We start from the raw sequence: 57,671 nt of genomic DNA, 5'->3' as shown, positions 1-57,671 counted from the left end.
GTATCGCGGCCGTGCTGCAACATGTGCACAGCAACTACGAGATCGATCTGTTCCAGCACCTGATCAAGGCGGCCGGCCGTGAGACCGGCGTGACCGATCTCGCCGCGAACTCGCTCAAAGTGATCGCCGATCACATCCGCGCGTGCTCGTTCCTGATCGTCGACGGCGTGATTCCGGGCAATGAAGGCCGCGGTTATGTGCTGCGCCGAATCATCCGCCGTGCGATCCGCCACGGTTACAAGCTCGGGTGCAAGACGCCATTCTTCTACAAGCTCGTGCCCGACCTGGTCGCAGAGATGGGCGCTGCCTATCCGGAACTGGCGCAGGCGCAGCAGCGCGTGACCGACGTGCTCAAGCAGGAAGAGGAACGCTTTGGCGAGACCATCGAGAACGGCATGGAGATTCTCGACGGCGCCCTGGCCGATCTGGCCAAGCGCGGCGTGACCACGCTCGACGGCGAACTCGCCTTCAAACTGCACGATACGTACGGCTTCCCGCTCGACCTGACGGCGGACGTCTGCCGCGAGCGCAGCATCACCGTGGACGAAGCGAGCTTCGACGCCGCCATGGCGCGTCAACGCGAACAGGCGCGCGCCGCCGGCAAGTTCAAGATGGCGACGGCCCTCGAATACAACGGCGACAAGACGCGCTTCCAGGGCTACGACACGCTCGCGCTCGACGGCGCGAAGGTGACCGCGCTCTACGTCGACGGCACGAGTGTGAACAAGCTCGCCGCCGGGCAGCAGGGCATCGTGGTGCTCGATACCACGCCCTTCTACGCAGAGTCGGGCGGCCAGGTGGGCGATCAAGGGCTGATTACGGCGGGCAGCGCCCGCTTCGGTGTGTCGGACACACAGAAGATTCAGGCTGACGTCTTCGGTCACTACGGCAAGCTGGAATCGGGTGAATTGACCGTGGGCGCGGCGGTCACGGCGCAGGTCGATGCCGTGCGTCGCGCACGCACGGTTCGCAACCACTCCGCAACGCACCTGATGCACAAGGCGCTGCGCGAAGTGCTGGGCGGTCACGTGCAACAGAAGGGCTCGCTCGTCGACGCCGACAAGACCCGTTTCGACTTCGCCCACAATGCCGCGATGACTGCCGACGACATTCGTCGTGTGGAGGACATCGTCAACGCCGAAGTGCTGGCCAATGCACCGACGCAGGCCGCCGTGATGTCGTTTGACGACGCGGTGAAGGGCGGCGCGATGGCGCTGTTCGGTGAGAAGTACGGCGACGAAGTGCGGGTGCTCGATATCGGCACGTCGCGCGAACTGTGCGGTGGTACGCACGTGGCGCGCACCGGCGACATCGGCCTGTTCAAGATCGTGATGGAAGGGGGCGTAGCCGCCGGTATTCGCCGCGTGGAAGCGATCACCGGCGACAACTCGGTGCGTTTCGTGCAAAAGCTCGACGATCAGGTCAACGAAGCGGCTGCTGCGCTCAAGACCCAGCCAGCCGAACTGACGCCGCGCATCGCGCAGGTGCAGGAACAGGTCAAGTCGCTGGAGAAGGAACTGGCGGCGCTCAAGTCGAAGCTGGCATCGAGCCAGGGCGACGAATTGCTCGAGAAGGCCGTCGACGTGAGCGGTCTGAAGGTGCTGGCGGCACAACTCGAAGGCGCCGACGTCAAGACGCTGCGCGAGACGATGGACAAGCTCAAGGACAAGCTGGGCAGCGCGGCAATCGTGCTCGCGGCGGTCGAGGGCGGCAAGGTCAGCCTGATCGCCGGCGTGACGGCCGACGCCACCAGCAAGGTCAAGGCCGGTGAGCTGGTCAACTTCGTCGCGCAACAGGTCGGGGGCAAGGGCGGCGGTCGTCCCGACATGGCGCAGGCCGGCGGTACCGATCCGTCGCAACTGCCGCAGGCGCTGGCCGGCGTGCAGGGCTGGGTGGCCGGCAAGCTGTGACGCCATGGTGAGCGCGGCGGCATACGCCGCAGCTCGCCGCGGGACCTGCCGTCTCCGGTAGTCCATCGGGATGGCTCATGCAAAACGCGCACTTCGGTGCGCGTTTTGCGTTCATTGCCCCTGATGACAAAGGGGGTCCGCCGCTTTGCGCAATGGTTTGCATGTAAAGTATTCGGCAGAGCGCGCGCGTTGATGCGCGTTTTTTTCCTCCATTGCCGTTTATGCCAGCCACCGTCGCCGATTCCGACAGAGCCGTCTCGTCGCGCCAGCCGTCCCCCGAGCGCGCGGCATGGCGTATCGCCCTGTCCTGCATGCTCGCCCTGGCCATTGCGATGGGCATTGGGCGCTTCGCGTTCACCCCGATGCTGCCGCTGATGCTGCACGAGCACCTCACCGACATCGAGCATGGCAGTTGGCTCGCGTCGCTCAATTATGCGGGCTACTTCGTGGGTGCGCTGTCGTGCATGTGGCTGCGTTTTACGCCGACGCGCATCGTGCGCTTCGCGCTGGCGGCCACGGTCGTGCTGACGCTCGCCATGGGGCTGATCGAGTCGTTCGCCGTGTGGGCCGTCGTGCGCACGCTGGCCGGTGTCATGAGCGCCTGGGCGATGGTGTTCTCGGCCGGATGGGCCTTTCGAAAGCTCGGCGAGCTGCGCATGCCGAGTCTGGGCGGCGTGATCTTCGCGGGCCCTGGGGCCGGCATCGTGTTGACGGGGTTGCTCGCGAGCCTGAACAATACCCTGGCGTGGCCCGCGCGCGGCGGGTGGCTGCTGTGCGGTGTGCTCGCGCTGGCACTGCTTGCGTTGATCTGGCGTACCTTCGTACCCGATGGCCCCGAATCATCGACCATTGCCAACACGTCCCAGTCCTTGCACGCCGCACAGGCGCAGACCGCGACGCATGCCGTCAATCACGGCAGCGGCGAGACGGTGATTCCCGTCACCGTGCTCTACAGCCTTGCCGGTTTCGGCTACATCATTACTGCGACGTTCCTGCCCGTGATTGCGCGTCAGGCGCTGCCGGGTTCGTCTTGGCCGGATCTCTTTTTTCCGTTGCTCGGCCTCATGGTGATGCCGGGCGCCATCATCGGTGCGCGGGCGCCGCAAGCCTGGGACAATCGTTTGCTGCTTGCGGCGTGCTACGTCGTGCAAGGCGTGGGTGTCGGCATCGGCATCATGCTGCCGAATGTGGTGGGCTTCGCGTTGGGTAGCGTGATGGTCGGGCTGCCGTTCACGGCGATAACCGTGTACGCGGTGCGTGAGTGCCGACGCCTGCGTGGGGACAATGCCAATGGTCTGATCGGCCTGGTGACGGCATCGTACGGGATCGGCCAGATCGTTGGGCCGCTGGTCGCGGCGCCTCTGGTCGCGGCGACCGGTACCTTCACGGCAGCACTGCTATGTGCGAGTGGCGCGCTGGTGATGGGGGCGATCGGCTTCGTATGGGACTGGCGACGCTCGCTCGAGCGCGCACCCTGACGCGCCCGGGCGCCGAGGCGCCGCGGCGACACTTTCATCCCCTGGAACTTGCTATGTCCTTTACCCTGCAGGCGGGCAGAAAAGCCGCCACGGCCATCAGCGATGCCGAGCGCCAGATGCGTGTCGACCTCGCGGCCTGTTACCGGCTCGTTGCGCTGTACGGCTGGGACGATCTCATCTACACCCATATCTCGGCGATGGTGCCGGGTGAGCCGGGACACTTCCTCATCAATCCATTCGGTCTGACGTTCGATGAGGTGACGGCGTCGAATCTGGTGAAGATTACGATGACCGGCGAGATCGTGGGCGAGAGCGAACATCCGGTGAACGTGACCGGGTTTGCGCTGCATGGCGCGGTGCACGCGGCACGTCCGGATGCCGTATGCGTCATGCATCTGCACAACACGGCAGGCATCGCGGTGTCGATCCAGCCCCATGGTCTGCTGCCGATTTCGCAGCACGCGTTGCGTTTTCACGAGCGCATTGGCCACCACGATTACGAGGGGCTGGCGTTTTCGCCGTCTGAGGGCGAGCGGCTCGTGGCGTCGCTCGGGGCGCATTCGGCCATGCTGTTGCGCAATCACGGCACGCTGACAACGGGACGCTCGGTCGCCGAGGCCTTCGTGCTGATGGCAACGCTCATCAAAGCGTGCGAGATCCAGTTGCAGGCACTGGCCGGCGGTATGGCGCCCCATTTGCCGAGTCCGGCCGTGCAGGACAAGACCGCGCTTCAGCTCGAAGATGGCGGCGCCATCGAAGGCGTGCTCGAGTGGCCTGCGCTGCTGCGCAAACTGGATAGAATAGACGCCTCGTTTCGCGATTGACCGCCGCGCAGGCGCAACATCGGGAACGCACGGCAAGCCCGCACGCTTTGAATGCGAGCGTGGGCGGCGCTGCCGATCTTGATAACGACACGAGGAGAGAGACTGCAATGCCAACGTTTCACGTCGAGATGTTCGAGGGGCGCTCGATCGAGCAAAAGCGCGCATTCGTCAAAGCGGTCACCGAAGCGGCCGTCACGACGATCGGTTGCACACCGGAGTCCGTCGACATCATCATTGCCGAAGTCAAGCTCGAGAACTGGGCGACTGCCGGCGCGCTGTGGTCGGATCCGCGTCCCGAGTCAGTCTGAAGGTGTCGGTGGTCTCCCGCAGGGGCGCCACCGGTAGGTCAAAGGCAGAGGGTCTCGCAGGATCCCTGCCGCATTGATGAGGTTGTCATGTCGCAAGTCCCGTCTGCATCGAACATTCCCGCTTCCACCCTGACGAACGCTCCGTCCCTGACGGCCGCTGATGGCAGGGCGGCCCAAACGCCACAACATTTCGCCTCGGACAACTACGCCGGGATTTGCCCCGAGGCGTTGCATTATCTGATTGAGGCCAATGCCAGCGGCCACGAAGTCGCTTATGGCGACGATACCTGGACGCAGCGTGTCTGCGACGGTATTCGCAATCTGTTCGATACGGACTGCGACGTCTTCTTCGTATTCAACGGCACGGCGGCAAATTCACTGGCGCTGGCCTCGTTGTCGCAGTCGTATCACTCCGTGATCTGCCACGAACTGGCCCACGTCGAGACCGACGAGTGCGGCGGTCCCGAATTTTTCTCCAACGGCGCGAAGCTGCTTACCGCCCGCGGTCGCGAGAACAACGGCAAGCTCACGCCGGACGCCATCGAGTCCGTCATCAATCGACGATCGGACATTCACTTCCCGAAGCCCAAGGTCGTCACGCTGACGCAGGCCACGGAGGTCGGCACGGTCTACTCGGTCGACGAGGTCAAGGCGATCTCGGCGTTGGCCAAACGGCGTAACTTGCGCGTGCATATGGATGGCGCGCGCTTTGCCAATGCGGTCGCGACGCTGGGCTGTCATCCGGGCGACGTGACGTGGCGGGCCGGCGTGGACGTGCTTTGCTTCGGCGGTACGAAGAACGGGCTGCCGGTCGGCGAGGCGGTGGTGTTCTTCAACCGCTCGCTGTCGGAAGACTTCGCGTATCGGGTAAAACAGGCCGGGCAACTGGCCTCGAAAATGCGCTTCATTTCCGCCCCCTGGCTCGGCATGCTGGAGAACGATACGTGGCTGCGCAACGCGCGTCACGCGAATGCGATGGCGCAGTTGCTCGCGCAACGCATTCGCGACGTGCCGGGTGTGTCGATCATGTTCGAGACGCAAGCCAATGCCGTATTTGCGGAACTGCCGCTGCATGTGATCGAGGCGCTGCGAGCCAAGGGCTGGCGCTTCTATACGTTCATCGGCGCGGGCGGTTGCCGCCTGATGTGCGCGTGGGACACCCGGCCGGAGACGGTCGAGCGTCTGGCGGCGGATATTCGGGCGCTGAGTACAAACGCGTGACCAAACTCATATCGGTTGTTCCGGCCGCGCGGCGATTCAGGTCGGCTGCGGCGCGTGTGCCGCGGGCTTGAGAAAACGATGCGCCAATGCGTGATAGAACGATGGCGCGATGGTTTTCGACACCTGGGTTGAGAGCAGGGCCACGGCCATGAGCGGGATCACCATCTGATGGCCGTCGATCATCTCCATGACAATCACGAACGACGTAATCGGTGATTGCGTGACCGCTGCCAGATACCCGACCATGCACAGCGCGGCAATGGCCGGCAGCGGCACCACCGACGTGAGGTGGGCCATCACGTTGCCTAGCCCGGCCCCGATGGCAAGCGACGGCGCGAAAATGCCGCCCGGAATTCCCGACATATAGGACACGCACAACGCTGCAAACTTTAGCAGCGCGTAAAGCGGCGACAGTGCGACATGCGACTCAAGCAAACCGCGCGCCTCTGCGTAGCCGCTACCAAAGGTCGTGCCGCCGGAGGCCAGGCCGATCGCAGCGATGGCCAGGCCACACAGGAAAGCGAAGCGCACCGGGTGCGAACGGCGTATGGTGACCAGCGGGGCGGGCATCCAGCGCGGGACGTTAAGCATCAGCCAGCCGAACAGTCCGCCGCTCACACCGGTCAGCAGGCTGGCGGCAACGAGCACCGGGATCAGTGTCCAATGAAAGTCGCTGAGCGCCTTGATCTGCCCGAAGTACAGATAGTTGCCCTGCAGGCCGAGTGCTACGACGCCGGAAAAGATGATGGCCGTGATGAGCGTGCCGCTGCTGCGTGCCACGAAGCTCCGGCTGAGTTCCTCGATGGCAAATACGACCCCCGCGAGTGGCGTGTTGAACGCTGCTGCGAGACCGGCCGCAGCGCCTGCCAGCGTCAATTGACGTTCGATGTGCACGCTGCTGCGCCGATACCCGCGCCGCATTGCATACATGAGCGATGCACCGATCTGCACCGTTGGCCCTTCGCGACCGATGGTGAAGCCGCAGAGAATGCCCAGAAACGAGATCGCAATTTTGCCGATCATGATGCGCATCGACAACAGCGACGACGACAGACGCGGCTCCTGAAGCGTTGCGATGACTTGCGGAATCCCGCTTCCTTCCGATCCCCGGAAGAACTTTTGCGTCAACCAGATGGCCAGTGCGGCGCCGAGCGGCGTGACGACCAGCGGCAGCCAGATGCCATACGACAACATGCGCTGGAACAGCTCGAAACCGAAGTCGATCAGCTTGGAGTACACCACCGAGACCAGGCCGACGAGCACCGCACCCAGCCAGAACACCCCATAGTTGTGCCAGAGGCGACGAGAGCGATGTATGCCGCGTCTGGCCAGGCGCGTCGATAGCGAAAGGGCTGCCGGGGGAGACGGCGAAGGCGACGGGGGCGGCGTTGAGGCCGTATTGGGTGGGAGATCTGACACGTGGCCGCAAGCAAATATTGAAAGACAAGCGACGATTATACGCCTCCGCACCCTGCGAGCTTGCTCCACAGGTGTCTCGGAATCTACCGAATGTGCAGCGCGTCATGAGTTCATTTAAGATATTCGAATTCGCCAAAGAACGATCATGAACGAACTCATTTACTGTCCCCGCTGTGCCGCGCCGCTCGACTCGCGCGAGGTCGCCGGGCGTATTCGCCGCGCCTGTCCCGATGCGGCTTGCGGTTTCGTCCACTGGGACAACCCGCTGCCCGTCGTGGCCGGACTCGTGGAGTACCGAGGCCAGATCCTGCTGGCGCGCAATGCTGCCTGGACCGAAGGCATGTTTGCGCTCATTACCGGTTTTCTCGAACGCGATGAGACGCCCGAAGACGGCATCCGGCGCGAGATCAAGGAAGAGACCAATCTGGACGCCGACGCGATGTCGCTGCTCGGCGTCTACGAGTTCATGCGCAAGAACGAGCTGATCATCGCTTATCACGCAGTCTGCGATGGGGACATTCGTCTGTCGGACGAACTCGCCGAGTTCCGGCTTGTCGCCCCCGAGCGGTTGCGTCCGTGGCGCGCCGGTACCGGGCACGCGGTGGCCGAGTGGCTGCGGCGGCGCAATCTGCCGGTCGAATATGTGGAATCGGCCCGGCTATCCATTGCCGGCTGACGAGAGGCGCCGAGGACTACGGTAGAATCGCAGCTTGCGGGCCAACCCCCGGTACACGATCAGAACGAGTCGGATCCAAGGGACATCAGGAACATGAGCATGGAATTTCAGAAAGAAGTCGACGCAAGCGGACTGAACTGTCCGCTGCCGATCCTGCGCGCCAAGAAAGCGCTCGCCGACATGCAGAGCGGCGAAGTGCTGCACATCATCGCCACCGATCCGGGCTCGGCGCGCGATTTCAGCGCGTTTGCCAAACAAACCGGCAACGAACTCATCGAATCGCGCGAAGAGGGCAAGACGTTCCACTTCCTGATGCGCCGCCGCTGATCGCGAGGCGTCATCTCGCCGAACCCGCCCGCCGATGCGTGATGTGCGGCGCACGGCGCAGCGGGCACAAAAAAGCCGACGGACAATTGCCGTCGGCTTTTTCTTTGACACAAGGTCTGGCGCTTATGCCAGATCGAGTTGCGTCTCGCGCAGGTATTCGCGGAAGGCATCCTTGAGTTCCGGATGGCGCAGCGCGAACTCCACGGTGGCTTTCAAGTAGCCAAGCTTGCTGCCGCAATCGAAGCGCTTGCCCTGGTAGCGATACGCCAGCACGACTTCATCCTGCATCAGCTTCTGGATGGCGTCGGTCAACTGAATCTCGCCGCCAGAGCCCGGATCGATTTCGCGGATGCAATCGAAAATGCGCGGGCGCAACACATAACGGCCGACCACGCCCAGATTCGACGGGGCATCTTCCGGCGCCGGCTTTTCGACGATATTCGTGAGCTTGACGATGTCCTTCTCGCCCCACTCGTTGCCCGCGACGATCCCGTACGAGCGGCTTTGCTCGATGGGGATCTCTTCTACGCCGATGATCGAGTTGTGATAGTGGTTGTACAGGTCGACCATCTGCTTGAGCACCGGCGGCTCGCCGTCGAGCAAGTCGTCGGCGAGGATGACGGCGAACGGCTCATCGCCCACGAGCTTCTCGGCGCACAGCACGGCGTGACCCAGGCCCAGCGCCTTGGGCTGGCGCACGTAGAAGCAATCGATATGCGGCGGCTTGATCGAATGCACTACGTCGAGCAGCGCCTGCTTGTTCTTGGCCTCGAGTTCCGCTTCGAGTTCGAAGGCGGTGTCAAAGTGGTCTTCGATCGCGCGCTTGTTGCGGCCCGTCACGAAGATCATTTCCGTAATGCCGGCGGCCGCCGCTTCCTCCACCGCGTATTGAATCAGAGGCTTGTCCACGACGGGCAGCATTTCCTTCGGGCTCGCCTTGGTGGCCGGGAGGAAGCGGGTGCCGAGGCCCGCAACGGGGAACACGGCTTTGGTCACAACGGTTTTCATTGGTATCTCCCTGGTGATATGAGCACGTCTCAGGCGGGCAGGCGGGCGAGCTGAGCCTGCAATTTACCGAGAACCGCTTCAAAGTCGACCAATCGTTGCTTCTCGAGTTCCACGACGTTGGCGGGCGCGCGTGCCACGAAGCTCTCGTTGGAGAGCTTGCCGTGGCATTTGGCGATCTCGCCCTCGAGGCGCTTCACTTCCTTGCCCAGTCGCTCGCGCTCGGCGGCGACGTCGACTTCCACCTTCAGCGCCAGCTTGTTCGCACCCACGACAGCAAGCGGCGCACCGGCCGCTTGCGCGTCGAGCGTCGCTTCGTCTGCCAGCACTTGCACTTCAGAGAGCTTGGCGAGCGTTTGCAGATACGGCGCAATCGACGTCAGGAAGTCCACATCGCCCGCGACCAGCAGCGGCACGCGTTGCGCGGGCGAGAGGTTCATTTCGCCGCGCAGGTTGCGGCAGGCGTCGACGGCGGTCTTCAACTGCTGCATCCAGGCTTCATCGCCCTCGTCGATCTTGCTTGCGTCGGCCACCGGATACGGCTGCACCATGAGACTGGCTTCGCCTGCTGCCTTGTCCGCCGGATAGCGGCCAGCCAGCGGTGCCACCTTCTGCCACAACGCTTCGGTGATGAACGGAATGATCGGATGCGCCAGACGCAGCACCGTTTCGAGTACGCGCAGCAAGGTGCGACGCGTGGCGCGCTGTTGCGCCGGGGTGCCGTTCTGAATTTGCCACTTGGCCAGTTCAACGTACCAGTCGCAGTACTCGTCCCAGACGAACTTGTAGATCGCGCTGGCGATGTTGTCGAAGCGGTAGTCGGCGAAGCCCTTCGCGACATCGGCTTCCACGCGTTGCAGCAGCGACACGATCCAGCGGTCGGCGCGCGAGAAGTCGAGCTGGCCGTCCGGGCCGCAATCGCCTACGCACGGCGCCAGACCGCAGTCCTGGCCTTCGCAGTTCATCAGCACGAAGCGCGTGGCGTTCCACAGCTTGTTGCAGAAGTTGCGATAACCTTCGCAGCGCGCCAGATCGAAGTTGATGTTCCGGCCAAGCGTGGCCATCGAAGCGAACGTGAAGCGCAGCGCGTCGGTGCCGAACGGCGCAATGCCGTCCGGAAATTCCTTGCGCGTCTTCTTCTCGATGCTCGCAGCCTGCTTCGGGTTCATGAGACCCGTCGTGCGCTTGGCGAGCAGGGCGTCGAGCGACACGCCGTCGACGATGTCGATCGGATCGAGCGTGTTGCCCTTCGACTTGGACATCTTCTGACCTTCGGCGTCGCGCACCAGGCCGTGCACGTAGACCGTCTTGAACGGCACCTTGCCGGTGAAGTGCGTGGTCATCATGACCATGCGCGCCACCCAGAAGAAAATGATGTCGAAGCCGGTCACGAGCACCGACGACGGCAGGAAATGCTTGAGTTCGGGGGTCTCTTGCGGCCAGCCGAGCGACGAGAACGGCACCAGTGCCGACGAGAACCACGTGTCGAGCACGTCTTCGTCGCGCTTGAGCGCGCCGGTGTAGCCCGCCGCGCGGGCCTTCTCGGTGGCTTCCTCTTCCGTGCGGGCGACGTACACGTTGCCTGCGTCGTCGTACCAGGCCGGAATCTGGTGGCCCCACCAGAGTTGACGCGAGATACACCAGTCCTGAATGTTTTCGAGCCACTGGTTGTACGTGGTCGTCCAGTTCTCCGGGACGAACTTGATCTCGCCGCTGCGCACGACGTCGAGTGCGGTCTCGGTGATCGACTTGCCCGGATGGAACGTGCCTTCGGGGGCCGGTTTGCTCATCGCCACGAACCACTGATCGGTGAGCATCGGCTCGATGATCGTACCGGTGCGGTCGCTGCGCGGCACCATCAGCTTGTGCGGCTTGACCGATTCGAGCAGGCCGAGGGCGTCGAGGTCGGCCACGATCTGCTTGCGCGCGTCGAAACGATCCAGCCCGCGGTACTTTTCCGGGGCGTTGTCGTTGATCTTCGCGTCGAGCGTGAGAATGTTGATCTGCGGCAGGTTGTGGCGCTGACCGACGGCGTAGTCGTTGAAGTCGTGTGCCGGCGTGACTTTCACCACGCCCGTGCCGAATTCGAGATCGACGTAATCGTCGGCGATGATCGGGATTTCGCGATCGCACAGCGGCAGTCTGGCCGTCTTGCCAATCAGGTGCTTGTAGCGCTCGTCTTCCGGGTGGACCATCAGCGCGGTGTCGCCGAGCATCGTTTCCGGACGCGTGGTGGCCACCGTGAGCGACCCGGAGCCGTCGGCGAGCGGGTAGCGGATGTGCCACAGCGAGCCGTCTTCTTCCTCGCTCACCACTTCCAGGTCGGACACGGCTGTGAGCAGGGTCGATTCCCAGTTCACGAGACGCTTGCCGCGATAGATCAATCCTTGCTCGTGGAGCGTGACGAACACGTCGCGCACGGCGCGCGACATCTTCTCGTCCATCGTGAAGTATTCACGGCTCCAGTCGATCGATGCGCCCAGGCGGCGCACCTGACGCGTGATCGTGCTGCCCGATTCTTCCTTCCATTCCCAGACGCGCTCGACGAATTTCTCGCGGCCGAGGTCATGGCGCGAGACTTTCTGGGCATCGAGCTGGCGCTCGACGACGATCTGCGTGGCGATGCCCGCGTGGTCGGTGCCCGGTACCCAGAGGGTGTTGGCGCCTTTCATGCGGTGATAGCGGGTGAGGCCATCCATGATCGTCTGGTTGAACGCGTGACCCATGTGCAGCGTGCCGGTTACGTTCGGCGGCGGCAACTGGATGCTGAAATCTTCGCGGGCGTCGTCGAAAGTCGGCCGGGCATAGCCGCGGCGCTCCCATTCGGGGCCCCAGTGGGCTTCGACGTCCTGCGGCTCGAAGCTTTTGGCAAGCGTATTGTCGCTGTCGCTCATGGATTGGATGGACCGTGTAATGCGTGAAACCTTGAATTATAAAAGATTCGGTGGCATTTCCGCGCCGCAGCAGGATTTATAATCGAGCTTCACTCGAATTTCCTTCCCGACATGCCCGATCTGCTCGCCAATCTGAACCCCGAACAACTGGCCGCCGTAACCCTTCCGGACGAGCCGGCCCTCATTCTGGCGGGCGCGGGTTCCGGCAAGACGCGCGTGCTGACCACACGTATCGCCTGGCTGATCCAGCACGGGCACGTGGGGCCGGCCGGGATTCTGGCCGTCACCTTCACCAACAAGGCGGCCAAGGAAATGCAGGCCCGTCTGGGCGCGATGCTGCCGATCAGCACGCGCGCCATGTGGATCGGCACCTTCCACGGGTTGTGCAACCGCATGCTGCGCGCGCATTTTCGCGACGCCGGGCTGCCGCAGAGCTTCCAGATCCTCGATCAGGCCGACCAGCTCTCCGCCATCAAGCGTCTGCTGAAGGCGTCGAACGTCGACGACGAGAAGTATCCGCCGAAAAATCTGCAGTATTTCATCAACAACGCCAAGGAGCAGGGCCTGCGACCGCACGAGGTCGAGGCCAACGACGCCTTCAACCAGAAGTTCGTCGAGCTGTACGCTGCCTATCAAGCGCAGTGTCAGCGCGAAGGCGTGGTCGATTTCGCCGAACTGCTGCTGCGCTGTTACGAGCTGCTCAAGCACAACGAGCCGTTGCGCGTGCACTACCAGTCGCGCTTCCGGCACGTTCTGGTCGATGAGTTCCAGGATACGAACAAGCTCCAGTACGCGTGGCTCAAGATGCTCGCGGGATCGAACGCCGCGGTATTCGCCGTGGGCGACGACGATCAGAGTATTTATGCGTTTCGTGGCGCCAACGTCGGCAATATGGCCGATTTCGAGCGTGAATTCCGCGTGCGACACCTGATCAAGCTCGAACAGAACTACCGCTCGCACGGCAACATCCTCGACGCGGCCAACGCGTTGATTTCCAACAATGCGCGGCGTCTGGGCAAGAATTTGCGCACCGACGCGGGGCACGGCGAGCCGATCCGTGTCTACGAGGCGGCGACCGACCTGCAGGAGGCGAGCTGGCTCGTCGAAGAGATCAAGGCGCTCGTCGCGCAGGGTCTCTCGCGGCAGGAGGTCGCCATTCTCTATCGCAGCAATGCCCAGTCGCGGGTGATGGAACACGCGCTCGTGGGCGCGGGCATTGCCTACCGGGTGTATGGCGGTTTGCGCTTTTTCGAACGTCAGGAAGTCAAGCACGCGCTGGCGTACCTGCGCCTGATCGAGAATCCGAACGACGACACGGCGTTCGCGCGGGTCGTGAACTTCCCGACCCGGGGGATTGGCGCGCGTTCGTTGGAGCAACTGGCCGACGCGGCGCGACTCTACAACTGCTCGATGTATGCCGCAGTGCCGTACATGACCGGCAAGGCGGGCACGAATCTGACGGCATTCGTGCGGCTCGTGGAGCAGATGCGTCACGATACCGAGCGGCTCACGCTGCCGGAGGTGGTGGCGCGCGTCATCGACGCCAGCGGATTGATCGCGCATTATCAGACCGAGAAGGAAGGCCAGGATCGCATCGAGAACTTGCAGGAATTGGTGCATGCGGCCACGGCGTTCGTTGCCGAGGAAGGCTATGGGCTCGACGCCCCAGCGCGTTTGATCGCCATGCGTCCCGCGCTGTCGGGCGCGCCCGATCTGCTGGCCTCGCCCGACGGCGTGGTCGACGCCGATACGCCGGTGGAGATGACGCCGCTTGCCGGCTTCCTGTCGCACGCGTCGCTCGAAGCGGGAGACAACCAGGCCGAGGCGGGGCAAGACGCGGTGCAATTGATGACGGTTCACGCGGCCAAGGGCCTTGAATTTACGGCAGTCTTCGTCACCGGTCTGGAAGAGGGACTCTTCCCGCACGAGAACAGTGCGCTTGAACTCGATGGTCTCGAAGAAGAGCGGCGACTGATGTACGTGGCCATTACGCGTGCCAAGGAACGGCTGTATCTGTCGTTCACGCAAAGCCGCATGCTGCACGGACAGACGCGCTATAACGTACGCTCGCGCTTCTTCGACGAAATCCCCGAGACGGTATTGAAGTTCCTGACGCCGCGCTCGCAACCGGGGGCGCGGCTGGGGCAAGCCGAGCCCGCCTGGGGGCGCGATTGGTTCGGGCGAGGGAAGACGAGTGCGCCGAAGCAGGAAGAGTGGGTGGCGACCCGATCGGAGCAGGCCCTTGCCGACCGTTCGCGCGCCTCGGAGACAGGCTTCAAGCTGGGCCAGGGCGTTTTCCACACCAAGTTCGGCGAAGGCAAGATCATCGGCCTGGAGGGGGCGGGGGCCGAAGCCCGCGCCCACGTGAAATTCGGCCGACATGGTGAGAAGTGGCTGGCGCTGGCTGTCGCGAAGCTCCAGCCGATCGAGTAACGGCGCGGCCGTCGTCACCCATGACAAAGGGCACCCGCGGGTGCCCTTTGTTTTGCGCGTCTGTCGTTGACGCCGACGTTCCCGCTTATGCTTCCGGCGGGGCGACGTTCGGATCGATGGCGCCGATCTCCTGCACGCCGAAGCAACCGCGATAGCTCGCGTAGAAAGAGCAATACAGCACGGCCGTGAACAGGATCGAGTACGGCATCAACAAGAGCATCGCATATTGTTGAATGCCCATCGCAGCCATCGTCAGCGTCACGATCAGCGGCAACACGGTGGCGACGACCGCCGTGCACAGGCCGTAGACGACGAACGCACGGAAGTTGCGCACACAGGCCGTCCAGCTGAAGAACAGCGCCTTGATGGGCGGGATGTCGTGCCAGGCCACGAGCACCGGTGCGAACCAGAACATCATCGCCACCGGTATGTAGGCTACTGCCACCGCGAGCATCGCCTGTCCCATCGAGCCGTTCGTGAGCGATTCTTCGCTGATGCGGCCGTCGAAGAGCATCTTGTTGAGCAGGTCGCCGCCGTCGAACAGCGCCGAGAACAGGAACACGACGGTCATCGCCACGATGTAGTAACCGCCGAGCATGAGCAGCCGGCGCGAGACTTCCTTGCCGTGGCCGCGAAAGCCGTCGAGCAGTACGTGGGGCAGCACCTGCTTGTTCTTGATGATGTCGCGACAGGCTGCCATGAAACCGACCGACAGGCCTGGGATGAACAGCAGCGGCAGGAAAGCGCCTACGACCGGCAGGATCGAAAGCACCATCACCCCGAACAGATAGGCGAAGAGCAGCGTCAGAATGGCGAGCGGGTTCTTGCGGAACAGCCAGATGCCTTGGCGCAGCCACACGTATCCACTCTTCGGCGGGACTTCAAGCAATTGCATAGGGTTCGAATGACTCCGATAGGATGTCGAGTTACCGCAAGGGGATGGAAGGGGCTTCGATGCGTTGGCGCAGGATTCGTTCGAAATGCCCCGGATCGTGCGGCTTGAGCATTTCGGCCGCCCGCGGCAGGTGAAAATCATACAGGCGCGACAGCCAGAAGCGCAGCGCGGCGGCACGCAACATGTCGCGCCAGTGAGACGCTTCGATGTCGGTCAGCGGGCGCACCGTCTCGTAGGCGCGCAACATGGCATGCACGCGCGCTTCGTCCAGCACGCCGGTCGACAGGTCGCAGCACCAGTCGTTGACCGTCACGGCCAGATCGAACAGCCATTTGTCGCAGCCCGCGAAATAGAAATCGAAGAATCCGCCCAATCGCGGCGAACCGTCTTCAGCCTTGTCGAACAGCACATTGTCTCGGAACAGATCGCAGTGGCACGGTCCCGCCTGCATGGCGCGATAGTCGCTCGACGCGAAGAACCCGGCCTGATGCGCCATCTCGCTCTCCAGTAACGCGCGCTCGGCGTCGCTCAGGAACGGCATGACCTCGGGGGCGGCCTCGCGCCACCACGGCAGGCTGCGCAGATTGGCTTGCTCGAGCGTGAAGTCGCGCCCGGCCAGATGCATGCGCGCAAGCATCGCCCCGACATGCGCGCAGTGTTCGGGCGCGGGGGCCAGCTCGGAGCGTCCGGCCAGCTTGGTGACAATGGTGGCGGGCTTGCCGTTCAACTCGCTCAGAATCTCGCCCGTGCGGTCGGGTATCGGGTCGGGCACCGGCACACCGTGATGGGCGAGATGGCCCATCAACTGGAGGTAGAACGGCAACTGCGTGGCCGTGAGCTTCTCGAACAGCGTCAGCACGAACTCGCCGCGCTCGGTCGTCAGGAAGTAGTTGGTGTTCTCGATGCCGGAGCTGATGCCCCGAAAGTCGAGAACATTCCCCAGATCGTAGCGTTGCAGCCATGCCTGGAGCTGCTCGGGCGAGACGGAAGTGAAAACAGCCATGCGTGCGTTAAGTGGAAATGTCTCAGACAAACGGCCCGCGCACGTGCAGCGGGCCGCTGGTGTGAAACAGACAGGATGCAGGCGCACCGCTGGGCGGCGCGCGGAGGTGACTCAGATTACCAGAGACGTCAGAACTTCAGGCCAACGGACGGCAAACGGTCGTTTTGCGACGTGTTGTCGCGCGTACGCGGCGCGTTGTCCGGCGGCGTGGTCAATTGGTAATTGGTGCCGAAACGCGAATGGACATCGACCTCCGTGGGTTTGCCTCGGTCGCGGAACTCGGTCACGGTGGTGCCTTGGTCGTTGACGTAGTAGCTCGGCTTGCGCTCCTGGTTGACGTCGACCGACGATTTGCTGGTGGCGGCGGCGCGGGCGTCCGCCTCACGTTTGGCGGCCTGTGCGGAGGTCTCCTGGCCATCCTGGGCGAAGGCATGGCCCGCGAACAGCAGGCCCGCACCGATCATCAGGGGCAGGGCACGGGAAAAGCGCGTTGTCATCATTATTCTCCGAGGGCGAGAACGCATTCGCGGCGTGTGAGGCAAGTCTGGCCGACGCAACGGGTTCCAATATGTCCATTCTATCAAACGTCCCCCGCTTCGCATCGTGAAATCGCGTCGAATGCGCCGTAGTTGCTTGCCTTTCGAGGGATGCCATGCCTTGGACGCGCATTTTTTCTCGTCACCGGCGCACGGTTAATCGATTCGATTGCGTACCCTTACCGTCTTTATATTGCTTTTGGTTATAAATAAATCGCAAGACAATCGTTTTCGTTGAAGTCATCTTCTGGCATCCTGCGTCATTGTCTAGATGGGCGGCCGTGTGTCGCCCATCTGCATTCTGGAGTCCCAAATCATGTCGCTATCCGCCGCCTCGGCCGCCGTCAAAACGGCACCGCCTTCGCCGTCCTCCTATAACGCCCGGCCGCTTGCCATCGCGCTGGTGCTGATCGTTGTGGGCATCGCCTACGTGCAGGCCACCGTCGGGCCGAAGCAGGCCGCACTGGCCGGTATCGGCGCCTTGCTCGGTGTGACGCTTTACCACGCCGCATTCGGCTTCACGTCGGCCTGGCGCGTGTTCATCGCCGACCGGCGCGGCGCGGGTCTGCGCGCGCAGATGGTGATGCTCGCCGTTGGCGTCGTGCTGTTCTTTCCCGCGCTGGCGGATGGCGTGCTCTTCGGTAACAAGGTCGCCGGCTTCGTCTCGCCGGTTGGCGTGTCGGTGGCGCTCGGTGCTTTCATGTTCGGTGTCGGCATGCAACTCGGCGGCGGTTGCGCGTCGGGCACGCTCTATACCGTGGGGGGCGGCAGCACGCGCATGATCGTCACGCTGGCGGCGTTTGTGGTGGGGTCGGTGGTGGCAACGGCGCATCTGCCGTGGTGGGAAGCACTGCCGCATATCAAACCGGTCTCGCTGGTCAAGACGTGGGGCTTGTGGCCTGCGCTCCTCGCCAATCTGGCGTTGTTTGCCGCGATCGGTGGCTTGACGCTGTGGGCGGAGAAGCGCCGTCACGGCCGTGTCGTGGGTGTGCCGATGACGCGCAGCGCAAAGGGCACGCCCGCGTTGCTGCGTGGCCCCTGGCCGCTGGTGTGGGGTGCGCTGGCGCTCGTGCTGCTCAATTACGCCACGCTGGCATTGGCCGGCCGCCCGTGGGGCGTAACATCGGCGTTCGCGTTGTGGGGCGCCAAGGCGTTCATGGCGCTGGGCATCGACGTGGCCTCGTGGCCGTACTGGGCGAAGCAGGCCAATGTACTGAACGCGCCGATCGCACAGGACGTCACCACCGTCATGGACATCGGGATCATTCTCGGCGCTCTCGCTGCCGCCTCCATCGCGGGCAAGTTTGCCCCTGTGTGGAAGATTCCAGTGCGTTCGCTGCTCGCGGCGGTTGTCGGCGGATTGCTGCTCGGTTACGGCGCACGTCTGGCCTACGGCTGCAATATCGGCGCGTACTTCAGCGGCATCGTCTCGGGCAGCCTGCACGGTTGGCTGTGGTTGGCGGCGGCGTTTGCGGGCAATGTGTTCGGCACGCGCCTGCGTCCGTTGTTCGGTCTGGCCGTGGAAACCACGCCACGCGAGACCGGCTGCTGATCGACATCCCCCGCCGGCAGATCTTCCGTCTGGCAAACAAAAATACGGCGCCTGCGATCACTCGCGGCGCCGTATTGACTTTGGACGATGACGCTTGGGCGACTGCCCGTCGCGATTACAGGTAGAACATCTTCTCGCTGCTTTCCGTTTCGGGCTCGATGTGGCCGTCGTAGAACGCGAACACCGCTTTGAGGATTTCGTCGGGGTCGTCCATGACCTGCACCAGATCGAGATCCTTTTCGCCGATGAGGCCCATCGGCAGCATCGTCGAGCGCACCCATTCGAGCAGCCCCTTCCAGAATTCCGTGCCGACGAGAATCACGGGCACATGGCGCGACTTCTGGGTCTGGATGAGCGTGAGGACTTCGGACAGTTCGTCGAGCGTGCCAAAGCCCCCCGGCATGATGACGAACGCGTCCGAGTTCTTCACGAACGTGACCTTGCGCGTGAAGAAGTGTCGGAAGCGCAGTGAGATGTCCTGGTACTGATTGCCCTTTTGTTCGTGCGGCAATTCGATGTTCAGGCCGACGGTCGGCGAGGCGCCACCATGCGCGCCCTTGTTGGCGGCTTCCATGATGCCGGGCCCGCCGCCGGAGATGACGGCAAAGCCGTTGTCGGAGAATTTCCGGGCGATGGTCATCGTCAGTTTGTAAAACGGCGATTTCGGCTTGATGCGCGCGCTGCCGTAGATGCTGACGGCCGGCCGGATCTCGGACAGGTACTCGGTCGCCTCGATGAACTCTGCCATAATCGTGAACATCTGCCACGACGCGCGCGCCTTTTTTGCGGTGGCGCGCTCATGGTCTGCGAGCATGCGCAGACTCGGTATTTCTTTTCTTCTCTTGGTCATATGTCGGAACAGCAAAGTCTGGAAGGTAAGACGCTCTTATTGGTCGATGGTTCGAGTTATCTCTATCGAGCCTATCACGCCCTGCCGGATTTGCGCGGTCCCAATGGCGAGCCGACGGGGGCGCTTCACGGCATCGTCAATATGCTGCGCCGCATGCGTAAAGACGTCCACGCAGAGTATAGCGCCTGCGTTTTCGATGCCAAGGGCAAGACGTTCCGCGACGATTGGTACCCCGAATACAAAGCGAATCGTCCGTCGATGCCGGAAGATCTGCGCGCGCAGATCGAGCCGATTCACGAGGCGGTGCGCGCCATGGGCTGGCCGCTGTTGATGATCGATGGCGTGGAGGCCGATGACGTCATCGGCACGCTTGCAAGGCAGGCGGCCGAGCGCGGCATGCGCGTGGTCGTCTCCACCGGCGACAAGGATCTGGCGCAACTCGTGAACGACCGCGTGACGCTGGTCAACACAATGACGAACGAAACGCTCGATGCCGCCGGCGTCGCCGCGAAATTCGGCGTGCCGCCCGAGCGCATCGTCGATTACCTCACGCTTGTCGGTGACACGGTCGATAACGTGCCGGGCGTGGACAAATGCGGGCCGAAGACGGCCGTCAAGTGGCTCACGCAATACGGAGATCTCGACAATCTCGTTGCGAACGCCGAGGAGGTGAAAGGGGCAGCGGGCGAAAACCTGCGCCGCGCGCTCGACTGGCTGCCAATGGGGCGCAAGCTTGTGACGGTCGCGCTCGATTGCGATCTCGCGCCGCAGGTCACCTCCATCGACGCGAGCTTGCAGTCGCAGCCCGAAGATGTCGAAACGCTGCGCGATTTCTTCGTGCGTCACGGCTTCAAGACCCTGCTGCGCGAAGCGCAGGCCGCCGTTGCCACGCAGGCCGGTGAGCCGGCGCCGGCACCTGCGGCCGACACGATCGAGCGAGAATACGAAGCGGTGCTGACGTGGGCGCAGTTCGACGCATGGCTGAAGATCATCGAGTCGGCCGAGTTGACGGCCTTCGATACCGAGACCACCTCGCTTGACGCAATGCAGGCGCAACTCGTTGGCCTGTCGTTGTCCTGCGAACCGGGACGCGCCGCCTACATCCCGGTGGCGCATCGCGCGCCGGGCGACGTCGACCAATTGCCGCGAGACGAAGTCCTGGCGCGGCTGAGGCATTGGCTCGAAAGTCCGGACCACAAGAAGGTCGGACAGAACCTCAAGTACGATGCCCACGTGCTGGAAAACTACGGCATCGTGTTGCGCGGCATTGCACACGACACGATGCTTCAGTCGTATGTGCTCGAATCGCACCGTGGCCATGACATGGACGGCCTGGCCGCACGCCATCTCGGTGTGACGACCATCAAGTACGAAGAGGTGTGCGGCAAGGGCGTCAAGCAGATCGGCTTCGACGAAGTGAGCGTCGAGCGCGCGACCGCCTACGCCGCCGAAGACGCCGACATCACGCTGCGACTCCATCGCGCGATCTATCCCGACGTGGCGCGTGAAGCCACGCTGGAGTTCGTCTACCGCGACATCGAAATGCCCACGGCGCGCGTGCTGCAACGCATGGAGCGCAACGGCGTTCTCGTCGATACGGCCCGTCTGGCCGCACAAAGCGACGAGATCGGCCAGAAGCTGGTCGCGCTCGAATCCGAAGCGTTTGCACTCGCCGGGCAGCAGTTCAATCTGAATTCGCCCAAGCAGATCGGCGACATCTTCTTCACGCAGCTGCAACTGCCGATCGTCAAGAAGACGGCGAGCGGTGCCCCGTCGACCGACGAGGAAGTGCTTCAGAAGCTCGCCGAAGACTATCCGTTGCCGAAGGTGCTGCTCGATTACCGCGGCCTTGCCAAGCTCAAGTCGACGTACACCGACAAGTTGCCGAAGATGGTCAATGCCTCGACGGGCCGCGTGCACACGAACTATGCGCAGGCCGTGGCGATCACCGGGCGCCTGGCGTCGAACGATCCGAATTTGCAGAACATTCCCGTGCGCACGGCCGAGGGGCGCCGCATTCGCGAGGCATTCATTGCGCCTCAGGGCAGCCAACTCGTGTCGGCGGACTACTCGCAGATCGAGCTGCGCATCATGGCGCATATCTCGGGCGACGAAAGTTTGCTGCGGGCATTCGCCAACGGCGAGGACATTCACCGCGCCACGGCGGCGGAAATCTTCGCCGTCACGCCGATCGAGGTGTCGACCGAACAACGTCGCTACGCCAAGGTCATCAACTTCGGTCTGATCTACGGCATGAGTGCGTTCGGGCTGGCCGCGAACCTCGGGATCGAACGCGACGCCGCCAAGCAGTACATCGACCGCTATTTCATGCGCTACCCCGGCGTGGCGCGTTACATGGACGAGACGCGCAAGAGCGCGAAGGCGCGCGGCTATGTCGAAACGGTCTTCGGACGCCGTCTGTGGCTACCGGATATCAATGGCGGCAACGGACCGCGCCGCCAGGCCGCCGAGCGAGCCGCCATCAATGCCCCGATGCAGGGCACGGCCGCCGATCTCATCAAGCTCTCGATGATTGCTGTGCAGCGCTGGTTGGACGACAGCGGCCTGCAGACGCGTCAGATCATGCAGGTGCACGATGAACTGGTGCTCGAAGTGCCCGACCATGAACTGGCCGAGGTTCGCAAGCGTTTGCCGGAACTGATGTGCGGCGTGGCGAAGTTGCGCGTGCCGCTCGTGGCCGAAGTCGGTGTGGGCGAGAATTGGGAACAGGCCCACTGAACGGCGTTGGGTTGACACCTAAAGTGAGTGCGTCGCACGGGCGGCACCCCGCCTTGGCCGACGCCGCTGTCGGCCCGTATCGCATGGCTCAATAGCGGGAATAGGGTGACAGCCATACCCGAACTCCGCACTCTGCGGTAAGGTAATCGCTATCGCCGGCGCGGCAAATGCCGACCGGCCGGACGGTTTTCCAAGCACGGGGAGTTATTGTGAGTGTGCATCGTATCGTTGTGGTCGGCGGCGGCGCCGGCGGTCTGGAGCTTGTCACCCGACTGGGCGACAAGTACGGGCGTGGCAAGGACGTTCAGGTGACGCTGGTCGACCGATCCTTGTCGCACATCTGGAAGCCGCTGTTGCATGAGGTCGCTGCCGGTGTCATGGACACCGCAACGCATCAACTCTCTTATGTCGCTCAGGCCAACTGGCATCGTTTCGAGTTCGCGGCGGGCGAAATGATCGGACTGGATCGCGCGAACCGGACGATCCGGCTGGCGGCGGTGCCTGCGGCCGCCGACGAAGGCGAGGGCGATTTGCTGCCCGAGCGCACGTTGGCGTATGACACGCTTGTGCTCGCCATCGGCAGCACGACCAACTTCTTCGGGGTGGCCGGCGCTCAGGAAAATACCATCGCACTCGATACCGTCGAGCAGGCCGAGCGCTTCCGTCGTCGGCTGATGGCCGCCTGCGTGCGCGCGCAGAACGAAGCCGAAGCGCCGTCGCCGAGCACGCTGGCGGCGCCGGTCGCGCAAGGCGATCATGACGTGCCGCCCGATACGGCGGTTGCGCCCGCCCCCAAGGCCGAAGGCCGCCCCAAGGTCAACCTCGTCATCGTGGGCGCCGGTGCGACCGGGGTCGAACTGTCGGCGGAGCTGCGCAACACGGCGGAAGTGTTGCGCTCCTACGGGTTGAAGCTCGATCCGCGCAAGGACGTGCGCATCACCATCATCGAATCGAGTCCTCGCATTCTGAAGGCGCTGCCGGAGCGTGTATCGGGAGCGGTGGCCGGGTTGCTGGGCAAGCTCGACGTCGACATCCTGTGTGGCGATTCGGTCGCCGAGGTGCGCAAGAATGAAGTCACGACGACCGGGGGCCGTGTGCTGCCGGCCGACATCACGGTCTGGTCGGCGGGCATTACGGCGCCGCCGGTGCTGGGACAACTGGGGCTTGCCGTCAATCGTCTGAACCAGATCGAAGTGTTGCCGACGCTGCAAAGCAAGTCGGATCCGGATATCTTCGCGTTCGGCGACTGCGCGAGTTGCGAATGGCCGGAGCACGGCTTCGTGCCGCCGCGCGCGCAAGCGGCGCACCAGCAGGCGAGCTTCCTGGTCAAGGCAATCGACGCCCGGCTCAACGGGCAAAGCCTGCCGACGTTCACTTATCGCGATTTCGGTTCGCTCGTCTCGTTGGGCAAGTTCAGCGCGGTGGGCAATCTGATGGGCGGGCTCATCGGCGGCAGCATGTTCATCGAAGGGCTGTTTGCGCGGGTGATGTATACGTCGCTCTATCGCATGCACGTGGCGGCGTTGCATGGGGTCTGGCGCATGATGCTCGATACCGTTGCCAATCGCCTTCGTCGTTCGACCGTGCCGCGCGTGAAGCTGCACTGACGCTGCGCTGACGCTGGGTTGACGTTTTGCCGCTGGTCAGAGGCCGCACGGGTTCGCGGCCTGACCGGGTGTCAGGCGGCCTGCGCTGTGGCGGCGGGTACCCGTTTCGGAGGGTTCCGATCGCCGTCGCGCCGGCGTCCGAGTGCAAGCGCATCTTCACTCTAGTAAGATCCCAACGTCCGGCCCCGGGGCGGTGGCGCATCCCGACGTTTCCGTTGGTGGTCTCCCCGGCATGCCTTTACTGACGTGTTTCCCTGGAGTACGACATGTCGCAAGCGGATCTGGATAGTCTTGTGCCCGAAGTGGCGCCGAGCAACCGGCGCAATTTTCTGAAGACCGCCGTCGGGTCGGCGTTTGCGCTGGCCGTGCTGCCGGTGGCGGCCGAAACCATCACGACCGACACGCAAGGGCTGGACGCGGGCGAAACCCTGCTCGACGTGCCCGGCATCAAAATGCCGGTCTACTACGCGAAGCCCGCGGGCAAGACGCATCTACCGACCATCGTCGTGGTCTCCGAGATCTTCGGCGTGCATCAGCATATTGCCGATATCTGCCGACGTTTCGCCAAACTCGGGTATCTGGCGGTCGCGCCGGAATTGTTTGCGCGCGCGGGCGATCCGCAGTCGCTGGGCACGATTGCCGAGATTCAGTCGCAGATCGTCGCCAAGACACCGGACGAACAGGTGATGCGCGACATCGACGCAACGCTCAAGTGGGCGCTGGCCAATGGCGGAGACGAGAAGCGTATCGCCATTACCGGCTTCTGCTGGGGCGGACGCATCGCCTGGCTTTACGACGCACACAATCCCAAGGTGAAGGCGGCGGTGGCCTGGTACGGGCGCATCGTCGGTGACAGGAGTCCCGATTTCCCGAGCCAGCCGATCGACATCGCGGGCAAGCTGCACGGACCGCTGCTCGGCCTATACGGTGGCAAGGACCAGGGCATTCCCGTGACAAGCGTGGAACAGGCACGCGAGGCCCTTGCGCGGGGCGATGCGGCGTCGAGAGCCTCGAAGCTGAAAATATTTCCGAATTCGGGGCATGCCTTCTTCGCGGATTACCGGTCGAGCTATGTCGAAGCCGACGCGAAGGAAGGTTGGACATTGGCATTGGACTGGTTGCACAAGCACGGCGTGGCGTGAGCCGCCGATGTTGCGGGCCGGCTGGCGGGGGCATTGAGCCCATCGGTGGGGCGGTACGCCACTGTGCTTCGCGAGCCGACGGTTTGCCTGTCACGGGAAAAGCTGGTTAAATCGCCGCCTTGCCTGCGGGAGAATCACCATCGACGCCATCTTTCTATTCATCGTTATCGCCACACTGGCTTCCGGCGTGCTGAGCCTTGTCGGCGCCGCGTCGCTGTCACTCGGCCTGCTCTCGAAGCTCATCGACAAGATGGTCAGCTTTTCGGCGGGCGTGCTGCTTGGCACGGCGTTGCTGCACCTGCTGCCGGAAAGCCTCGAGTCGCATGTCGATGCACACGTCATCACCGGTTGGCTGCTGGGCGGCTTGCTGGGTTTCTTCCTTCTGGAGAAGCTGGCGCTGCTGCGCCATAGCCATCATCACGAGGGCGACGGGCATCACCATGAGCACGGGCACGACGCCCATGAAGCAGGCAAGGGCGGCTGGATGATTCTGGTCGGCAGCGCGATTCACAACTTCGCCGATGGCGTCGTGATCGCGGCGGCGTTCCTCACCGATCCACGCCTCGGGCTTGCGGCAACGGTGTCGATTACGGTCCACGAGGTGGCGCACAAGCTGGGCGACTTCATGGTGCTGCTCAACGCCGGTTTCCCGCGCCGCAAGGCGCTGGTGCTGACACTGGCCTCGAGTCTGACGGCGCTGGCCGGCGGTGTGCTCGGTTACTTCATGCTAGACCGTCTTCAGAGCCTGATCCCGTACTTGTTGGCGCTGGCGGCAAGCAGCTTCATCTATATCGCCGTATCGGACCTGATGCCGCAGATGCAACGCCGCACGTCGCCGCGCGACGCGCTGCCCCAGATCTTGCTGATCGCGGTGGGACTGGCGCTGGTGGTGTGGCTCAACGGCCACGATCACGAGCACGCCCATGGTCGCGACCATGACGCCCCCAGCAGCGCTCTGGCGATGTCGTTGGCAGGTGCCAGCGGGGCTTACGGCTGGGCGCCGGTGGCGACCGGACGACGCTTGTCCGCGCACCACTCGCTCCACGACCCCGCATAGAGGCTGGCCCCATGAAGGCCCGCGACCTCCATCGCCAGCAGATTGTGGCAAGCCGTCACACCTGAGCCGCATTGCGAGATGACGCGCTCAGGCAGGCGGTCCTTGCCGATGACTTGCGCGAACGCTTCGCGCAGGGCGGCGGCGGGTTTGAAGCGCCCATCCGGGCCGAGGTTGTCCTTGAAGAAGTGATTGACCGCGCCGGGAATGTGGCCGCCGATCGGATCGAGGGTTTCGTTCTCGCCGCGATACCGATCCGGTGACCGTGCGTCGACGACCAGGCGCTCGTGCGACGTCAGGTTGCGCTCGATGGCCGCCGCGTCGGCAGTGGTGGCGAGCGGCTCGCCTGCGGTGAAATCACCCGGTGGCGGCGCTTCGGGCGGGGCGGCGTCGAGCGTGAGGCCAGCCGCTTCCCAGGCCTGCAGGCCGCCGTCGAGCACGGCAACCGACTCGTGGCCGAGCCAGCGCAGCAGCCACCACAGGCGGGCGGCATAGACGCCGCCTTGCGCGTCGTAGGCCACCACTTGCTGGCCCTTCGACAATCCGCACGCGGCAAGTTGGCGGGCGAGCGTGTCGCGCTCGGGCAGCGGATGGCGACCGTTCTTGCCTGTCGTCTTTCCCGACAGGTCGCGTTCGAGGTGGGCGTAGAAGGCGCCGAAGAGGTGGCCGTCGACGTACGCCGTTTCGCCGGCCGTCGGATTCGCGAGATCGAATCGGCAATCGAAGAGGATCACCGGGGCACCGCCGTCGGCGGCGGTTTGCATCAGCGCGTCAAGATTTTGCGGGCTGATGAGCGTGGTGAAGTGCGTGTGAATCATGGCGTCTCCGCAGGCGGGCGTGGGGGAACGGGCAGCGGGAACCGCCCGGCATCAGGCCGTGGCCGACGGTCGGCGCAGTGCGGTCATGCCGCTCGCCACAATGAGCAGCATGCCGATCCAGCCGGCCAGCGCGGGCCAATCGTCCCAGACAAGCATGCTGATCAGTGTAGCGAAGATTACGCCGGAATATTGCAGATTCGCAGTGACGAGGGTGTTGCCCAAACTGAAGGCGCGGGTGAGTGCCGTTTGGGCGATGAGCGCCGCGATGCCGACCCCGAGCATGAGGCCGGCGCTGCGCCAGGTCAGTGGATGCATGCCGTCGATGGCGACCCAGCCGAGGCCCAGCAGTACTCCGCCCAGCGAGAAATAGAAGACGATGCGCCAATCGGGTTCGCCCGCTGCGCCAAGGTCCTTGACCTGCATGTACGCGATGGCCGAGAACACGCCCGAGACGACGCCCGCCACGCCGGCGATCCACGCTTGGCTGTCGATGGTCGGCTGCAGCAACAGGGCGACGCCGACGAAGCCTGCAAAGATCGCGGCGACCAGACGGAAGTCAGCCCGCAGGCTGCCGCGCATGGCCGCCGTCGCCATCACGATCAGGGAGATCCAGATCGGCGACATGTAATTGAGGGTCATCGCCGTGGAAAGCGGCAGTTGCGTCAGGGAGTAGAACCACAGGCCGAGAGAGATGACGCCGGCAGTACTGCGTTTGACGTGGGCGCCGAAGTGACGCGTTCGAATCGAGTGACCGCGTGCACGCGCCAACACCAGCAAAACGACGACACCGATAAGGCTGCGGTAGAGGATGATTTCGCCGGTGTTGTATTCGTTTGCCGCCAGCTTGATGAATAGCCCCATCAACGTGAACATGAAGGCGGAGACCAACATCCAAAGCGATTGCATGGCGAATGGGGGCCGATTGACGGCGAAGAAGCGAGCTGAGGCGCTGTGAACCGAGCGCGGGCGACGCGTGCGGCGGATGGAGTGCCCGCGCGGTCATGTCGAGAACGTTGCGACGATTCTAACGAAAACGGCGGGCCGATGGCCCGCCGTTCTTCGAAATTTCGGCAAATATTTAATTCAGTCTCGCGGGCGCCACATCGGCCGCTCGGCGGTGTCTGCGTCTTGCACTTTCACCGTCTCAACCCGTGAGACGCGCTCGTGCGCCAGCGTTCAGAAGTCGCCCATCTGGCGGCGCAAGAACTCATGGAAGTGCTGCATGCCGTCTTCCATCGGGCTTTGATACGGACCGACTTCCGACACGCCGCGCTCGAACAATGCACGGCGGCCGGCATCCATGCGCTCGGCGATCTCGTCGTCTTCGCGGGCGGTTTCCATATAGGCAGCCCGCTCGGCCTCGATGAATTCGCGTTCGAAGAGCGCGATTTCCTCGGGGTAATAGAATTCGACGATGTTCGTCGTTTTCTGCGGTCCGCGCGGAATCAGCCACGACACCACCAGCACGTGCGGGTACCACTCGATCATCAGATGCGGGTAGTACACCATCCAGATCGCGCCGAAGTCCGGCGGCACGCCTTCGCGGTACCGCATCAGCACGTCGTGCCACTGTCGATAGATCGGGCTGCCCGGCTTGGCGAGACCTTCGTGCACGCCGACCGTCTGAACGCTATACCAGTCGCCGAACTCCCAGCTCAGGTCTTCGCAGGAAACGAAGCTGCCCAGCCCGGGATGGAACGGCACGACGTGATAGTCCTCGAGATAGACCTCGATGAACGTCTTCCAGTTGTAATTGCATTCATGCACTTCGACGTGATCGAACATGAAGTTCGAAAAGTCGAGATGATGCTTGACGCCCAGGCGGGCAAGATCGGTCTGGACGTTGCGGCCCTGCGCTTCGAACAGCAGTCCGTTCCAGCGTTGCAGCGGGAACTTGTCGAGGTTCAGGCAGGGCTTTTCCGGGAAATGCGGCGCGCCGAGCAGTTCGCCCTTCGTGTCGTAAGTCCAGCGATGGAGCGGACACACGATATTGCGTGCATTGCCACGGCCACCCAGCATGATGGCCTGACGATGACGGCAGACGTTCGAGAGCAGTTCAATGCCGCCATGCGGGCCCGCGCCATTGCGCACCAGCATGCGACCTTCCTGTTCGGCAGGCAGCGCAAAATAGTCGCCGGCGTCGGGCACCATCAGCTCGTGGCCTACGTAACGAGGGCCATGTTCGAAGAGGACTTCACGTTCGCGGGCGAGGAGCGCCTCGTCGAAATACGTGTAGACCGGCAGTTGGCTCGAGGCCGGTTTGAGTTGCAAAGCGCTGCTCAGATTGGACATTCCCACTCCCGACTAGCTTGAAAGCAGTGAACAACCCAACCATCGAAAAATCGATTTAGGGGAACCGAGAATTATACCTTGTCTGTGGTGCTGAGGGCCGCTAAGTCCATGATTTGCGTTAAATAATGTCCGAAAATTGTCAGTGCGATCGGTTTTGAGGCAATTTACGCTCTGCGAGCTGATGCGCTTTTGCCGTAAAATGGAACATTCGATCCGAATTTTGCGTTTATGGCCAAGACTGCAAAGTCGCAAGACGCGGCACCCGACGTGCCGCAGGACCTGCCCGAGACCTATGAGGCTGCGCTCGCCGAGCTGGAAAAGCTCGTGGGGCGTATGGAAGGCGGTGAGCTGGGGCTCGAGGAGTCGCTTGGCGCCTACCGGCGCGGTGCCGCGCTGGTGAAATACTGCCAGGGCCTGCTCGAGAAGGTGGAGCAGCAGGTCAAGGTGCTCGAAGGCGAGACGCTCAAGCCGCTCGAGCCCGCGCGCGAAGCGTTCTGAGCGGCGCCGGGCGATACGGCAAGGCGACCTGCGACACGCGACACATGAGTGAAAGCGTTCCAACGCGGCGCGACTCAATAACACGCACGGCCCAACGGGCACGTGCAGGATGAAGACGATGGCGGATCAGAATATCAAGGCCTGGATGCAGGCAGTGCAGGCCCGTGTGGAACAATCGCTCGACGCCGCGCTGCCCAAGGCCGCCGAAGGCGGCTCGGCACGACTCAATGAATCGATGCGTTACGCCGTGCTCGGCGGCGGCAAGCGCGTGCGCCCGCTGTTGTGCTTTGCCGCTGGCGAGGTGACCCAGGCGAGCGAGACGGCCCTGGATCGTGCCGCGTGCGCCGTGGAAATGATCCACGCCTATTCGCTGGTGCACGACGATCTGCCGTGCATGGACGACGACGATCTGCGCCGCGGCAAGCCGACGGTGCATGTGCAATACGACGAAGCGACCGGTCTGCTCGCGGGAGATGCGCTGCAAACGCAAGCGTTTGTGCTGCTCGGCGAAGCTACGGGCGACCTGAGCGCCGCACAGTCGCTCGCGCTGGTGCGCGAGCTGGCGCTGGCCTCGGGCGCGTTGGGCATGGCCGGAGGGCAGGCGATCGATCTGGAGAGTGTCGGCATCAAGCTCAACCAGTCGCAATTGGAAAATATGCATCGACTAAAGACGGGAGCGTTGTTGCGTGCGTCGCTGCGCATGGGCGCCATCTGCGGCCGCGCATTGTCGGACGATGAAACGCGCGCGTTGGACGCCTATGCGGCGGCCGTCGGCCTGGCCTTCCAGGTTGTGGACGACATTCTCGACACCACGGCCGATTCGGCCACGCTTGGCAAGACGGCCGGCAAGGACGCGGCCAACGACAAGCCGACCTACGTATCGCTGATGGGCCTCGACGGCGCGCGCGGATACGCGGAGAAGCTGCGTGCCGATGCCCACACGGCGAGTGCGACGCTCGGCAATGCGGATCGGCTGCGTGCCTTGGCCGATTACGTGGTCGATCGCATCAACTGACCGGCGAATCGCCGGACAGGCAAGTTTCGAGGCGGCCCCATGTAGCAAAGGATCGCGTGATCCGGGGGGCGGTTTGCAGTAGAAACAGGCAAGGGGCAATGAGGGTCGGCGCGGATCTCCCCACAGAACGCACCGGCAGGAGATCGGAACCGGCTCGCCAGGCAGGGCTGCCCGATCAGAACGCCTACATATGGAATGACGATGTACGAACTGCTAAATACCATCGATGACCCGGCCGCATTGCGGCGTTTGGAGCGTCGCCAACTTGCACCGTTGGCCGAAGAGCTGCGTGCCTTCGTGCTCGAGAGCGTGTCGCGCACGGGCGGTCACCTGTCGTCCAATCTCGGTACGGTCGAGCTGACGATTGCACTGCACTATGTGTTCAACACGCCGGAGGATCGCATTGTCTGGGACGTGGGGCACCAGAGCTATCCGCACAAGATCCTGACCGGTCGTCGCGACGCCATGGCTTCGCTGCGTCAGCTCGGCGGTATTTCGGGCTTCCCGAAGCGCGATGAATCGCCGTATGACACGTTCGGCACCGCGCATTCGAGCACGTCGATTTCGGCGGCGCTGGGCATGGCGCTTGGTGCGCGCACGAAGGGCGAGCATCGTTTCGGCATCGCGGTGATCGGCGATGGCGCCATGACCGCCGGTATGGCGTTCGAGGCGATGAACAATGCGGGGGTGCATGAAGACGTGCCGCTGCTGGTCATCCTCAACGACAACGACATGTCGATCTCGCCGCCGGTCGGTGCGCTCAATCGCTATCTTGCCCGCCTGATGTCGGGCCGCTTCTACGCCGCGGCGAAGAAGGGCGTGGAGAAGGTGCTGAGCGTGGCGCCGCCGGTGCTAGAGCTGGCGCGCAAGCTCGAAGAACATGCCAAGGGCATGGTCGTACCGGCGACGATGTTCGAAGAGTTCGGCTTCAACTACATCGGCCCGATCGACGGTCATGACCTCGACTCGCTGATTCCGACGCTCGAGAACATCAAGAATCTGAAGGGGCCGCAATTCCTGCACGTGGTCACGCGCAAGGGGTACGGCTACAAGTTGGCCGAAGCCGATCCGGTGCTGTATCACGGTCCGGGCAAGTTCAACCCGGCCGAAGGGATCAAGCCGAGCACGAGCAGCAAGAAGACCTACACGCAAGTGTTTGGCGACTGGCTATGCGATATGGCCGAAGCCGACAAGCGTGTCGTGGGGATCACCCCGGCCATGCGCGAAGGCTCGGGCATGGTCGAGTTTGAGAAGCGCTTCCCGACGCGTTACTACGACGTGGGCATTGCCGAACAACACGCCGTGACGTTCGCCGGCGGTATGGCGACCGAGGGTCTCAAGCCCGTGGTTGCGATCTACTCGACGTTCCTGCAGCGTGGTTACGATCAACTGATTCACGACGTTGCGCTGCAAAACCTGCCGGTCGTATTCGCGCTCGACCGGTCGGGCCTGGTCGGTGCAGACGGTGCAACGCACGCGGGCGCATACGACATCGCCTATTTGCGCTGCATTCCGAATATGGTCGTAATGGCGCCGTCGGACGAGAACGAATGCCGTCAGATGCTTTATACCGGTGTGCAGATCGACGGCCCCTCGGCCGTGCGTTATCCGCGCGGCGCAGGCACGGGCGCGGCGATCGAATCGACGATGACCGCACTGCCGATCGGCAAGGGCGTCGTGCGACGTGAAGGGCAAGCCGAGGCCGGACGTCGCGTGGCGATTCTCGCGTTCGGCAGCATGGTAGCGCCGGCGCTTGCCGCTGCCTTGGAACTCGACGCCACTGTCGCCGACATGCGCTTCGTCAAACCGATCGACGAGGCACTGATCGCACGACTGGCGCAAACTCACGACTATCTGGTCACGGTGGAAGAGGGCAGCATCATGGGGGGGGCGGGGTCGGCCGTGGCGGAATCCCTGCTTGCCGGTGGGGAGATTCGGCCTGTACTACAATTGGGCCTGCCCGATCGCTTCATCGATCATGGCGACCCGGCGTTGCTGCTGGCCGCCGTGGGGCTCGATGCGGCGGGTATCGCGAAGTCGATCCGTGCCCGCTTCGATCTGCCCGCCCTGTCGGCGTCGCAGGCCGCTGGAAAGGTCACGACGAAGCTCGTCGCCTGAGCGGCCGGTAGTCCTGGACCTCCGAACGATCCGGCTTGCATGCCGGATCGTTTTGTTTTGAATCGCCCTTTCCCGATACCGTGCCGGCGTCTCCGGCGCGATTCCGATGACAATTGTCAGCGGCTGGCGAGCCAGGCGTCGGATACGTTTGCCCATTGCCTCCCCCAGTCGGCTTGCCGGCAAAGAAGGAAGAATTAGATGAATCAGATGAACCCCGCTTTTGTCATGCCCGACGTGCAGAGTGCCGTCGATACCCGGCAGATCCCGATTCAGCGCGTGGGTGTGCGCGGTGTGCGTCATCCGCTGTCGGTGCGTTTGGCCGATGGGGATGCGCAGGCCACCGTGGGCTTGTTCAATCTCGACGTGCATCTGCCTGCCGATCAGAAGGGCACGCATATGTCGCGCTTCGTGGCGTTGCTCGACGCGCATCGCGCGCCGCTCGACGTGGCGGGTTTTCGCGCCATGCTCGAAAGCATGCTGGAAAAACTCGAAGCCGACGCCGGCCGAATTGAGGTGACGTTTCCGTACTTCATCAACAAGACGGCGCCGGTCTCGGGCGTGCAAAGCTTGCTGGACTACGAAGTGACGCTCACCGGCGACGTACGCAACGGCCAGACGCGCGTGTGGCTCAAGGTGCTCGTGCCGGTCACGAGCCTTTGCCCATGCTCGAAGAAGATCTCGCAGTACGGCGCGCACAATCAGCGCTCGCACATCACGATCGACGCCGAAATCGACGGCGATATCGCCGTCGAGGAACTGGTGCGCATGGCGGAGGAGGAGGCGTCCTGCGAGTTGTGGGGGCTGCTCAAGCGTCCGGATGAGAAGTACGTCACCGAGCGGGCGTATGAGAACCCGAAGTTCGTCGAGGATCTGGTGCGCGACGTGGCAACGCGTCTTAACAATGAGCCGCGCGTCGTGGCCTACACGCTTCAGGCGGAGAATTTCGAGTCGATCCATAATCACAGCGCTTACGCCGTGATCGAACGCGACAAGCGCAGGGTGGCTTGATCTTGCTGCGCCTCGCGCGACGCATGCAATAAAAAACCGCTCCTCGGAGCGGTTTTTTATTGGGCGTTTGCCGAGTGATGCGTTAGACGCCGCGGACGATGTCGGCCAGGTCCCAGCGCGGGCGGACCGTGTAGGCGTATTCGGTGTCCGCTTCGTCTGGCCAGTACTTGAGCCGCATGGCGCCGGCGAAGGCGATCATGGCGCCGTTATCCGTGCAGAAAGCCAGGTCCGGATAGTGCACGCGATAGCCTCGACGGCGAGCGGCTTCATTGAGTCCTTCGCGAAGCTGGGTGTTGGCGCCCACGCCCCCCGCCACGACCAGCGTTTTCATGCCTGTCTGCTTGAGCGCGGCCATCGACTTGGCGACGAGCACGTCGACGATGGCGTCGACGAAGCCTCGCGCGAGATCCGCCTTTTCCTGGTCGCAGACGTTGCCGCCGAGATTGCGCACCTGCGTGAGCACGGCGGTTTTCAATCCGCTGAAACTGAAGTCGAGGTTGCCCGAGTGCTTCATCGGACGCGGCAAGTCGTAACGTCCCGGCGTACCGAACTCGGCCAGGCGCGAGATGGCCGGCCCGCCCGGGTAGCCGAGCCCCAGCAGTTTGGCGGTCTTGTCGAAGGCCTCGCCGGCGGCGTCGTCCAGTGTCTCGCCGAGCATGGCGTACTGGCCGAAGGCGCGAACTTCCATCAACTGCGTGTGGCCGCCAGAAACCAACAAGGCGACGAACGGGAAATCGGGGGCATCCGGTGCGAGCAGCGGGGAGAGCAGATGACCCTCCAGATGGTGCACGCCCACGACCGGACGCCCGAGCGCAAAGGCGAGGGCGTTCGCGACGCTGGCACCCACCAGCAGCGCCCCGGCGAGTCCGGGGCCTTGCGTGTAAGCGATCGCGTCGACCGCGCTGAGCGGCTTGCCCGCTTGTGCGAGCACGGCTTCTGCCAGGGGCAGCGCGCGGCGGATGTGGTCGCGCGACGCCAGTTCGGGCACCACGCCGCCGTATTCGCGGTGCATGGCAATCTGCGAATGCAGCGCGTGCGAAAGCAGGCCGGCCTCGGTGTCGTAAAGGGCGAGCCCGGTTTCGTCGCAGGAGCTTTCAATGCCTAAAACCAGCATGGCGGAAGGGGAGGCGCGCGGCGTCGAGATAAAGAGATAACCGAGAAGTATACCAGTCGACCCTAACCCCTGCCGGGTACAATGCGCGCCATGGAAAAGTTCGATGTAGCAATCGTGGGGGCTGGCGCGGCCGGCTTGATGTGCGCGGCGGTGGCCGGGCAACTTGGGCTGCGCGTGGTGCTCATCGATCATGCGACACGTCTGGCGGAGAAGATTCGGATTTCAGGCGGCGGGCGCTGCAATTTCACCAATATCAACGCCGGGCCCGCCAATTACCTGTCCGAAAACCCGAGATTCTGCCGATCGGCCCTGGCGCGCTATACGCCGCGCGACTTTCTGGATCTGCTGGGGCGTCACCGCATCGCCTGGCACGAAAAGCATCGTGGACAGCTGTTCTGCGACAACAGTGCCGAGGACATCATCGACATGCTCCGCACGGAGTGCGCGACGGGGCACGTGCATTGGCGCATGCCATGCACCGTGCACACCGTTGCCCATACGTCCGCGGGCGGCGCTCATCCCTATCACTTGACGACAGATGCAGGTCATATCGCAGCCAAACGACTGGTGATTGCCACGGGTGGCCTGTCGATTCCCAAGATCGGCGCGACGGACTGGGGCTATCGGATCGCCCGGCAATTCGGGCTGGAGATCGTCGAGCCGCGTCCGGCGCTGGTGCCGCTCATGTTCGACGCGTCGACCTGGGCGCCGTTTGCGGGGTTATCCGGCCTGTCGCTGGAAGTCGAAGTGAGTGCGGGCAAGGGAAAGGACGCCGGTCGTTTCGTCGAGGATCTGTTATTTACGCACCGCGGGTTGTCCGGTCCGGCCATCCTGCAAATTTCCAGCTTCTGGACGCCGGGGCAGTCAATCACCTTGGATCTGGCGCCATCGTCAGACATCGAGGCTGCATTGTTCGAGGCGAAGGCGACGTCGAAGCGGCAGTTGGCCAACCTGCTGGCGCAATGGGTGCCGGCCCGGTTGGCCGACGCCTGGGTCGCGAACAGCGGGCTTTCGCCGCAGGCGCGTGTGCAGGAATTGCCGGACAAGGCGTTGCGCTCGCTCGCTCAGGCGTTTTCCAGTTGGACGCTCAAGCCGTGCGGGTCCGAAGGCTGGCGCAAGGCCGAAGTCACGCGGGGGGGTGTCGATACGCAGGCGCTGTCTTCCTCGACTCTGGAGGCGCGCACGCAACCGGGGCTGTATTTCGTCGGGGAGGTGGTCGACGTGACCGGGTGGCTTGGCGGCTATAACTTCCAGTGGGCGTGGGCGTCGGCCGTGGCGTGCGCGCGGGCAATGTCCGAAAGCGTGAAGGCTGAGCGCGCGGGCGGCGACGCGCTGTCGTAGACGGCCACTTCTGCGCTGTGATAATCTCTCCCCTTCGTGGAGACGACGCACCGAGGATGGAGCCGAGTCTCCGGCGGGCCCGCTTGTGATCGCGTGTGTGATCGTCTGCTCAAGCGGGTTTTTGTGCTTTCTACTCTCGCTCGCCCCAACGCCGAGCCATCGGCTGCGGTCGCTTGCGGCAAGTGCCTGACGGCGGTCGTCCTTTCCTTTGGGGCGGCATGCACTACACTGAAACGTATTCGAAATCCGGAACCCCTGCTCATGAGTCTGAAAGAACGCATTACCGAAGATATGAAGACGGCCATGCGTGCCAAGGCCGCGGAACGACTGGGGACCATCCGGCTGCTGCTCGCGGCAATCAAACAAAGGGAAGTCGACGAGCGCATCACTCTCGATGACACGGCGATCGTGGCCGTCGTCGACAAGCTGATCAAACAACGCAAGGATTCCATCAGCCAGTTCCAGGCGGCCGGTCGCACCGATCTGGCCGACAAGGAGGCCGCCGAACTCGACGTGCTCATGGTCTATATGCCCCAGCAACTCTCGGCTGACGAGGTCGAGCAGGCGGTCAAGGCAGCCGTGGCGCAAACGGGCGCCGCGGGTCCGCAGGACATGGGCAAGGTGATGGGCGTGCTCAAGGGCCAGTTGGCCGGCCGTGCCGACATGACGGCCGTGTCCGCGCAGGTGAAGGCGGCGTTGGCTGCGTAATTGAGTGGTGCGGTGAGTTGCCGTCGCAAGCGACGGCACGGTGCCGTGCCACGATGGTATCGATCCAGTGATCCCCCAGTCGTTCCTGCAGGACTTGCTCAACCGCGTCGATATCGTCGAGGTGGTGGGCCGCTACGTGCAGTTGAAGAAAGGCGGGGCGAACTTCATGGGGCTGTGCCCCTTTCATAACGAGAAGTCGCCCTCATTTACCGTAAGTCCCACCAAGCAGTTCTATCACTGCTTCGGGTGTGGCGCGCACGGCAGCGCGATCAGCTTCCTGATGGAGCATGCCGGACTCGGATTTGTCGAAGCTGTCGAGGACTTGGCCCGTAACGTTGGGCTGGATGTGCCGCGTGAGGCGCCGTTGCCGGGCGCGCCGGCACCTGTCGCGCAGCGTGCGCAAACCCTCGGCCTGGTCGACGTCATGACGCGTGCCTGCGACTACTACCGCAAGCAATTGCGTAGTGCGCCGACCGCCATCGAATATTTGAAGCGACGAGGATTGACGGGCGAAATCGCCGCGCATTTTGGACTCGGCTACGCCCCCGATGGCTGGCAGAACCTCGACGCCGCGTTCCAGGACTATCGCGACGATCAGTTGCTCGACGCGGGTCTCGTCATCGAGAGCGAGAAGGGCGAGGCGGGCAGCACGAAGCGTCGTTATGACCGTTTTCGCGACCGGATCATGTTCCCGATCCGAAACACGAAAGGGCAGGTGATCGCGTTCGGCGGGCGTGTGCTGGACAAGGGCGAGCCCAAGTATCTGAATTCGCCCGAGACGCCGCTGTTCAGCAAGGGCAGCGAGCTGTATGGGCTGTTCGAGGCGCGCACGGGAATTCGCGACGCGGGCTATGTGCTCGTCGTCGAAGGGTATATGGACGTGGTGGCGTTGGCGCAACTCGGCTTCCCGCAGGCGGTGGCCACGTTGGGCACTGCCTGCACGCCGATGCACGTGCAGAAGCTGTTGCGCCAGACCGAGACGGTGGTGTTCAGTTTTGACGGCGACGCGGCAGGCCGACGGGCGGCCCGCCGAGCGCTCGAGGCGTGTTTGCCGCATGCCGACGACAACCGGAGCTTCAGGTTCCTGTTCTTGCCGAGCGAGCACGATCCGGACAGCTATGTGCGCGAGCACGGCGCTGACGCGTTTGCCGATGAGGTATCGCGCGCCATGCCGCTGTCGCAGTTCCTGATCGGAGAAGTGACGGCAGGTAAGGAGATGCATCAGCCCGAAGGGCGGGCGCGTGCGCTGTTCGAGGCGAAGCCGTTGTTGCAGCAGATGCCGGCAAACGCGTTGCGAGGGCAGATCCTGCATGCACTGGCTGAGCGGGTGGAAAGTTCGGTCGAAGAAGTGGCCGGGTTGTGCGAGTTGTCGATCGGCGCGGCACGCCGTCAGAACACATGGAATAAGGCGCCGGCCAAGCGCGAGAAGCGCCGCGTAGTGGGAACCGAGCATCGGGCGCTGCAGAACCTGCTCATGTTTCCGGCACTAGGGAATGAATTAACCGAAGAAGAAGCCAAGATTTTGCAGGAAGGGCCCCATCACGCCGAGATTTTCTCGGAAGTGCTGGCGCATTGCCGCGAAATGGGGGCGCAGGCCGACTTCCGTTTCATGTCGGATCGGCTGCGGGTGTCGCCGAACTGGGCGAGTTTCGACGACATCCTTCGCGAAATTCTCTCGTTCGAAGAGAATGCCCGCGACCTGTTGTTGTTCGACCCGGAGGATGAGACCCAGGTCGAGCGTCGAGAAGAGCAGATCGCACTGCGGTTGGCGGAACTGAGAAGCGCGATTCGGCGCTTGCAGTACGACGGTCTGTGCGACGCCTTGGAGACGATTTTCAAGCGGACGTCGCTGACGTCCGATGAATTGCGCCACGCTCAAGCGCTGTCGCGGCAACGCGACGAATTGAAGCGGCTGCTGGCTCCGGCCGGCACAGGAGGCACGCGAAGTTGAGGTAAGCCCGCGTGCTACAATGGAAGGTTTTCAGTGGGCTGTTTTCTGGCAAGCGAGATCGCTATGGCAAAGATGACAACGACCAGCGGAAAAAAGACGGTTATCCCTGCACCGAAGGCAAAGCGCGCGACCAGCGCGGCGGCGGCATCCGGTGGGAGGGGGGCGTCTCGTTCTGCAAAAGCTGGCGTTGCCGTGAAAGCCGATGCGGTGGGTCGAGCCACGAAGAAAACGGCCAGCCAGGCAAGTTCGGCGAAACGTACCACGCAAGTAAAGGCAGCCGCCGGCGCATCGAAGACGACCGGCAAGACGGCTGCGAAGGTGACCGATGTCACCAAGCGCAAGAGTGCGACCGCCGCTACGGTGGGGGCTGCGAAGGCAGCCAGGCCGACGGTGAAGTCCGAGCCGCCCGTCAGGGCGACGAAGGCGGCAACGACCGTGAAGGCGACGGCCGGCGGGAAACCGCAGGCCCGACAACCCGCTGAAAAAAGCGCCAAGAGCGCAACTACCGCTAAGGCATCGACCTTGGCGGGCCGCAGTAAACCTGCGACGCAAGCCCCAAGCAAGACCGGGGCTTCCAGCAAACCCGAGGCTGTGGAGGTCGTGTCGGCAGCAAGCAAGCCGCCCGTCCCCCGGACGCGCGGCAAGGCCGCGAAGACCGCCGCCCCGGTGGCGCAGAGCGTCGCAGCGGATACTAGTGATCAACCCGTGAACGAAGATCAGACCAAAGTGGAAAAGCAGAAGGCGCGTGATCGCCGGGCAAAAGAGAAAGCACTGCTCAAGGACGCATTTTCCTCGCACCAGCCCGGAACGGCCGAGGAACTTGAGGAACGTCGCGGCAAGCTGCGGACACTGATCAAGCTGGGTAAGGAACGAGGCTTCCTGACCTTTGCTGAGATCAACGACCACCTGCCCGACGACGTGGTGGAGGGCGACGCGCTGGAAGGCGTGATCGCTACGTTTAACGACATGGGCGTTGCCGTGTATGAGCAGGCACCCGATGCCGAAACGCTGTTGCTCAACGACAATGCGCCGAACGCCGCAACGGACGACGAAGTCGAGGAGCAAGCGGAAGCGGCCCTGTCGACGGTCGACTCCGAGTTTGGCCGCACGACCGATCCGGTGCGTATGTACATGCGCGAGATGGGCACGGTCGAGTTGCTGACGCGCGAGGGCGAAATCGAGATCGCCAAACGGATCGAGGAAGGCCTGAAGCACATGGTGCAGGCGATTTCCGCGTGCCCGACGACGATTGCCGAAATTCTGGCGATGGCCGAGAAGGTCGAGCGTGAAGAAATGCGCATCGACGAGGTGGTCGACGGCCTGATCGATCCGAATGCCGAAGCGGTTGCGGCGGCGGCTGCAGCTGCTGCCGAAGACGAAGACTTCGACGCCGATGCGGAAGCGGAAGAGGAAGAAGCGGAAGAGGCGGCTGACGAGGACGACGACAGCAGCGGCGGCGGGGCTTCGGCCGCGCAGGTCGAGCAGCTCAAGCGTGACGCGTTGGCCAAGTTCGCCGAGATCGCCGACTGGTTTGGCAAGATGCGTCGTGCGTTCGAAAAGGAAGGCTACCAGTCGAAGTCGTACGTAAAGGCGGGCGAGTCGATCCAGGCGGAACTGATGACGATCCGTTTCACGGCGCGCACGGTTGAGCGTCTGTGCGACACGTTGCGTTCGCAAGTCGATGAAGTGCGCAACATCGAGCGCGCGATCCTGAATATCGTGGTCGACAAGTGCGGCATGCCGCGTGCGGATTTCGTGTCGCGTTTCCCGGGCAACGAAACCAATCTCGACTGGATCTACACGGTCGTGGCGGACAACAAGGCGTACAGCTCGGTGGTTGAGCGTAACGTCCCGGCGGTGCGTGAATTGCAGCAGAAGCTGATCGACTTGCAGGCGCGCGTGGTGTTGCCGCTTACCGAGTTGAAGGACGTCAATCGCAAGATGTCGGAAGGCGAGCGCCGTGCACGCAAGGCCAAGCGCGAGATGACCGAAGCGAACTTGCGTCTGGTGATTTCGATTGCGAAGAAGTACACGAACCGTGGCCTGCAGTTCCTGGATCTGATTCAGGAAGGCAACATCGGCCTGATGAAGGCGGTGGACAAGTTCGAATACCGTCGTGGTTACAAATTCTCGACGTATGCGACGTGGTGGATTCGTCAGGCCATTACGCGTTCGATCGCGGACCAGGCACGTACCATCCGTATTCCGGTGCACATGATCGAGACGATCAACAAGATGAACCGGATTTCGCGTCAGATTTTGCAGGAGACCGGTGTCGAGCCGGATCCGGCGACGCTGGCCGAGAAGATGGAGATGCCGGAGGACAAGATCCGCAAGATCATGAAGATCGCGAAGGAGCCGATCTCCATGGAAACGCCGATCGGTGACGACGACGATTCGCATCTGGGCGATTTCATCGAAGATACGGGCACGGTAGCCCCTGCGGACGCCGCGTTGCATGGTAGTATGCGCGACGTCGTGAAGGACGTGCTTGATTCGCTGACGCCGCGCGAGGCCAAGGTGTTGCGCATGCGTTTTGGCATTGAGATGAGCACGGACCATACGCTCGAGGAAGTGGGCAAACAATTTGACGTGACGCGTGAGCGTATTCGTCAGATCGAAGCCAAGGCGCTGCGCAAGCTGCGTCACCCGAGCCGTTCCGACAAGCTCAAGTCGTTCCTCGAAGGCAATTGATTGCGGCTGAGCGAGCGCCAGTAGTTGAGGGCCGTTAGCTCAGTGGTTAGAGCAGGGGACTCATAATCCCTTGGTCGCTGGTTCGAACCCAGCACGGCCTACCAAAGAAGTAGATAAGCCCCTGACGGTGACGTCGGGGGCTTTTTTTTGAAATCAATGATTTGCGTAGATATTCTTCTCTGGGCGTCAGTTCATTCCCGGTGCGGTTCATTGCAGTGTAACGGCGCATGGTCAAGATCTCGACAATGGCGAACAGCTTATATGCAGTTGCGACGCCTATTCTCACTGAATTCGCCGCATGTCGATGCAACGATCCTGGGCGGCAGATGCGCGATAACGCACACGATGCGCCGCGGGCAAGGGCCGCTACTTCGCACGTTCCTCCGCGACGCCGGTATAGACTGAATACGGCGCGGACCGCCCAAGCGGCGGGGCTAGACAAGCCGCTCGGCACCGCCGTGGCCAGCACTGCAAAGCATGTGCTGGTGTCGGACTTTCTTGCCAAGCACTATGGCGGGAACAACAGGCGACCAAGCGCCGTCGTTGATGAGGCGTTCAGCCGGACGACCACTGATCACCATGCCATCGTCGTGGCGCATCCGCAGCGCGATTCTGGGAATTCGGTCGGCGAACCTGTCGATGCGCAGGCCGCAACCATTATGGCTGGTGGCATTACGCACCAAGCGCTCGTATCGTCGCACATGCTCAAACTGCACGTCGAGTGCGCGGGCACAGACACTGGTAAGCCCGTGGCAGCACGAGACCGAGCAAGATCATTTTGGGCGACTGCGGGTCGCTCCGCGACGCTAAAGGCTGAACATCCACCCGACCAAGATGAAAAAAGCCCATCACGATGGATGGGTTATGAACCCGTGGAGCGGGGGGCACGACATTGCGTCACGGTCAGGACAGTCTACGCGCACCAGCTAGCCGAAATACTAAGGAATACCCGGGCGGGCACAGAATTATGCTGAAGCAGAAAGTGATGGAGCAAGCACCACCGGATACTGCCAAAGTAGCGAACGAGATTCTGTGGGGCACCGTGCAGCGGATGTTCCAGTTGATTGGCTGGCAGGTTCGCAAGCGGCCAATCGGCTTCAGACCTAGGATCCAGGTCCTGCCATCGGTGGCGACGATGGTCAATGAGCGTTCGTCAACGGATTTGTGCCGCGTGTGGTCGGGGCGAGATGGCTGGGCGGCGCTGACGCTGGTGATCGACGGCCACACGCGCGAGCTACAGGGCTGGCACCTGTCGCGAAGTGGCAAAGCTTGCACTGCCAGCTGCGCCCTGGAATACGCCCTGATCGCTCGCTTCGGGACGCTTGGTCGCATGCCCACTCCGTTTTGACTGCGCTCGGACAAGGGCTTGGTGTTTACTTTGCGAAGCTACACCGCATTGGTGCGCAGCTGCGGATTGCACCAAGCGTCCATCACGCCATACTGCCCGCAGCGGAATGGCATGGTTGAGCGCGCGATTCGCACCTTGAAAGAGCAATGTGTGCATCGGCAATGCTTCGACACGATCCAGCATGCTGCTCGCGTGATCAGTGACTGAATATGCTTTTGCAACCACCGGTGCCCACGTCAGGCGCTTGGAATGAACGCCCCGGCTGAGGCAGTTGTCTTAGCCGCTTAACCTGAGCTGATTACGCTGGGTCATTACACTACGCCTAGGAGTTCAACGAGCGAAGCGATAACTTTTGCCAGACTACTTCGTCACAAGCGACCAGCCGACATGGAGATCGCTTTTGCCGGACTCGTGCTCCCACTGCTGCTCGCAGGCATAACAGCGGTAGAACACGAGATTTCCAACTGCATGCGCAAAATACTTCCTTCGAGCGGTGCCAGTCTGCACGAGATCCTGGTGCGCCTCTCCGTTGGGCATTGTGTGCGCGAGTTGCTCGCACGCGGCGCATCTTGCCATATCGGTCTCCGCTTGTTTTGATGAATCCGCCCACCAGGCCATGCTCAGCATGGTCAAACGAAGCCCGCCGATATGCAAACGCTCGAATCCGTTTCGCCGGGGGGGATTGACGAACGGTCAGATCAGACTACGCCTCTCCAGGGCAGTCGGACCTAAGGAATACCCGCGTGACGCCATATCAATTCGGACCGCGCCTACTCTGGAGGGCCTAGAATGACGTCTATCGCGGCCTGACCGGAAATTTCAGCGATCAGATACGCCCATCGACGTGAAAACGGTCCATTGCGAATCTTTATCCGCGCGCCTAAAGCCATGACACCTACTGGCTTTATTGGACCATCTACACGAAACCATACGTCGAACATGTCCTCTGTGGTCGACTTCAGCTCAATTTGGATTTCGAAGCCACGATACTCAATCATCCTTTCCATCATTTCCTCCGACTTCAAAGAGGGGGCAGCATGCGAAAAGTCCGCGTAACCATCTCTTGAGCAGCGCGCCTCGAATCGATGATACCCCCTTAGCTCTCTCGCCTTGCGCGACGTGCGTGTGGGGAACTCGGAATTCAGCGGTGCCACGCCGCCAAATTCACGCCTATGGACTATCGCTATTGGTTTCAAGCGACATCGAATCGAAAGTCATGCCGCTGACGAACAGCGCTCCGTAATCATCCCGATCTTCGGGCGGACGCCGGGAATAAGCCCTTACACAAAATACGTTGTGTTGGGTATATGACCCGTGTATAAGTCGTATACGGAACATCAAGTTCGATTTTCATCGACTAGAGTTGATCGCGTCGATTTTTGCGAAATAATTCCGATCCCTGAAATTCTTGTTTGTCTGTCACTGGTGCCCAGTCAAGCCTTTCGCGATGGCAACATGCCGGGAAAATGAGGAGTTCACATGAGCACCGGAATTGTTAAGTGGTTCAACGACAGAAACGGCTTTCGTTTCATCAAGCCGGATGAGGGGGGCGACGATTTATTCGCCCACTTCTCGGAAATGCAGCCCCATGGGCGCACCGAGTTCCGCACCCTCCAAGAAAATCAGCACGTCGCTTTCGACATCGTGCGCGGGCCAAAAGGCTTGCAGGCCTCAAATGTCAAGTCCGCGTGATTAGTACCCGTTACCGCTCCCCCGCGTCACTGTGCCCGCATGCACGGTGACGTGACGCTGGTCGCCGAGCCGGAGGAAATATGGCTCACGTCACTTCGTGCTACGAAAGCTTTTGTTTAGAAGCTTTTGTGTTTCGCGGCCCAGACGCAGCCCGCGCGGGACGAAAGCATGATCGGTTGCTCGCAGTTTCAGTCCAGATCACTAATGTCGCTGCGAGCGATCCCGCGTCTCCATTGGAACCGAAGGTCGTTCGACTCGAGCGCAGACTCTTTGATTCGATCGGCGTCGCGAATCGCGCGCGCGATAAGTCTGGGGGCTCGTTGTCAGATGGCATCGTCCGTAGACGCACAACTGAGGTATGACCGAAATGTTTGCACCTCCAAATTGGTTTTTGTATTCGTCATATACGCCAGCGGATACAGCAAAATTCCTCTCCGTCGTATCCATTGCTTACGCAATTGGATTGGGCCAAAGGAGCGTGGCAACGACGTTGGCTCAGCACGGCCGCGTTGGCCGGTGGATCTGCCAACGCACCACTGATGATCGCAAACCGGCCAACTGAGCGGTCTCGATCGAAACGCGGAGCCATTGGGGCCTTAAAATTCTTACAGGAGCAAAAAATGCTCGCCCTTTCAGTACAGGCCATTACCGCAGCACTTCAGCGCATCGCTGAAAAAAGCCCTGATCAACCATCTGACGCAGTCATCAACGCTTTACTTGCTCGCGAGTTGATACATCGCGTTGGCAAGTGCTTTGAGCCAACCCAGTTTGGCCGCTCGTATTTCCGCCACGCATACACCGCCCGGCCAGCGTGGTAAGCAATAGCATAAAAATGCGGGGAGTGTGTCACTCGGGAGACGCGCATGACTCGGCCGGGATTTTCATCCCACGCGTGGCATAAAAACAAAGCAATTGTCTGAGTGCCGCAGAAATGGAGTTTCCGTTAATTGGCTATTCGTAAGTCTCGACTTCTTCATCCCTTAGAACTCTCTCAACGAGAGAATTATTTTCCTGATCCCGTTGGCTATTAGAGGGGATTGTTGGAGGTGCGGCAATGTGGGAAATAGTCGAGAAAAGTTTTAATGGTTTCGAGATATGGATTAATCTAAATAAACGTCTTGACGATATTGAGGTTGCGACATATGCGTACGTTGGCTTATTTCGCGAGCATGATGCGAATTATGACGATTTTCAAGCATTTAGGCCAGAGGGCGGCGTTCGCTTTAGCGACAGAGAAATGGCAATAGAGTCGTGCATAGCCACAGGGAAATGCATGATCGGCCGGCGGATTTGTTAGTGAATCGTGCCGGGAATCATGGGGGCGGATTGGTTGAAGTTAATGCAGTGACGTGCATGGGGCGAAGCGCAAAACTGGCGTATCAGTTGATGAGCGTTTATTCCAGACGCCGGTGAAACTGGCGACTCATGGGCGGCGGCGCCGTTACGTAAGGGAGCGCCTGGAGGCCAAGTTGCGTGATGTCGATAGTCTTGATTTTTCCGGTTCTCGGCATGCACCGTTCAATGGGCGAAACAAGTCTCATCGCGGTGACTAGAAATGCATCAACGGCTGCCGGGGTCGACGCTCGGATCTGCTGCGACAATGATTAAATTCGGTACAGTCCCGGTACACCCATAAAGTTCGCCAAACCTTTAAAAATTTCGCTAACCTATTGTCGCGTAAATACTTTTCGATGTTTCTGCTTACGGTCGCCTTCCTTTAATTTTCCTGGGCATCCGCAGTTAGCTGAAAACTCATAATCCCTTGGCCGCTGGTTCGAACCCAGCACGGCCTACCAAAGAAGTAGATAAGCCCCTGACGGTGACGTCAGGGGCTTTTTGTTTTGAAATCAACGGTTTTTGCAGGGCTTATTGTCTGCGTGTCTTCGTTTTTTCGATGCGGCGAGCGTGTCGGCGCTTCACTGCGCCGTGACGGCCTGAGGCGTGTTCCGGAAGCTGATCGCCATACGGTTATAGGTGTTCATCAGGCTGATGGCGATGGTCAGGTCAACCAGCTCGCGTTCATTGAACACTGCGCGGGCAGCGTCGTAGGTCGTGTCCGGCACACCGGTCTGCGCAATCAGCGTGACCGATTCGGCCCACGCGAGTGCAGCACGCTCGCGGTCGTCGAACAGACGCCCCGCTTCCCTCCATGCCTGCACGAGCGCCAGCTTTTCGACCGCTACGCCTTTTTTCAGCAGGTCGCGTGTATGCATGTCCAGGCAATAGGCACAGTTGTTGATCTGCGAGACGCGCAAGTAGACCAGGTCGACGAGCACCGGCGACAGGTCGCTCTGCATGACGTAGCCGTAGACGCCGCCAAGGGCTTTGACGCCCGCGGGCGCAATCTGGATGTAGTCGAGGCGCTTGCTCATGGGGTAACTCCTTGATGTGGTGATTTACTTGATGGGGGTGGTCAAGGCTTTGTCGTTGCTGTCCGCGACAAACACGGCCAGCAACTTGGCTTGCCTTGTTTCGCTAGCGTTGCGGCTAATGCGATGGACCGCGCCGGGCGCTTCAAAGAAGCTCTCGCCGGCCTTATAGACGCGCTTCGGACCGTCATCGACCTGCGACTCGATCTCGCCCGATAAGACGTAGGCGTAAATAAAAGCGGAGCCCGCATGCCTGTGCGCGGGCGACGCTGCACCCGGTGCGTAATCGACGACGACGGCGGTCAATGATTTACCCGGAATGTTGGGAATGGCGTGCCGAAAGTTCGGTGTGACGGTCTCAGCCGCGCCATGCGCTGCGGCCGATACGGCGATGCCGAGAGCCACGGCTGTGCAGGCGGCTCCTACGATGGATCGAATGTTCATGGATGTCGGGCTCCGTTTGTGTTCCTGCATTGTCGTGTGACACGCGGGCACGCGAAAGCACCAGGAATGAACATTTTGGATGTACCAAGAAGCGATGACGGAGCGTGTGCCGCCGGTCCGTCAGTGGTGCCCGAGAACGAGCTCCAGCAGGCGTGAGCAGTTGGCCGTCAGCGTTCTGTCTTGCAGATTCGTCACGCCGAGCAGCAGCCCCTGCTGCCCCGGATTGCCTGTGTACCAGGGTGAGAGAGGAACCGGGGCGAGCCCGAAAGCTCGCGCCCGCAAAGCGATATCGATATCCGATACGGATTGTGGAAGCGCGACCACGACGGTCATGCCGGCGGAGGCCTGCACTTTGATTGAATCCGAGGCCAACTGCTTCAGACAGCGAACCAGGGCGTCTTGACGGGCAGTGTAAAGACGCTTCATGCGCCGCAGATGGCGAAGATAGTGTCCATCGTGCATGAACTCGGTGACGGCGTGCTGCACGGATGCCGCCGGGGCGGGCGCAAGACATGCCGTGATATCGCCGAAGCGGCGTGCCAGGTCCGGCGGGACAACGAGAAATCCCAAGCGCAGCGCCGGGCTGATTGTCTTGCTGAAGGTCCCAATGTGTAGAATTCGGCCGTCCTGATCGAGCGAGGCCAGGGCCGGTGCGGCCCGCCCTTTCAGCTGCAACTCGCCGAGATAATCGTCCTCGATGATCCAGGCTTCGTGTTGTTTGGCCCAGGCGAGCAGTGAAATCCGTCGAGGGAGCGACATCGTCATCCCGAGCGGTGCCTGCTGGCCGGGTGTTACCACTGCGAGGGCGGCGCTGGGCGCGATTCGCATGCCAGCCTCTATATCGAGCCCGTCCGCGTCTACCGGTACACCTGCCACCGTCATGCCGGCCAGCCCAAGCGCCGTACGCGTGAGCGGAAAGCCAGGCTCTTCCATCCAGGCTTGTCTGCCTTCCACGCGCAGGCCGCGAATCGCCAGATTGAGCGCGCCGGAGAAACCTGCCGTGACGAAGACCTGGGAGGGACTGCATCGAAGCGCGCGAGCGACGCCAAGATACGCCGCGATCTCCTGTCGCAAATCTGGATCGCCGCGGGGATCGGGGTATCCGACAGGCGCCGCTGCCGCTCTGCGCGCCGCGCGCCCCTGAATGCGTGACCAGAGCTTGAACGGAAAGGCGTCTTGAGAGGGCACCCCCATCTGAAACGCCAACGGCACCGTGCTGAAGTCGTTGAACAAATCCGGCAGCGGCGGCGCCTCCGGCGACCATACGGTCGTCGTTGGCAAGGGCCGGGCGGCGATCCGGGTGCCGGCGGCGCCAAGGCCGATCGCGAACTGCTCATCGATCAGACGTTCGTAGGCGGCACGCACGGTACCCCGGGACACACCTAGCTGCGCGGCCAAATCCGACCACGAGGGCAGCCGCGCGCCCGCAGCAAGCTGGCCCGACTCGATCGCATTTCGAATCGAGCTGTAAATTTGCGCCGACAGCGAGACACGTGCGGTGCGATCGAGGCCGATGGAAAGGGGGGCTGCCATGAACGCGATAGTACATTGGGATTTGTCGAGAATGGACCTTTTCCCTGAACCATGGGGCGCGTAACTTTCTCGGTGTAACGCCGCCAGTCAGTTCCGGCGCCAAATGTGCCGCCGAGGTGCGGTACATCTTGAGTGGGGCAGCGAAGCGATACCGAGTCAGAAACGGTCGGCACGAAACGGCGCGGGGTCGACCAACGTCGGCGCGCCAGTGAGCATCTCGGCAATCAGGCGCCCGGTCACGGGGCCGAGCGTCAGACCGTGATGCGCGTGACCGAATGCGAACCAAAGATCCCGATGCCCGGGGGCCGGGCCGATGATCGGCAGCATATCGGGCGTGCAAGGTCGACACCCCATCCATGGCTCGGATTCGACCGGCTTTCCCAGCGGGAACAGCCGTCTCGCCAGAGGTTCAACGGCTGCTAGCTGCACCGGCGTCCGAGGTGCGTCGCGCAGCGCAAGCTCGACGCCCGTTGTCAGACGAATTCCCTGATTCATCGGTGCCAGCAAAAAGCCGCTCTCGGCATCCAATACCGGTTGATTCAGTTGTGCGCCTGTGTCGGGCAGAAAGTGCCGGTGATAGCCGCGCTTGACCGCCAGCGGCAGCCGGTAACCCAGCGCACGCGTAATGGTGTCGGACCAAGGCCCCATTGCCACGACGGCGTGCCGACCTTCGATTTCCCCCTCGAGGGTCTGCACGCGCCAATGGGGATTCAACGTGGTCGCATCGCCGCGCAAGATCTGCCCACCTATCGATGTGAAGTACTGCGCGTAGCGGGCAACCAATTCGCCGGGATCGCGAATCGAACTCGAAGCCGTATGGCGAATGGCGCCGATGAGCGTTGCCGAGAGCGACGGCTCATCCCGCTGAAGTTGCGCTGCATCGAGACGCTCGAAGGGCACACCGTACTCGCGTTGCCAGCGCTCGGTATCGAGAAGCGCCGCGTCGAACGCATCACGCCGATGGAAGACCTTTAGCCACCCGCCGTCGCGTAGCAGATCATCCGCACCCGCACGATTGATGAGTGCCTGGTGCTCGGTCAAGCAATGCTCGATCAGTGTGCTGTATTGACGGGCGATGCGGGCATGACGTTGCGGCGCGGAGTGATGCCAATACCGTACGAGAAATGGGGCGATGCTCGGCAGCGCCGACGGGTGATAGCGCACATCCGTCGATTGATTCCGCGCATAGTGAAGCAGCGTTCCGATGTCGCGAGGAAACGCGTACGGATACACGCCTTCACGTTGTATCAATCCGGCGTTACCAAATGACGTTTCCCGACCGGGCGTGCCGCGGTCAATGAGCGCGGTCGAAAGGCCACGACTCTGCAAGTGGATAGCCGTCGAGACGCCGACAATCCCGGCGCCGAGTACGAGAACATCGAATTTCATGATGGAGACACTGTCGTTATCCCATTGCTGTGGCTAGCCGCGTGGTCGCGTCGCAACGCGGACATTGGTATGCAAACGCGTGATTTCTTTGTTCATTTTTTGGACTCGGAGAAGAATGACGATGCGGCGGTCAACGCAGACGCAAGGCGTCCGTGGCTGTTCCGGTTATCATATATGAGAATTTAAATTCTCGTATACGAGAAAATTCCAAAAAATCAACGCAATCGGTTTCATGTGTTCGGTTCGTATTGTCTGGACCGTACATGCTTAGTGAAAGTCCTATGACGCCACCTACACCAAAGAAGCCTGCGTCGTCAGGCAAGCAGAAGCGCGACGACGGCCAAGTCACTCATGAAACGGTGGGCGCCCGACTGCGAAGCGCGCGCAAGGAGAACGGGCTGACTCTCAAGACATTGAGCGAGCGCTCAGGCGTCGCTGTATCGACCATCTCAAAGGCGGAGCGCGGCGACATTGCGCTCACCTACGACAAGTTTGGCGCGCTTGCCCGTGCACTCGGCCTGGATTACTCGGCCATTTTCGGGCATGGCAACGCCGAACTCAGCGCAGGGATGAGCCCATCGTTCACTGAAGCGGGAAAGCAGACGATATACGAGACCCCCAACTATCGCTATGGCATGATCGCCTCCGACCTTGCCAATAAGCGCATGGTGCCGATGCGTGCACACATTCGCGCGCGCAAGCTGGAAGATTTTGCTGACTATATTCGCCACGCGGGCGAAGAGTTCGTGTTCGTTTTGTCAGGGAGTTTGTTGCTGCAGTTTGAAAATGGCAGCGAATTTCGGCTGGCGCCAGGCGATAGTCTTTATTTCGACAGTGGCGTGAGGCACGTCTATCTGAGCGAGCACGATTCTGGCGTCGACGCCATCGTCTGCTGCGTAGACATGCATGTTCCGCCCCCAATGTCGCGCTCGCGATGAGGGTCGCCAGGGACTTGCCACCCGTTGTTGCGTCGGACACACCGGCCGGATTGGGCGAACCTTTTCCGGTGGATCTCCACGATTTTGTGGATGCCTATCGTTGGGTGCCGGTCATCTGGGACTTCTGAGCGCTTGACTCGGTGTCGGGTATCCAGGCGGTGAAATGAAGTCAACGAGCCCGCGACGGTGACGTCAAGGGCTTTTTGCTTTTTGACTCAATCCGCTGCGACATCGAAATGCCGTCTAGCCGCGATTGTCGACCCAGTCACGCGCCCACGTGGTGGCGTGCCCCAGGGCCTGCGTTTCGTTGTCGAAATAATCGAGCGCGTAGAAATTGTACGAAACCGGATCGGCGTCCAGGGGGCCGCCTCTGACGAGCACGAGGTTGGCAGCAAACCAGCCGTCCGATAGTTGGTGCGCGGATGGGGAAATTGAGTAGCCGTTGTATTGGTGGTGATGTTCGATATTTTGCATTAGCGATTGTCGAGCGCACACATGGCATTCGCGCCATACAAGCAGGACAATTTGAAAGTGGGGAGAGACGGATTGTGTCTAAACGACAAACGATGCACACGTTGAGGCGTGGCGATCGGATCGAGGGGGAGCGTCGCTGCGCGAGGAAGCGCGCGCGTGAGGCAGACAAGCGAAGGGCCGGAAGACCGGCCCTTGAAATACGTTACAGCGGGGTGATATTCGAGGCTTGCATGCCCTTCGGGCCACGCTTCGTCTCGTAGCTCACCTTCTGGTTCTCTGCGAGCGTCTTGAATCCATCGCCGCGAACTTCCGAGAAGTGAGCGAAGAGATCATCGCCGCCAGCGTCAGGAGTAATGAAGCCAAAGCCCTTGCTATCGTTGAACCACTTAACAGTACCGGTATCCATATCGATTCCTTGAAACAAAAAAAATACAGCTCCACTGCGGAGCGACAAAAACTTCAAGGAAGAGGAGAGGACAACGAGTACCGCGCAGACAAGGCGGAAAATGGTGATCAGCAATCGAGCTTCTTGAATATTTCGAAGCAGACAGTAACACCGGAAAGCTCGGTCTGTCAACGTAAATCGTTAAGGCGACTCGATATCGGGCAATGCGTCTGTGGTTTCGTGCAGCAACGCTGGGCTCACTGAGCGCAAACCGTCGTGCAAACCTGCGGCGATCCGGGCCGAACGACGGAGTTCTTCGCCACCTTGGTGTGGTGGCACTGGGTACGGCCGGACGCCGTGAACATGTTGAGCAAGGCTAAAGTTGTATCGCGGTGAGCCGTTATCGTGTCTGTTGAATTAGGTTTCGAACTTGGCTGCCACGCGGTGAGTCTCACGCCCGCGTCCCCGGCAATTCCGCTGCACCGCAGTTTTATTATTGAGACGGCACTTCGCTGGCTAACGCATGGAAAACGTCGATAAGGGATTCGAGCGAGTCAGCATTAGGCAACTGGTGGCGCTGGACGCAGGCCAGCTCGACGAGCTTCCTTATGGAGTCATCGGATTCACATTCGAGTTTCACGTAACGGCGTATAACGCAAGCGAGTCGAGGAATGCCGGCCTATCGCCCTCCAGAGTTTTGAATCGCCATATATTTGCGGAAGTGGCGCCGTGCATGAACAACTTCATGGTCGCGCAACGGTTTCTCGACTGCGCGACCTTGGACGACATCATTCCCTATGTGCTCACGCTACGAATGCGGCCAACACCCGTGAGGCTACGTTTGCTGAAGTCACCGGATGTTGCCACGTGCTTTCTTCTCATAGACCGTCAGGTGACAAATTGACAGGGTTGGCCGCTAGTCACGACGACCTCGCCTCCGAATATGAGGCGCTGTTGTCATTCATGTACCTTTCCCCCGTGGGAATCGTTCGCAGCGACGCGTCTGGGACCGTCGACATGATGAATCCCATGGCGGCCCAACTTCTGATGCCGCTGGTCAAGGCAAGCGCGATGTCGAACATCTTCGACGCGCTCGGAGCCGTTGCCCCGGAACTACGGAATCTCGTTTCGAGCTTCGAGCAGGAGCGCGGAAACGTCTGCGAAAATCATCGACTATTCGTCAGTCCGACAAAGGCAAATTCGGTCGTGCTTTCCTGTTCCATCATAAAGGTCAATGCAGACCTCTTGATGACGGTGCTCACGGATATATCGCGCCAGGTCGCCGCCGAAAGGCGAGTTCGGCAAACGGAAGCATGGCTGGCGGGCATCTATACAAGCGTCAACGACTTTGCGTTTTTCACACTCGATGCCCGCGGGTGCGTTGAAACCTGGCACGCTTCGATAGCGCGACTCGCGGACTTCTCTGCCGACGACATCGTCGGGAAGCCCTTGGATACTTTCTATGCTCCGAGCGAGCGGAAAAAAGGCTGGCTCCCCGAGCACGTGGCGCTTGCGCGTGATGACGGATGGCACATTGAGGAATGCTGGTGTGAGACAAAATCGGGACGACGCTTCTGGGGGCAAATTCTTGTTTCCGTCCTTCGGGAAGACTCCGGCGACATTTCCGGCTATTCCGTCGTGATTCGTGACGCCACCGAACGGAAAGTGACGAGCGACAACCTGGAGCGTTTGCTTACCACGGACCATTTGACTGGCGCTTCAAATCGGGCGTACTTTTTTGAGCTTGCGGAAGCGGAATTGGCACGTGCAAAGCGGTATGAGCGTCCGCTATCGCTTGTCATGCTCGATGCGGACCATTTCAAGCAGATCAATGACACGGCCGGGCACAAAGCGGGCGACGAGGTATTGAAACGGATTGTGCTTGAATCCCGGGCCATTCTTCGTGCCTCCGACGTTGTTGGCAGGCTGGGCGGTGAGGAGTTCGTCCTGCTTCTGTCGTCGACCGCTTCGCATGATGCCACGGAGATCGCAGAACGGCTGCGCGCTTCGATCGAACACGCGCTCATAGAAATTGACGGTCAGTCAATCAGGGCAACCGTTAGCCTCGGCGTCGCTTCACTGAGTGAGTCAGATGCGTCGCTTGATGACTTGCTGAGTGCTGCAGACAGTGCCCTGTATGACGCGAAACGTGCCGGGCGAAACTGCGTGCGGGTTAGCGCGCCTGACGCGCTCTGCAAAAGCGCCTCCAACACTAATGGCGCGCCAAGCGATGCTGGCCGTCGCTGAATAACAGACAAAGGTATCGCGAGGCACAAACAGTGACAAGCATGACAAAATCGATAATGCAGTTTTCAAGGTCTCCCGGCGCTGACGCGCCAATGCGTCAGTCGAAAGGATGCGCTGGCTGCCAGGATGAAGCGACATTATCGATAGATATCGATTTTGCGTTTCAACCGATTGTCGACGTCAGTCACAAGAAGATTTTCGCGTGTGAGGCGCTGGTGCGCGGTTCGAATGGCGCGCCGGCATACTCGGTATTGTCGCAAGTCGATGACGGAAATCGATATCGGTTTGACCAGCGGTGTCGGCAAGTTGCCATTGCAACGGCCGCCGAGCTGAAGCTCGACGCGCACCTGTCAATCAACTTCATGCCGAACGCGGTGTACCGCCCGGAAGTCTGCATCAGGACGACGCTCGAGGCCGCGCAGACCTATGGGTTTCCGCTCGAACGAATCATCTTTGAAACCGTCGAGGGAGAATACGTTAACGATCGCGCGCACTTGGTCGAGATATTCAGAGCCTATAAAAGCTATGGCTTCCTTACGGCAATTGACGACTTCGGTGCCGGATATTCCGGGCTGGCTTTGTTGGTGGATTTTCAACCGGATATCGTGAAGCTTGATATGGGTCTACTTCGTGGAATCGATACGGATTCCGTGCGTCAGCGCATCGTAAAGGGAATACTCGCCATCGCCAGGGACTTGGGCATACAGGTCGTTGCGGAAGGCATTGAAACGCGAGGCGAGCGTGACTTCTTCATTGCGCACGGTGTCAGCCTGATGCAAGGCTATTTCTTTGCGAAGCCCGCATTCAGAGCGATCCCTGATCTCGACGCGAGTGTATATCTCTGACGATCCGCCCGGGGGCGTCCGGTGAGAATGTCACTTATAGAATGGCGACACATCGCGCGATCCTGCTGTCGTGTGTCACCTCTTCATTCGGAGATCCGCCAAATGCGCAAACTCGCTTTTCTGCTTCTCGCTACCACCGTCCTGCTGGCAAGTTGCGCCGTCTATCTTCCCGACGATGGCGGTTATGGCGGACGTGGCGGCCCGGGAAATGGCTTCTGTCCGCCGGGGCAGGCGAAAAAGGGCAACTGCTGACGGCCAAGGGAAGCGAAGCGTCCGTCCACGCATCGTCGGGGTGGCGCTTCGCACCGAATCAGGCACCGAATCAGGCCAACGCCGCGAACCCGGCACTCGCCCCGCCGGTTGGCTGTGACGCGGGCAGGGGCGTGATGGAGAATCGCCCACTCGCTGGATCGTCGAAGGAATGGCCGACGCTTCTCGTTTCGATAACCACGCCACGCGCACACATATAAAAAGCGGCTCGCCTGCGCACGCCGGCGAGCCGCGAATGCCTGAACGCCCGCATCGGCGTTCGGCCCACAGGACCGCATGCGTCCCATGTTCTTCCCCGGCGTCGACAATGCGCGTCGGCGCCATCGCAATGGTTGAGCCCGTCGCATCCATCGCAACGGTCGCCGCGTCCGGTCGCCCGCCCGTCGGCGTTGGCGACCGTCGGCAACGTCATCGCCCCGCCAGCATCGAACCGCGCTCGCGCAAGTTGACGTGCATGTCGAACGCGTGTTCCAGCGCGTGCGGCGTCTGCCCGCCATAGCGCAGGGCGTCGCGATAGTAGTCGCGCAACACTTCTCGGTAGCTCGGGTGCGCGCAATGATCGATCACCAGGTTCACGCGCTCGCGCGGGGCGAGCGTGCGCAGATCGGCCAGGCCTTGCTCCGTCACGAGGATATCCACGTCGTGCTCGTTGTGGTCGACGTGCGGCACCATCGGCACGATGCTCGAGATCTTTCCGTCCTTCGCAATCGACTTGGTGGCGAAGATCGCCATGCGGGCGTTGCGAGCGAAGTCGCCCGAGCCGCCGATGCCGTTCATCATGTGCGTGCCGCCGACGTGCGTGGAATTCACGTTGCCGTAAATGTCCGCTTCGAGCGCGGTGTTGAGTGCGATCAACCCCAGCCGTCGAATGACTTCAGGATGGTTGCTGACCTCCTGCGGACGCAGCACGAGCTTGTCGCGATAGCGCCCGAGATGCTTGAAAACACGATCCTGCACGGCTTGCGACACCGTGATCGACGACCCCGACGCGAACACCATCTTGCCCGCATCTATGAGTTCGAACGTCGAGTCCTGCAGCACCTCGGAGTACATCGTAAGGTTCTCGAACGGCGAGTCGATGAAGCCCGTGAGCACCGCATTGGCAATGGTGCCGATGCCCGACTGAATCGCAGGCAGCGTGCGCGGCAGGCGGCCGCGCGAGACTTCGTGCTGGAAAAATTCGATGAGGTGGCCGGCGATGTTCTGCGTGTCCGCATCGGGCGGCAGCGCGTTGGAGGCGCTGTCCGGCGTGTCGGTGATAACGATCGCGGCGATCTTCTCCGGCGCAATCTTCACCACGTTCGTGCCGACGCGATCGCGCACGTCGACGATGGGCAGCGGCGCGCGATGCGGACGCTGACCCGGAATCCAGATGTCGTGCATGCCTTCGAAGGCGAGCGGCTGCGCAAGGTTGATCTCCACAATCACCTTGTCCGCGAGGATCGCAAAGCTCGCCGAATTGCCGACCGACGAACTCGGCACGAGCCCGCCGTCTTCCGTGATGGCAACGGCCTCGATCACGGCCACGTCGAGCGCGCCGAACTGTCCGGTGCGCAGGAATTCGACGGTCTCCGACAAATGCTGATCGACGAACATCACATCGCCGCGATTGATCGCGCCGCGCAGCGTCGTGTCGACCTGGAACGGCAGACGCTTCGCCAGCACGCCTGCTTCGGTCAGCGTCTTGTCGGAATCGTGTCCGAGCGACGCTCCCGTGATCAGCGTGATCTTCATCGGGTGGGCCTTGGCCCGCTTGGCCAGCGCGATGGGCATGTCCTTGGCGTCGCCGGCGCGGGTGAACCCGCTCATGCCGACCACCATGCCGTCTCGCACCAACATTGCCGCTTCGTCGGCACTCATCACCCGGTCGCGCAGCGACGCCAGGCGGATGCGGTCTTCAAACATCTTCAGGCTCCTCGTCTCTCTTATTCGAATCCCTTGATCTTTCGGCGTGGCAGCTAAGGGCAAGCCTGTCCGCGCCTGATTCGCAGTGTATTGACCCATCGGTCACATTTCCAATATATTAAAAGTGGCATTTGAATACTTTGTATGTATGAGCAACGAAAACCCCAATGGGGCGGGGCAGACAGAGGAGCAGTCATGGAATTGCGGCATTTGCAATATTTCATTGCAGTCGCCGAAGAGCGTCATTTCACGCGGGCGGCGGCGCGTGTCGGCATTCAGCAGCCGCCGTTGAGTCTGCAGATTCGGCAACTCGAGGCGGAATTGGGCGGGCCGTTGTTCGTGCGCTTGCCGCGCGATGTCGTGCTCACGGAGTTGGGCGAGGCGTTCCTGCCGGAAGCGCGG

General features: G+C 61.9%; 52 protein-coding genes and 1 tRNA gene (2 of these 53 running past the window's edge). 33 read left to right on the top strand and 20 right to left on the bottom strand.

What is annotated here, in order from left to right:
* The 5 genes from alaS to PSO31014_RS03925 all read left to right on the top strand — a co-directional run.
* Positions 1-1,910: the 3' portion of an alanine--tRNA ligase gene (alaS, locus tag PSO31014_RS03945; RefSeq protein ID WP_150550370.1), read on the top strand. The gene continues 715 nt to the left of window position 1, outside the view; only the last 1,910 of its 2,625 coding nucleotides appear in the window; the start codon falls outside the window, past its left edge; the stop codon is at positions 1,908-1,910.
* A gap of 221 nt (positions 1,911-2,131) precedes the next feature.
* The gene (locus PSO31014_RS03940; RefSeq protein WP_150550369.1) at positions 2,132-3,388 is read left to right on the top strand and encodes a YbfB/YjiJ family MFS transporter; all 1,257 of its coding nucleotides are present in this window, start codon (positions 2,132-2,134) and stop codon (positions 3,386-3,388) included.
* Positions 3,389-3,441: 53 nt separating this feature from the next.
* Positions 3,442-4,212: a class II aldolase/adducin family protein gene (locus tag PSO31014_RS03935; RefSeq protein ID WP_150550368.1), complete on the top strand. Its 771-nt coding sequence runs from the start codon at positions 3,442-3,444 to the stop codon at positions 4,210-4,212.
* A gap of 59 nt (positions 4,213-4,271) precedes the next feature.
* The gene (locus PSO31014_RS03930; RefSeq protein WP_281349032.1) at positions 4,272-4,520 is read left to right on the top strand and encodes a 4-oxalocrotonate tautomerase; all 249 of its coding nucleotides are present in this window, start codon (positions 4,272-4,274) and stop codon (positions 4,518-4,520) included.
* An 87-nt stretch (positions 4,521-4,607) separates the two neighbouring features.
* Complete coding sequence (locus tag PSO31014_RS03925; RefSeq protein WP_246176211.1) at positions 4,608-5,741, top strand: threonine aldolase family protein; 1,134 nt, start codon at positions 4,608-4,610, stop codon at positions 5,739-5,741.
* Positions 5,742-5,777: 36 nt separating this feature from the next.
* Here the strand turns inward: PSO31014_RS03925 and PSO31014_RS03920 are convergent, their stop codons facing one another.
* The gene (locus PSO31014_RS03920; protein WP_343039569.1) at positions 5,778-7,022 is read right to left on the bottom strand and encodes a chloride channel protein; all 1,245 of its coding nucleotides are present in this window, start codon (positions 7,020-7,022) and stop codon (positions 5,778-5,780) included.
* 283 nt (positions 7,023-7,305) lie between these two features.
* Between PSO31014_RS03920 and PSO31014_RS03915 the strand changes: the two genes are divergently transcribed.
* Both PSO31014_RS03915 and PSO31014_RS03910 read left to right on the top strand, forming a co-directional pair.
* A complete protein-coding gene (locus tag PSO31014_RS03915; protein ID WP_150550366.1) occupies positions 7,306-7,836 on the top strand; it encodes an NUDIX domain-containing protein in 531 nt (176 codons plus the stop codon).
* Positions 7,837-7,935: 99 nt separating this feature from the next.
* On the top strand, positions 7,936-8,163 hold the full coding sequence (locus PSO31014_RS03910; RefSeq protein WP_017231876.1) for a sulfurtransferase TusA family protein: 228 nt from the start codon (positions 7,936-7,938) through the stop codon (positions 8,161-8,163).
* A gap of 123 nt (positions 8,164-8,286) precedes the next feature.
* On the opposite strand, the gene galU is transcribed toward PSO31014_RS03910, so the two are convergent.
* Both galU and PSO31014_RS03900 read right to left on the bottom strand, forming a co-directional pair.
* A complete protein-coding gene (gene galU / locus PSO31014_RS03905; RefSeq protein ID WP_017231875.1) occupies positions 8,287-9,171 on the bottom strand; it encodes a UTP--glucose-1-phosphate uridylyltransferase GalU in 885 nt (294 codons plus the stop codon).
* A gap of 29 nt (positions 9,172-9,200) precedes the next feature.
* A complete protein-coding gene (locus PSO31014_RS03900) occupies positions 9,201-12,062 on the bottom strand; it encodes a valine--tRNA ligase (RefSeq protein WP_150550365.1) in 2,862 nt (953 codons plus the stop codon).
* Between the two features lie 111 nt (positions 12,063-12,173).
* Here PSO31014_RS03900 and PSO31014_RS03895 point away from each other — a divergent pair, with 111 nt between their 5' ends.
* A complete protein-coding gene (locus PSO31014_RS03895; protein ID WP_150550364.1) occupies positions 12,174-14,495 on the top strand; it encodes a UvrD-helicase domain-containing protein in 2,322 nt (773 codons plus the stop codon).
* Between the two features lie 85 nt (positions 14,496-14,580).
* On the opposite strand, the gene PSO31014_RS03890 is transcribed toward PSO31014_RS03895, so the two are convergent.
* From PSO31014_RS03890 to PSO31014_RS03880, 3 genes are all read right to left on the bottom strand, one after another.
* Entirely contained in the window at positions 14,581-15,390 is an 810-nt protein-coding gene (locus PSO31014_RS03890; protein ID WP_150550363.1) for a BPSS1780 family membrane protein, read from the bottom strand.
* A gap of 31 nt (positions 15,391-15,421) precedes the next feature.
* A complete protein-coding gene (locus tag PSO31014_RS03885; protein ID WP_150550362.1) occupies positions 15,422-16,393 on the bottom strand; it encodes a homoserine kinase in 972 nt (323 codons plus the stop codon).
* A 128-nt stretch (positions 16,394-16,521) separates the two neighbouring features.
* Positions 16,522-16,890, bottom strand: coding sequence for a hypothetical protein (locus PSO31014_RS03880; protein ID WP_150550361.1), 369 nt, complete (start codon positions 16,888-16,890; stop codon positions 16,522-16,524).
* 355 nt (positions 16,891-17,245) lie between these two features.
* Between PSO31014_RS03880 and PSO31014_RS03875 the strand changes: the two genes are divergently transcribed.
* Complete coding sequence (locus PSO31014_RS03875; RefSeq protein ID WP_150550360.1) at positions 17,246-18,481, top strand: YeeE/YedE family protein; 1,236 nt, start codon at positions 17,246-17,248, stop codon at positions 18,479-18,481.
* A 115-nt stretch (positions 18,482-18,596) separates the two neighbouring features.
* On the opposite strand, the gene PSO31014_RS03870 is transcribed toward PSO31014_RS03875, so the two are convergent.
* Entirely contained in the window at positions 18,597-19,331 is a 735-nt protein-coding gene (locus PSO31014_RS03870) for an LOG family protein (RefSeq protein WP_150550359.1), read from the bottom strand.
* Between PSO31014_RS03870 and polA the strand changes: the two genes are divergently transcribed.
* The 4 genes from polA to PSO31014_RS03850 all read left to right on the top strand — a co-directional run bounded on the left by polA (position 19,332) and on the right by PSO31014_RS03850 (position 25,876).
* Positions 19,332-22,070: a DNA polymerase I gene (polA, locus tag PSO31014_RS03865; RefSeq protein ID WP_150550358.1), complete on the top strand. Its 2,739-nt coding sequence runs from the start codon at positions 19,332-19,334 to the stop codon at positions 22,068-22,070. It abuts the gene before it with no gap.
* A gap of 215 nt (positions 22,071-22,285) precedes the next feature.
* On the top strand, positions 22,286-23,677 hold the full coding sequence (locus tag PSO31014_RS03860) for an NAD(P)/FAD-dependent oxidoreductase (protein WP_150550357.1): 1,392 nt from the start codon (positions 22,286-22,288) through the stop codon (positions 23,675-23,677).
* A gap of 266 nt (positions 23,678-23,943) precedes the next feature.
* On the top strand, positions 23,944-24,819 hold the full coding sequence (locus PSO31014_RS03855) for a dienelactone hydrolase family protein (RefSeq protein ID WP_150550356.1): 876 nt from the start codon (positions 23,944-23,946) through the stop codon (positions 24,817-24,819).
* Between the two features lie 139 nt (positions 24,820-24,958).
* Positions 24,959-25,876, top strand: coding sequence for a ZIP family metal transporter (locus tag PSO31014_RS03850; protein ID WP_425494845.1), 918 nt, complete (start codon positions 24,959-24,961; stop codon positions 25,874-25,876).
* Here the strand turns inward: PSO31014_RS03850 and PSO31014_RS03845 are convergent.
* The 3 genes from PSO31014_RS03845 to PSO31014_RS03835 form a co-directional block, all read right to left on the bottom strand.
* Positions 25,807-26,691 (bottom strand): sulfurtransferase, encoded by an 885-nt coding sequence (locus PSO31014_RS03845; protein ID WP_150550354.1) that lies wholly within the window; start codon positions 26,689-26,691, stop codon positions 25,807-25,809. The two genes, PSO31014_RS03850 and PSO31014_RS03845, sit on opposite strands and share 70 nt — an antisense overlap.
* Positions 26,692-26,742: 51 nt before the next feature.
* Positions 26,743-27,597 (bottom strand): DMT family transporter, encoded by an 855-nt coding sequence (locus tag PSO31014_RS03840; protein ID WP_150550353.1) that lies wholly within the window; start codon positions 27,595-27,597, stop codon positions 26,743-26,745.
* A 270-nt stretch (positions 27,598-27,867) separates the two neighbouring features.
* Entirely contained in the window at positions 27,868-28,983 is a 1,116-nt protein-coding gene (locus tag PSO31014_RS03835; RefSeq protein WP_150550352.1) for an aromatic ring-hydroxylating oxygenase subunit alpha, read from the bottom strand.
* 228 nt (positions 28,984-29,211) lie between these two features.
* Here PSO31014_RS03835 and PSO31014_RS03830 point away from each other — a divergent pair, with 228 nt between their 5' ends.
* From PSO31014_RS03830 to folE2, 4 genes are all read left to right on the top strand, one after another.
* A complete protein-coding gene (locus PSO31014_RS03830) occupies positions 29,212-29,481 on the top strand; it encodes an exodeoxyribonuclease VII small subunit (protein WP_150550351.1) in 270 nt (89 codons plus the stop codon).
* A gap of 109 nt (positions 29,482-29,590) precedes the next feature.
* Positions 29,591-30,496 (top strand): polyprenyl synthetase family protein, encoded by a 906-nt coding sequence (locus PSO31014_RS03825; RefSeq protein WP_150550350.1) that lies wholly within the window; start codon positions 29,591-29,593, stop codon positions 30,494-30,496.
* 201 nt (positions 30,497-30,697) lie between these two features.
* Positions 30,698-32,614, top strand: coding sequence for a 1-deoxy-D-xylulose-5-phosphate synthase (gene dxs / locus PSO31014_RS03820; RefSeq protein ID WP_150550349.1), 1,917 nt, complete (start codon positions 30,698-30,700; stop codon positions 32,612-32,614).
* A gap of 198 nt (positions 32,615-32,812) precedes the next feature.
* Complete coding sequence (gene folE2, locus PSO31014_RS03815) at positions 32,813-33,622, top strand: GTP cyclohydrolase FolE2 (protein WP_150550348.1); 810 nt, start codon at positions 32,813-32,815, stop codon at positions 33,620-33,622.
* A gap of 82 nt (positions 33,623-33,704) precedes the next feature.
* Here the strand turns inward: folE2 and tsaD are convergent, their stop codons facing one another.
* Positions 33,705-34,736, bottom strand: a complete 1,032-nt coding sequence (gene tsaD / locus PSO31014_RS03810; protein WP_150550347.1) for a tRNA (adenosine(37)-N6)-threonylcarbamoyltransferase complex transferase subunit TsaD — start codon at positions 34,734-34,736, stop codon at positions 33,705-33,707.
* Between the two features lie 90 nt (positions 34,737-34,826).
* Here tsaD and PSO31014_RS03805 point away from each other — a divergent pair, with 90 nt between their 5' ends.
* From PSO31014_RS03805 to dnaG, 3 genes are all read left to right on the top strand, one after another.
* A complete protein-coding gene (locus PSO31014_RS03805; protein ID WP_150550346.1) occupies positions 34,827-36,077 on the top strand; it encodes a BaiN/RdsA family NAD(P)/FAD-dependent oxidoreductase in 1,251 nt (416 codons plus the stop codon).
* A 261-nt stretch (positions 36,078-36,338) separates the two neighbouring features.
* Entirely contained in the window at positions 36,339-36,785 is a 447-nt protein-coding gene (locus PSO31014_RS03800) for a GatB/YqeY domain-containing protein (RefSeq protein ID WP_017231854.1), read from the top strand.
* Positions 36,786-36,852: 67 nt separating this feature from the next.
* Positions 36,853-38,736 (top strand): DNA primase, encoded by a 1,884-nt coding sequence (gene dnaG / locus PSO31014_RS03795; RefSeq protein ID WP_150550441.1) that lies wholly within the window; start codon positions 36,853-36,855, stop codon positions 38,734-38,736.
* A 14-nt stretch (positions 38,737-38,750) separates the two neighbouring features.
* On the opposite strand, the gene PSO31014_RS03790 is transcribed toward dnaG, so the two are convergent.
* The gene (locus tag PSO31014_RS03790) at positions 38,751-39,353 is read right to left on the bottom strand and encodes a hypothetical protein (RefSeq protein ID WP_150550345.1); all 603 of its coding nucleotides are present in this window, start codon (positions 39,351-39,353) and stop codon (positions 38,751-38,753) included.
* On the opposite strand from PSO31014_RS03790, the gene rpoD reads away from it, so the two are divergent.
* Both rpoD and PSO31014_RS03780 read left to right on the top strand, forming a co-directional pair.
* Positions 39,328-41,430, top strand: coding sequence for an RNA polymerase sigma factor RpoD (gene rpoD, locus PSO31014_RS03785; protein WP_150550344.1), 2,103 nt, complete (start codon positions 39,328-39,330; stop codon positions 41,428-41,430). The genes PSO31014_RS03790 and rpoD overlap by 26 nt on opposite strands.
* Before the next feature lie 28 nt (positions 41,431-41,458).
* Positions 41,459-41,534 (top strand) — tRNA-Ile (locus PSO31014_RS03780).
* A gap of 330 nt (positions 41,535-41,864) precedes the next feature.
* Here PSO31014_RS03780 and PSO31014_RS03775 read toward each other — a convergent pair.
* On the bottom strand, positions 41,865-42,110 hold the full coding sequence (locus PSO31014_RS03775; protein ID WP_150550343.1) for a hypothetical protein: 246 nt from the start codon (positions 42,108-42,110) through the stop codon (positions 41,865-41,867).
* Between the two features lie 287 nt (positions 42,111-42,397).
* On the opposite strand from PSO31014_RS03775, the gene PSO31014_RS22595 reads away from it, so the two are divergent.
* The 5 genes from PSO31014_RS22595 to PSO31014_RS03750 all read left to right on the top strand — a co-directional run bounded on the left by PSO31014_RS22595 (position 42,398) and on the right by PSO31014_RS03750 (position 45,288).
* Positions 42,398-42,778: a hypothetical protein gene (locus PSO31014_RS22595; protein ID WP_246176209.1), complete on the top strand. Its 381-nt coding sequence runs from the start codon at positions 42,398-42,400 to the stop codon at positions 42,776-42,778.
* A gap of 21 nt (positions 42,779-42,799) precedes the next feature.
* Positions 42,800-42,985, top strand: coding sequence for an integrase core domain-containing protein (locus tag PSO31014_RS22815; protein ID WP_343039571.1), 186 nt, complete (start codon positions 42,800-42,802; stop codon positions 42,983-42,985).
* A 180-nt stretch (positions 42,986-43,165) separates the two neighbouring features.
* Positions 43,166-43,375, top strand: coding sequence for a hypothetical protein (locus tag PSO31014_RS03765; RefSeq protein WP_150550342.1), 210 nt, complete (start codon positions 43,166-43,168; stop codon positions 43,373-43,375).
* An 882-nt stretch (positions 43,376-44,257) separates the two neighbouring features.
* Positions 44,258-44,470: a cold-shock protein gene (locus tag PSO31014_RS03755; protein ID WP_150550341.1), complete on the top strand. Its 213-nt coding sequence runs from the start codon at positions 44,258-44,260 to the stop codon at positions 44,468-44,470.
* Between the two features lie 620 nt (positions 44,471-45,090).
* Complete coding sequence (locus tag PSO31014_RS03750; RefSeq protein ID WP_150550340.1) at positions 45,091-45,288, top strand: hypothetical protein; 198 nt, start codon at positions 45,091-45,093, stop codon at positions 45,286-45,288.
* A gap of 1,098 nt (positions 45,289-46,386) precedes the next feature.
* Here the strand turns inward: PSO31014_RS03750 and PSO31014_RS03745 are convergent.
* From PSO31014_RS03745 to PSO31014_RS03730, 4 genes are all read right to left on the bottom strand, one after another.
* Positions 46,387-46,842 (bottom strand): carboxymuconolactone decarboxylase family protein, encoded by a 456-nt coding sequence (locus PSO31014_RS03745; protein ID WP_150550339.1) that lies wholly within the window; start codon positions 46,840-46,842, stop codon positions 46,387-46,389.
* A gap of 24 nt (positions 46,843-46,866) precedes the next feature.
* Complete coding sequence (locus tag PSO31014_RS03740; protein ID WP_150550338.1) at positions 46,867-47,283, bottom strand: cupin domain-containing protein; 417 nt, start codon at positions 47,281-47,283, stop codon at positions 46,867-46,869.
* A gap of 120 nt (positions 47,284-47,403) precedes the next feature.
* Positions 47,404-48,816, bottom strand: coding sequence for a MocR-like pyridoxine biosynthesis transcription factor PdxR (gene pdxR, locus PSO31014_RS03735; RefSeq protein WP_150550337.1), 1,413 nt, complete (start codon positions 48,814-48,816; stop codon positions 47,404-47,406).
* 156 nt (positions 48,817-48,972) lie between these two features.
* Entirely contained in the window at positions 48,973-50,205 is a 1,233-nt protein-coding gene (locus PSO31014_RS03730) for an NAD(P)/FAD-dependent oxidoreductase (RefSeq protein WP_150550336.1), read from the bottom strand.
* Between the two features lie 281 nt (positions 50,206-50,486).
* On the opposite strand from PSO31014_RS03730, the gene PSO31014_RS03725 reads away from it, so the two are divergent.
* Positions 50,487-51,143 carry a helix-turn-helix domain-containing protein gene (locus tag PSO31014_RS03725; protein ID WP_150550335.1) on the top strand — a complete coding sequence of 219 codons (657 nt, stop codon included), beginning with the start codon at positions 50,487-50,489 and terminating at the stop codon, positions 51,141-51,143.
* Between the two features lie 243 nt (positions 51,144-51,386).
* Here PSO31014_RS03725 and PSO31014_RS03720 read toward each other — a convergent pair whose 3' ends face one another.
* The gene (locus tag PSO31014_RS03720) at positions 51,387-51,617 is read right to left on the bottom strand and encodes a hypothetical protein (RefSeq protein ID WP_017231944.1); all 231 of its coding nucleotides are present in this window, start codon (positions 51,615-51,617) and stop codon (positions 51,387-51,389) included.
* Positions 51,618-51,819: 202 nt separating this feature from the next.
* On the bottom strand, positions 51,820-52,023 hold the full coding sequence (locus PSO31014_RS03715) for a cold-shock protein (RefSeq protein ID WP_017231945.1): 204 nt from the start codon (positions 52,021-52,023) through the stop codon (positions 51,820-51,822).
* 502 nt (positions 52,024-52,525) lie between these two features.
* Between PSO31014_RS03715 and PSO31014_RS03710 the strand changes: the two genes are divergently transcribed.
* From PSO31014_RS03710 to PSO31014_RS22325, 4 genes are all read left to right on the top strand, one after another.
* Positions 52,526-52,906, top strand: a complete 381-nt coding sequence (locus PSO31014_RS03710; protein ID WP_150550334.1) for a phosphonate transporter — start codon at positions 52,526-52,528, stop codon at positions 52,904-52,906.
* Between the two features lie 113 nt (positions 52,907-53,019).
* The gene (locus PSO31014_RS03705) at positions 53,020-54,249 is read left to right on the top strand and encodes a sensor domain-containing diguanylate cyclase (RefSeq protein WP_174976360.1); all 1,230 of its coding nucleotides are present in this window, start codon (positions 53,020-53,022) and stop codon (positions 54,247-54,249) included.
* A 92-nt stretch (positions 54,250-54,341) separates the two neighbouring features.
* On the top strand, positions 54,342-55,094 hold the full coding sequence (locus PSO31014_RS03700) for an EAL domain-containing protein (RefSeq protein WP_150550332.1): 753 nt from the start codon (positions 54,342-54,344) through the stop codon (positions 55,092-55,094).
* Positions 55,095-55,196: 102 nt separating this feature from the next.
* Positions 55,197-55,346, top strand: a complete 150-nt coding sequence (locus PSO31014_RS22325; protein ID WP_174976359.1) for a hypothetical protein — start codon at positions 55,197-55,199, stop codon at positions 55,344-55,346.
* Positions 55,347-55,772: 426 nt separating this feature from the next.
* Here PSO31014_RS22325 and scpC read toward each other — a convergent pair whose 3' ends face one another.
* Positions 55,773-57,269, bottom strand: a complete 1,497-nt coding sequence (gene scpC, locus PSO31014_RS03695) for a succinyl-CoA:acetate CoA-transferase ScpC (protein WP_150550331.1) — start codon at positions 57,267-57,269, stop codon at positions 55,773-55,775.
* 195 nt (positions 57,270-57,464) lie between these two features.
* On the opposite strand from scpC, the gene PSO31014_RS03690 reads away from it, so the two are divergent.
* Positions 57,465-57,671 carry the 5' end (the start) of a LysR substrate-binding domain-containing protein gene (locus PSO31014_RS03690; protein ID WP_150550330.1) on the top strand. It continues 711 nt past the right edge of the window, so only the first 207 of its 918 coding nucleotides appear in the window; it begins with the start codon at positions 57,465-57,467; its stop codon lies off the right edge, out of view.

Source organism: Pandoraea soli (genome assembly GCF_902459595.1).
Classification (GTDB): Bacteria; Pseudomonadota; Gammaproteobacteria; order Burkholderiales; family Burkholderiaceae; genus Pandoraea; species Pandoraea cepalis.
This window is presented reverse-complemented; position numbering and strand designations above follow the sequence as displayed.

Coding starts and splice junctions, on each gene's coding strand:
- PSO31014_RS03940 (WP_150550369.1), top strand. CDS start 2,132: ATGCCAGCCACCGTCGCCGATTCCGACAGAGCCGTCTCGTCGCGCCAG.
- PSO31014_RS03935 (WP_150550368.1), top strand. CDS start 3,442: ATGTCCTTTACCCTGCAGGCGGGCAGAAAAGCCGCCACGGCCATCAGC.
- PSO31014_RS03925 (WP_246176211.1), top strand. CDS start 4,608: ATGTCGCAAGTCCCGTCTGCATCGAACATTCCCGCTTCCACCCTGACG.
- PSO31014_RS03915 (WP_150550366.1), top strand. CDS start 7,306: ATGAACGAACTCATTTACTGTCCCCGCTGTGCCGCGCCGCTCGACTCG.
- PSO31014_RS03910 (WP_017231876.1), top strand. CDS start 7,936: ATGGAATTTCAGAAAGAAGTCGACGCAAGCGGACTGAACTGTCCGCTG.
- galU (WP_017231875.1), bottom strand. CDS start 9,171: ATGAAAACCGTTGTGACCAAAGCCGTGTTCCCCGTTGCGGGCCTCGGC.
- PSO31014_RS03900 (WP_150550365.1), bottom strand. CDS start 12,062: ATGAGCGACAGCGACAATACGCTTGCCAAAAGCTTCGAGCCGCAGGAC.
- PSO31014_RS03895 (WP_150550364.1), top strand. CDS start 12,174: ATGCCCGATCTGCTCGCCAATCTGAACCCCGAACAACTGGCCGCCGTA.
- PSO31014_RS03890 (WP_150550363.1), bottom strand. CDS start 15,390: ATGCAATTGCTTGAAGTCCCGCCGAAGAGTGGATACGTGTGGCTGCGC.
- PSO31014_RS03885 (WP_150550362.1), bottom strand. CDS start 16,393: ATGGCTGTTTTCACTTCCGTCTCGCCCGAGCAGCTCCAGGCATGGCTG.
- PSO31014_RS03880 (WP_150550361.1), bottom strand. CDS start 16,890: ATGACAACGCGCTTTTCCCGTGCCCTGCCCCTGATGATCGGTGCGGGC.
- PSO31014_RS03875 (WP_150550360.1), top strand. CDS start 17,246: ATGTCGCTATCCGCCGCCTCGGCCGCCGTCAAAACGGCACCGCCTTCG.
- PSO31014_RS03870 (WP_150550359.1), bottom strand. CDS start 19,331: ATGACCAAGAGAAGAAAAGAAATACCGAGTCTGCGCATGCTCGCAGAC.
- polA (WP_150550358.1), top strand. CDS start 19,332: ATGTCGGAACAGCAAAGTCTGGAAGGTAAGACGCTCTTATTGGTCGAT.
- PSO31014_RS03855 (WP_150550356.1), top strand. CDS start 23,944: ATGTCGCAAGCGGATCTGGATAGTCTTGTGCCCGAAGTGGCGCCGAGC.
- PSO31014_RS03845 (WP_150550354.1), bottom strand. CDS start 26,691: ATGATTCACACGCACTTCACCACGCTCATCAGCCCGCAAAATCTTGAC.
- PSO31014_RS03840 (WP_150550353.1), bottom strand. CDS start 27,597: ATGCAATCGCTTTGGATGTTGGTCTCCGCCTTCATGTTCACGTTGATG.
- PSO31014_RS03835 (WP_150550352.1), bottom strand. CDS start 28,983: ATGTCCAATCTGAGCAGCGCTTTGCAACTCAAACCGGCCTCGAGCCAA.
- PSO31014_RS03830 (WP_150550351.1), top strand. CDS start 29,212: ATGGCCAAGACTGCAAAGTCGCAAGACGCGGCACCCGACGTGCCGCAG.
- PSO31014_RS03825 (WP_150550350.1), top strand. CDS start 29,591: ATGAAGACGATGGCGGATCAGAATATCAAGGCCTGGATGCAGGCAGTG.
- dxs (WP_150550349.1), top strand. CDS start 30,698: ATGTACGAACTGCTAAATACCATCGATGACCCGGCCGCATTGCGGCGT.
- folE2 (WP_150550348.1), top strand. CDS start 32,813: ATGAATCAGATGAACCCCGCTTTTGTCATGCCCGACGTGCAGAGTGCC.
- tsaD (WP_150550347.1), bottom strand. CDS start 34,736: ATGCTGGTTTTAGGCATTGAAAGCTCCTGCGACGAAACCGGGCTCGCC.
- PSO31014_RS03805 (WP_150550346.1), top strand. CDS start 34,827: ATGGAAAAGTTCGATGTAGCAATCGTGGGGGCTGGCGCGGCCGGCTTG.
- PSO31014_RS03800 (WP_017231854.1), top strand. CDS start 36,339: ATGAGTCTGAAAGAACGCATTACCGAAGATATGAAGACGGCCATGCGT.
- PSO31014_RS22595 (WP_246176209.1), top strand. CDS start 42,398: ATGCTGAAGCAGAAAGTGATGGAGCAAGCACCACCGGATACTGCCAAA.
- PSO31014_RS03765 (WP_150550342.1), top strand. CDS start 43,166: ATGGAGATCGCTTTTGCCGGACTCGTGCTCCCACTGCTGCTCGCAGGC.
- PSO31014_RS03755 (WP_150550341.1), top strand. CDS start 44,258: ATGAGCACCGGAATTGTTAAGTGGTTCAACGACAGAAACGGCTTTCGT.
- PSO31014_RS03750 (WP_150550340.1), top strand. CDS start 45,091: ATGCTCGCCCTTTCAGTACAGGCCATTACCGCAGCACTTCAGCGCATC.
- PSO31014_RS03745 (WP_150550339.1), bottom strand. CDS start 46,842: ATGAGCAAGCGCCTCGACTACATCCAGATTGCGCCCGCGGGCGTCAAA.
- PSO31014_RS03740 (WP_150550338.1), bottom strand. CDS start 47,283: ATGAACATTCGATCCATCGTAGGAGCCGCCTGCACAGCCGTGGCTCTC.
- pdxR (WP_150550337.1), bottom strand. CDS start 48,816: ATGGCAGCCCCCCTTTCCATCGGCCTCGATCGCACCGCACGTGTCTCG.
- PSO31014_RS03730 (WP_150550336.1), bottom strand. CDS start 50,205: ATGAAATTCGATGTTCTCGTACTCGGCGCCGGGATTGTCGGCGTCTCG.
- PSO31014_RS03725 (WP_150550335.1), top strand. CDS start 50,487: ATGACGCCACCTACACCAAAGAAGCCTGCGTCGTCAGGCAAGCAGAAG.
- PSO31014_RS03720 (WP_017231944.1), bottom strand. CDS start 51,617: ATGCAAAATATCGAACATCACCACCAATACAACGGCTACTCAATTTCC.
- PSO31014_RS03715 (WP_017231945.1), bottom strand. CDS start 52,023: ATGGATACCGGTACTGTTAAGTGGTTCAACGATAGCAAGGGCTTTGGC.
- PSO31014_RS03710 (WP_150550334.1), top strand. CDS start 52,526: ATGGAAAACGTCGATAAGGGATTCGAGCGAGTCAGCATTAGGCAACTG.
- PSO31014_RS03705 (WP_174976360.1), top strand. CDS start 53,020: ATGATGAATCCCATGGCGGCCCAACTTCTGATGCCGCTGGTCAAGGCA.
- PSO31014_RS03700 (WP_150550332.1), top strand. CDS start 54,342: ATGCGTCAGTCGAAAGGATGCGCTGGCTGCCAGGATGAAGCGACATTA.
- PSO31014_RS22325 (WP_174976359.1), top strand. CDS start 55,197: ATGCGCAAACTCGCTTTTCTGCTTCTCGCTACCACCGTCCTGCTGGCA.
- scpC (WP_150550331.1), bottom strand. CDS start 57,269: ATGTTTGAAGACCGCATCCGCCTGGCGTCGCTGCGCGACCGGGTGATG.